Annotated in this window: 46 protein-coding genes and 1 pseudogene (1 of these 47 cut by a window edge); 19 read left to right on the forward strand and 28 right to left on the reverse strand. The window is 67.4% G+C overall.

The annotated features are described in order from the left end of the window. On the forward strand, positions 1–1,466 hold the 3' portion of the coding sequence (locus PJ259_RS07080; protein WP_271655273.1) for a sensor domain-containing phosphodiesterase. It extends 301 nt beyond the left edge of the window; only the last 1,466 of its 1,767 coding nucleotides appear in the window; its start codon lies beyond the left edge, outside the window; the stop codon is at positions 1,464–1,466. A 48-nt stretch (positions 1,467–1,514) separates the two neighbouring features. On the opposite strand, the gene PJ259_RS07085 is transcribed toward PJ259_RS07080, so the two are convergent. Then, positions 1,515–2,834 carry a DEAD/DEAH box helicase gene (locus tag PJ259_RS07085; protein WP_271655274.1) on the reverse strand — a complete coding sequence of 440 codons (1,320 nt, stop codon included), beginning with the start codon at positions 2,832–2,834 and terminating at the stop codon, positions 1,515–1,517. A gap of 51 nt (positions 2,835–2,885) precedes the next feature. Continuing rightward, positions 2,886–3,800, reverse strand: coding sequence for a 50S ribosomal protein L3 N(5)-glutamine methyltransferase (prmB, locus tag PJ259_RS07090; RefSeq protein ID WP_271655275.1), 915 nt, complete (start codon positions 3,798–3,800; stop codon positions 2,886–2,888). A 111-nt stretch (positions 3,801–3,911) separates the two neighbouring features. Here prmB and PJ259_RS07095 point away from each other — a divergent pair, with 111 nt between their 5' ends. After that, positions 3,912–5,678, forward strand: coding sequence for a thiamine pyrophosphate-requiring protein (locus PJ259_RS07095; RefSeq protein WP_271655276.1), 1,767 nt, complete (start codon positions 3,912–3,914; stop codon positions 5,676–5,678). A gap of 71 nt (positions 5,679–5,749) precedes the next feature. Next, positions 5,750–6,073, forward strand: a complete 324-nt coding sequence (locus tag PJ259_RS07100; RefSeq protein WP_271655277.1) for a hypothetical protein — start codon at positions 5,750–5,752, stop codon at positions 6,071–6,073. Here the strand turns inward: PJ259_RS07100 and PJ259_RS07105 are convergent, their stop codons facing one another. From PJ259_RS07105 to PJ259_RS07115, 3 genes are read right to left on the reverse strand one after another with little or no spacing between them, the layout of a single operon-like run. Next, positions 6,074–6,943: a rhomboid family intramembrane serine protease gene (locus PJ259_RS07105; RefSeq protein WP_271655278.1), complete on the reverse strand. Its 870-nt coding sequence runs from the start codon at positions 6,941–6,943 to the stop codon at positions 6,074–6,076. Next, complete coding sequence (locus PJ259_RS07110) at positions 6,940–7,899, reverse strand: metallophosphoesterase (protein ID WP_271655279.1); 960 nt, start codon at positions 7,897–7,899, stop codon at positions 6,940–6,942. Before PJ259_RS07110 ends, PJ259_RS07105 begins: the two co-directional genes overlap by 4 nt. After that, positions 7,899–8,783, reverse strand: a complete 885-nt coding sequence (locus PJ259_RS07115; protein ID WP_059315361.1) for an NAD(+) kinase — start codon at positions 8,781–8,783, stop codon at positions 7,899–7,901. The genes PJ259_RS07110 and PJ259_RS07115 overlap by 1 nt, the downstream gene beginning before the upstream one ends. Before the next feature lie 40 nt (positions 8,784–8,823). On the opposite strand from PJ259_RS07115, the gene PJ259_RS07120 reads away from it, so the two are divergent. Next, a complete protein-coding gene (locus PJ259_RS07120) occupies positions 8,824–9,804 on the forward strand; it encodes a DUF1853 family protein (RefSeq protein ID WP_442964875.1) in 981 nt (326 codons plus the stop codon). On the opposite strand, the gene PJ259_RS07125 is transcribed toward PJ259_RS07120, so the two are convergent. The 3 genes from PJ259_RS07125 to PJ259_RS07135 form a co-directional block, all read right to left on the reverse strand. Further along, positions 9,777–10,700, reverse strand: a complete 924-nt coding sequence (locus tag PJ259_RS07125; RefSeq protein WP_271655280.1) for a 1-aminocyclopropane-1-carboxylate deaminase/D-cysteine desulfhydrase — start codon at positions 10,698–10,700, stop codon at positions 9,777–9,779. The genes PJ259_RS07120 and PJ259_RS07125 overlap by 28 nt on opposite strands. 17 nt (positions 10,701–10,717) lie before the next feature. Further along, entirely contained in the window at positions 10,718–12,031 is a 1,314-nt protein-coding gene (locus tag PJ259_RS07130) for a chromosome partitioning protein ParA (protein ID WP_174523139.1), read from the reverse strand. 312 nt (positions 12,032–12,343) lie between these two features. Then, positions 12,344–14,365 (reverse strand): NADPH-dependent 2,4-dienoyl-CoA reductase, encoded by a 2,022-nt coding sequence (locus PJ259_RS07135; protein WP_271655843.1) that lies wholly within the window; start codon positions 14,363–14,365, stop codon positions 12,344–12,346. A gap of 230 nt (positions 14,366–14,595) precedes the next feature. Between PJ259_RS07135 and PJ259_RS07140 the strand changes: the two genes are divergently transcribed. Genes PJ259_RS07140 through PJ259_RS07155 form a run of 4 tightly spaced genes read left to right on the forward strand, consistent with a single transcriptional unit; the run spans position 14,596 to position 19,984 of the window. Next, positions 14,596–15,618 (forward strand): carbon-nitrogen hydrolase family protein, encoded by a 1,023-nt coding sequence (locus PJ259_RS07140; RefSeq protein WP_271655281.1) that lies wholly within the window; start codon positions 14,596–14,598, stop codon positions 15,616–15,618. Further along, on the forward strand, positions 15,615–16,658 hold the full coding sequence (locus tag PJ259_RS07145) for an AraC family transcriptional regulator (RefSeq protein ID WP_271655282.1): 1,044 nt from the start codon (positions 15,615–15,617) through the stop codon (positions 16,656–16,658). The genes PJ259_RS07140 and PJ259_RS07145 overlap by 4 nt, the downstream gene beginning before the upstream one ends. 48 nt (positions 16,659–16,706) lie before the next feature. After that, positions 16,707–19,238, forward strand: coding sequence for a mechanosensitive ion channel domain-containing protein (locus PJ259_RS07150; protein ID WP_271655283.1), 2,532 nt, complete (start codon positions 16,707–16,709; stop codon positions 19,236–19,238). Positions 19,239–19,243: 5 nt separating this feature from the next. Next, entirely contained in the window at positions 19,244–19,984 is a 741-nt protein-coding gene (locus PJ259_RS07155) for an NUDIX hydrolase (protein ID WP_271655284.1), read from the forward strand. Here PJ259_RS07155 and cysE read toward each other — a convergent pair. Genes cysE through PJ259_RS07170 form a run of 3 tightly spaced genes read right to left on the reverse strand, consistent with a single transcriptional unit; the run spans position 19,966 to position 21,888 of the window. Next, positions 19,966–20,754 (reverse strand): serine O-acetyltransferase, encoded by a 789-nt coding sequence (gene cysE / locus PJ259_RS07160; protein ID WP_059315368.1) that lies wholly within the window; start codon positions 20,752–20,754, stop codon positions 19,966–19,968. The genes PJ259_RS07155 and cysE overlap by 19 nt on opposite strands. Before the next feature lie 15 nt (positions 20,755–20,769). Beyond that, positions 20,770–21,336, reverse strand: coding sequence for a GNAT family N-acetyltransferase (locus tag PJ259_RS07165; RefSeq protein WP_271655285.1), 567 nt, complete (start codon positions 21,334–21,336; stop codon positions 20,770–20,772). A 9-nt stretch (positions 21,337–21,345) separates the two neighbouring features. After that, positions 21,346–21,888, reverse strand: coding sequence for a helix-turn-helix domain-containing protein (locus tag PJ259_RS07170; protein ID WP_059315370.1), 543 nt, complete (start codon positions 21,886–21,888; stop codon positions 21,346–21,348). Between the two features lie 650 nt (positions 21,889–22,538). Here PJ259_RS07170 and PJ259_RS07175 point away from each other — a divergent pair. The 8 genes and pseudogenes from PJ259_RS07175 to PJ259_RS07210 all read left to right on the forward strand — a co-directional run. Beyond that, positions 22,539–22,715: pseudogene (locus PJ259_RS07175) on the forward strand (general stress protein); the annotation flags it as partial. Between the two features lie 214 nt (positions 22,716–22,929). Next, positions 22,930–24,735 (forward strand): methyl-accepting chemotaxis protein, encoded by a 1,806-nt coding sequence (locus PJ259_RS07180; RefSeq protein ID WP_271655286.1) that lies wholly within the window; start codon positions 22,930–22,932, stop codon positions 24,733–24,735. A gap of 2 nt (positions 24,736–24,737) precedes the next feature. Beyond that, positions 24,738–25,193 carry a chemotaxis protein CheW gene (locus PJ259_RS07185; protein ID WP_271655844.1) on the forward strand — a complete coding sequence of 152 codons (456 nt, stop codon included), beginning with the start codon at positions 24,738–24,740 and terminating at the stop codon, positions 25,191–25,193. Beyond that, positions 25,190–26,440: a CheR family methyltransferase gene (locus tag PJ259_RS07190; RefSeq protein WP_271655287.1), complete on the forward strand. Its 1,251-nt coding sequence runs from the start codon at positions 25,190–25,192 to the stop codon at positions 26,438–26,440. Before PJ259_RS07185 ends, PJ259_RS07190 begins: the two co-directional genes overlap by 4 nt. Next, complete coding sequence (locus tag PJ259_RS07195) at positions 26,437–26,964, forward strand: chemotaxis protein CheW (RefSeq protein ID WP_271655288.1); 528 nt, start codon at positions 26,437–26,439, stop codon at positions 26,962–26,964. The genes PJ259_RS07190 and PJ259_RS07195 overlap by 4 nt, the downstream gene beginning before the upstream one ends. Then, positions 26,961–29,147, forward strand: coding sequence for a hybrid sensor histidine kinase/response regulator (locus PJ259_RS07200; RefSeq protein WP_271655289.1), 2,187 nt, complete (start codon positions 26,961–26,963; stop codon positions 29,145–29,147). Before PJ259_RS07195 ends, PJ259_RS07200 begins: the two co-directional genes overlap by 4 nt. Further along, entirely contained in the window at positions 29,144–30,181 is a 1,038-nt protein-coding gene (cheB, locus tag PJ259_RS07205; RefSeq protein ID WP_059315377.1) for a chemotaxis-specific protein-glutamate methyltransferase CheB, read from the forward strand. The genes PJ259_RS07200 and cheB overlap by 4 nt, the downstream gene beginning before the upstream one ends. 96 nt (positions 30,182–30,277) lie before the next feature. After that, entirely contained in the window at positions 30,278–31,300 is a 1,023-nt protein-coding gene (locus PJ259_RS07210) for a GGDEF domain-containing response regulator (RefSeq protein ID WP_271655290.1), read from the forward strand. 17 nt (positions 31,301–31,317) lie between these two features. On the opposite strand, the gene PJ259_RS07215 is transcribed toward PJ259_RS07210, so the two are convergent. Further along, positions 31,318–32,232 (reverse strand): diguanylate cyclase domain-containing protein, encoded by a 915-nt coding sequence (locus tag PJ259_RS07215; protein WP_059315379.1) that lies wholly within the window; start codon positions 32,230–32,232, stop codon positions 31,318–31,320. Positions 32,233–32,238: 6 nt separating this feature from the next. Further along, a complete protein-coding gene (locus tag PJ259_RS07220) occupies positions 32,239–38,850 on the reverse strand; it encodes a response regulator (protein ID WP_271655291.1) in 6,612 nt (2,203 codons plus the stop codon). A gap of 172 nt (positions 38,851–39,022) precedes the next feature. Here PJ259_RS07220 and PJ259_RS07225 point away from each other — a divergent pair, with 172 nt between their 5' ends. Beyond that, positions 39,023–41,128 (forward strand): NAD(P)/FAD-dependent oxidoreductase, encoded by a 2,106-nt coding sequence (locus tag PJ259_RS07225; protein ID WP_271655292.1) that lies wholly within the window; start codon positions 39,023–39,025, stop codon positions 41,126–41,128. Here the strand turns inward: PJ259_RS07225 and PJ259_RS07230 are convergent. From PJ259_RS07230 to ccmA, 10 genes are read right to left on the reverse strand one after another with little or no spacing between them, the layout of a single operon-like run. Next, on the reverse strand, positions 41,054–41,950 hold the full coding sequence (locus PJ259_RS07230; protein ID WP_271655293.1) for a hypothetical protein: 897 nt from the start codon (positions 41,948–41,950) through the stop codon (positions 41,054–41,056). The genes PJ259_RS07225 and PJ259_RS07230 overlap by 75 nt on opposite strands. A 35-nt stretch (positions 41,951–41,985) precedes the next feature. After that, entirely contained in the window at positions 41,986–43,170 is a 1,185-nt protein-coding gene (gene ccmI / locus PJ259_RS07235; RefSeq protein ID WP_271655294.1) for a c-type cytochrome biogenesis protein CcmI, read from the reverse strand. After that, positions 43,170–43,616, reverse strand: coding sequence for a cytochrome c-type biogenesis protein (locus PJ259_RS07240; RefSeq protein ID WP_271655295.1), 447 nt, complete (start codon positions 43,614–43,616; stop codon positions 43,170–43,172). The genes ccmI and PJ259_RS07240 overlap by 1 nt, the downstream gene beginning before the upstream one ends. Then, a complete protein-coding gene (locus tag PJ259_RS07245) occupies positions 43,613–44,146 on the reverse strand; it encodes a DsbE family thiol:disulfide interchange protein (protein WP_271655845.1) in 534 nt (177 codons plus the stop codon). Before PJ259_RS07245 ends, PJ259_RS07240 begins: the two co-directional genes overlap by 4 nt. Then, entirely contained in the window at positions 44,146–46,104 is a 1,959-nt protein-coding gene (locus PJ259_RS07250) for a heme lyase CcmF/NrfE family subunit (protein ID WP_271655296.1), read from the reverse strand. The genes PJ259_RS07245 and PJ259_RS07250 overlap by 1 nt, the downstream gene beginning before the upstream one ends. Further along, complete coding sequence (gene ccmE, locus PJ259_RS07255) at positions 46,101–46,556, reverse strand: cytochrome c maturation protein CcmE (RefSeq protein WP_059315386.1); 456 nt, start codon at positions 46,554–46,556, stop codon at positions 46,101–46,103. Before ccmE ends, PJ259_RS07250 begins: the two co-directional genes overlap by 4 nt. After that, entirely contained in the window at positions 46,553–46,729 is a 177-nt protein-coding gene (gene ccmD / locus PJ259_RS07260) for a heme exporter protein CcmD (RefSeq protein ID WP_271655297.1), read from the reverse strand. The genes ccmE and ccmD overlap by 4 nt, the downstream gene beginning before the upstream one ends. Further along, entirely contained in the window at positions 46,726–47,472 is a 747-nt protein-coding gene (locus PJ259_RS07265; protein WP_271655298.1) for a heme ABC transporter permease, read from the reverse strand. Before PJ259_RS07265 ends, ccmD begins: the two co-directional genes overlap by 4 nt. Positions 47,473–47,482: 10 nt before the next feature. Beyond that, positions 47,483–48,154 carry a heme exporter protein CcmB gene (gene ccmB / locus PJ259_RS07270; RefSeq protein ID WP_059315388.1) on the reverse strand — a complete coding sequence of 224 codons (672 nt, stop codon included), beginning with the start codon at positions 48,152–48,154 and terminating at the stop codon, positions 47,483–47,485. Then, entirely contained in the window at positions 48,151–48,756 is a 606-nt protein-coding gene (gene ccmA, locus PJ259_RS07275; RefSeq protein WP_271655299.1) for a cytochrome c biogenesis heme-transporting ATPase CcmA, read from the reverse strand. The genes ccmB and ccmA overlap by 4 nt, the downstream gene beginning before the upstream one ends. Before the next feature lie 107 nt (positions 48,757–48,863). Between ccmA and fliK the strand changes: the two genes are divergently transcribed. Together fliK and PJ259_RS07285 are read left to right on the forward strand one after the other, a co-directional pair. Next, positions 48,864–50,438 carry a flagellar hook-length control protein FliK gene (gene fliK / locus PJ259_RS07280; protein WP_271655300.1) on the forward strand — a complete coding sequence of 525 codons (1,575 nt, stop codon included), beginning with the start codon at positions 48,864–48,866 and terminating at the stop codon, positions 50,436–50,438. Next, positions 50,435–50,749: an EscU/YscU/HrcU family type III secretion system export apparatus switch protein gene (locus PJ259_RS07285; protein ID WP_059315391.1), complete on the forward strand. Its 315-nt coding sequence runs from the start codon at positions 50,435–50,437 to the stop codon at positions 50,747–50,749. Before fliK ends, PJ259_RS07285 begins: the two co-directional genes overlap by 4 nt. Positions 50,750–50,863: 114 nt before the next feature. Here PJ259_RS07285 and mazG read toward each other — a convergent pair whose 3' ends face one another. The 5 genes from mazG to PJ259_RS07310 all read right to left on the reverse strand — a co-directional run bounded on the left by mazG (position 50,864) and on the right by PJ259_RS07310 (position 57,304). Further along, the gene (gene mazG / locus PJ259_RS07290) at positions 50,864–51,709 is read right to left on the reverse strand and encodes a nucleoside triphosphate pyrophosphohydrolase (RefSeq protein WP_271655301.1); all 846 of its coding nucleotides are present in this window, start codon (positions 51,707–51,709) and stop codon (positions 50,864–50,866) included. 68 nt (positions 51,710–51,777) lie between these two features. Beyond that, positions 51,778–54,018: a GTP diphosphokinase gene (relA, locus tag PJ259_RS07295; RefSeq protein ID WP_059315393.1), complete on the reverse strand. Its 2,241-nt coding sequence runs from the start codon at positions 54,016–54,018 to the stop codon at positions 51,778–51,780. A gap of 63 nt (positions 54,019–54,081) precedes the next feature. Beyond that, entirely contained in the window at positions 54,082–55,446 is a 1,365-nt protein-coding gene (gene rlmD, locus PJ259_RS07300; RefSeq protein ID WP_271655302.1) for a 23S rRNA (uracil(1939)-C(5))-methyltransferase RlmD, read from the reverse strand. Beyond that, entirely contained in the window at positions 55,433–56,332 is a 900-nt protein-coding gene (gene cysM, locus PJ259_RS07305) for a cysteine synthase CysM (RefSeq protein WP_059315395.1), read from the reverse strand. Before cysM ends, rlmD begins: the two co-directional genes overlap by 14 nt. An 81-nt stretch (positions 56,333–56,413) precedes the next feature. Further along, positions 56,414–57,304, reverse strand: coding sequence for an alpha/beta hydrolase (locus PJ259_RS07310; RefSeq protein WP_174523141.1), 891 nt, complete (start codon positions 57,302–57,304; stop codon positions 56,414–56,416). Between the last annotated feature and the right edge of the window lie 198 nt (positions 57,305–57,502).

A 57,502-nucleotide genomic window follows, 5' to 3' on the forward strand; every position in this document is an offset into this window, starting at 1 on the left:
AAGGCCTGATGCTGGGCAGCCTGTGCCTGTTCGATTCGGCACCCCGAGCCGCCCTGCCTCAGGACCGCCTGCTGGCACTGCAGCAACTGGCGGCGCTGGCGGCCCAGCACATCGAGCTGCTGCGTACCGAGGCCTTCTGGGACCCGGTCACCCAGCTGCCCAATGGTCAGCGCTTCATCGAGGACGCCGAAGCCCTGACCCGCCAGGGCACCCGGGTGGTCGCGGTGGCGGCCGACCTGTTCGCCCAGAGCTATCTCAACGACTTCATCAAGGCCATGGGCCAGGCGCACTTCGATGGCCTGCAGCGCGCCATCAAGCAGCACCTGCGCCGCTTGCTGCCGTCCGACCAGCCGCTGTATCGGCTGGGCGCCGCGCGCTTCGGCTTTCTCCTGCACGACGCCGACGAGACCGCCCAGCGGGACCTGCTCGAGCGTCTGCAGCACGAGCTGACCGGGGTACTGGATTACAACGGCATTCCTATCCAGAGCCGCCTCGGTCTGGGGGTGATGTCCCTGACCGACGACCATCCTACCGACTGGCTACGCGCCCTGATCGCCACTGCGGATGACGCCCGCGCCGAAATGCGCGGCTGCCGGCACTTCGATCCGCAACACGACGCCAGCTACCGCCGCGCCTTCGCCCTGCTCAGCGCCCTGCCCCAGGCCCTGCGTGCGGATGACCAGTTGAGCCTGGTCTATCAGCCGCGTATCGACCTGTCCACGGGGCGCTGCCAGAGTGTCGAGGCCCTGCTGCGCTGGGAGCATCCGCACCTGGGACCGATCAGCCCGGCGGAATTCATTCCCCTGGCGGAAAAGACCGCGCTGATCACCGCCTTGAGTCGCTGGGTGATGCAGAACGCCATCAGCCAGGCCTATGCCTGGCAGCGCGAGGGTCGCGGCCTGGGTGTGGCGATCAACATCTCCGCCCATGACCTCAACGATCCGGACTTCACCGACCAGACCACCGCGCTGTTGCGGCGCTATCCGGTCAATGCTCGGCGTCTGGAGCTGGAGGTCACCGAGAATGCCCTGCTGGGCGATGCGGCGCTGATCCACCGCCAACTGGCCGCCTTGCGCGAGCTGGGCATAGGGATCGCCATCGATGACTTCGGCACCGGCTACAACAACCTCTCGCACCTGCGTGAACTGCCGGCCGATACCATCAAGATCGACCGCAGCTTCATCCGCGAGCTGACCCATCGCACCAAGGACCGGCTGATCGTGAGTTCCCTGATCGAGCTGTCCCATCAGCTGGGCTTTCGCATCACCGCCGAAGGGATCGAGACCGCCGAAGCGCTGGCCAGCCTGCTGGCCATGGGCTGCGACGAGGGCCAGGGCTTCTGGATCGGCAAACCCATGCCAGAACCGGAGCTACAGGCCTGGCTGCTGGTCCAGCAACCGGATCTGCAGCGGCCGACCCGTCGCGCGACGGTCTTCCAGCTGTTCGACAACGCCGCCAAGCACTAGCCTGCCCTGCCGTGCGTGAGCGGTACCCGCCTCACGCACGGCGCCGGATCACTCCTGGGTGCGCTTGCGCGGCGGCGCGAAGCCGTCGGCCGAGGTCGGCACCAGGGCACCGGGACGACGCTCGGACTTGGGTTTGGCCTTGGTCTTGCCCTTGCCGTCCTTCTTGCCCTCGGTCTTTTTCTTCTTGACGCCAGCGGCCTTGCCCGAGGCCTTGAGCTTTTTCGGACCGTTGTAGCTGGCCTTGAGGCCCGGTAGCTGACGACGCTCGAATCTCAGCTTGAGATAGCGCTCGATGCTGGACATCAGATTCCAGTCGCCATGGGTGACGAAGGAGATCGCCGTACCCGCCTCGCCCGCGCGACCGGTACGGCCGATGCGGTGGACGTATTCGTCGCCACTGCGCGGCAGGTCGTAGTTGATCACCAGGTCCAGGCCTTCGACGTCCAGGCCGCGGGCGGCCACGTCGGTGGCGATTAGCACCTTGACCGCACCGCTCTGCAGCCGCTCGACGGCCAGCTTGCGGTCCTTGGTGTCCTTGTCGCCATGCAGCACGAAGACCTTGAGGCCCTCGGCCACCAGGCGGCCGGTCAGGCGATCGGCCTGCACCTTGGTGTTGGTGAAGACGATGGCCTTGCGATAGGTCTCGTTGGCCAGCAGCCACTGCAGCAGGCGCTCCTTGTGCGGCGGCTCGTCGGCGAGGATCACCTGCTGCACCACGGCTTCGTTCAGTTCGCCGGTACGGTCCAGCATGAGATTCTGCGGCTCGCGCAGGACCTGCTCGACCACCTGGCGCAGGCTGTTGCCGCCGCTGGTAGCGGAGAACAGCAGGGTCTGGCGACCCTCGCGCTCGCAGCTCGCGGCGATCTGCAGCACGTCCTCGGAGAAGCCCATGTCGAGCATGCGGTCGGCTTCGTCGAGCACCAGCATCTCGATGTCTTTCAGGTTCACGTTGCCGGCGTTGCGCTGCTCCAGCAGGCGACCGGGGGTGGCCACCAGGATCTCCGGATTCTTGCGCAGGCCGGCGGCCTGGACGCGGAAGTCCTCGCCGCCGATCACCAGGCCGGCCTTGAGAAAGGTGAACTGGCCGAAGCGTTCGATTTCCTTGGCGGTCTGCTGGGCCAGCTCGCGGGTCGGCAGCAGAATCAGCGCACGGGCCCCCGACCGGGGCTGGGGGTCCTTGAGCAGGCGATCCAGCAGCGGCAACAGAAAGGCCGCGGTCTTGCCGCTGCCGGTCCGGGCGGTGACACGCAGATCGTGACCTTCCAGGGCCGGGCCGACGGCAGCGGCCTGGACCGGAGTGGGCGTCTTGAAGCCCAGGGTATCGAGGGCCTTGAGCAGGCGCTCGTGCAGAGCGAGTTCGGTAAACACGGGTAGACCTCGGTAAAGAAAGGGCGGCCGCCGCGGGGCGACCGCGGGTGATCAGGGGACCAGACGGCTGCGGAACAGCGCCTGGTGCTCGCGGCATTGGGCGGCGGCGAGCAGGAAGACGCCATGGCCGCCGCGCTCGAATTCGAGCCAGGTGAAATCGACTTCCGGATAGAGCGCCTCGACGTGGACCTGGCTGTTGCCCACCTCCACGATCAGGATGCCCTGCTCGGTGAGGTGATCGGCCGCTTCGGCCAGCATGCGTCGCACCAGGTCCAGGCCGTCGTCGCCACAGGCCAGGCCCAGCGCGGGTTCATGCTGGTACTCGGCCGGCATGTCGGCGAAGTCCTCGGCATCCACATAGGGCGGGTTGCTGACGATCAGGTCGAAGCGCTGCCCCGGCAGACCGGCGAAGCCATCGCCCTGCACGGTATAGACGCGCTCCTCCAGTCCGTGCCGCTCGATGTTCTGCCAGGCCACTTCCAGGGCGTCGTAGGACAGATCGCCCAGGGCCACCTCGGCCTCGGGGAAGGCATAGGCGCAGGCGATGCCGATGCAGCCCGAGCCGGTACAGAGATCGAGGATGCGCGCCGGCGCGGCCGGCAGCCAGGGCGCGAATTGCGCTTCGATCAGCTCGCCGATGGGCGAGCGCGGCACCAGCACCCGCTCGTCGACGCTGAACGGCAAGCCGCAGAACCAGGCTTCGCCGAGCAGATAGGCGGTGGGCACCCGCTCCTGGATGCGCTTGTGCAGCAGCACCCCGAGTTCGTAGCGCTCGTCGTCTTCCAGGGCGCAGTCCAGGTAGCGGTCGGCGGTGTCCCAGGGCAGGTGCACGGCGCCCAGCACCAGGGCGCGGGCCTCGTCCCAGGCGTTGTCGTGGCCATGGCCGAAGAACAGCTCTTCGGCATGGAAGCGGCTGACGGCCCAGCGGATGTGGTCGCGCAAGGTGCGCAGGCGGGATTCGCTCATGAAAGGCTCCGGATGATCAGCCGCGCATTCTAACCCGCGCCCGGTCCGGCTGCAGGAACTTAACGTCCGGGCCCTTCTTCCTAAGCCTAGACCTTCAACGAGGAGAACGTCATGAGCAAGACCGTAGCCGACCATCTCTGGGAACGTCTCGGCCAGTGGAACGTCGAGCGCATCTTTGGTTATCCCGGCGATGGCATCAACGGCATCATGGGCGCCCTGGGTCGGGTGGCCGACCAGTTCGACTATGTGCGGGTACGCCATGAAGAGATGGCCGCCTTCATGGCCTGTGCCCATGCCAAGTTCACCGGCGAGGTCGGCGTCTGCCTGGCCACCTCAGGCCCCGGCGCCATCCACCTGCTCAACGGCCTGTACGACGCCAAGATGGACCACATGCCGGTGGTTGCCCTGGTGGGCCAGCAGGCCGCCTCTTCGCTTGGCAGCGACTACCAGCAGGAAGTCGACCTGCATACCCTGTTCAAGGACGTCTCCGCCTACGTGGAGACGGTGGTGCACCCGGCGCAACTGCGCCATGTCATCGACCGCGCCTTCCGCGTGGCCATCGCCGAGCGCCAGGTGGCCACGGTGATCATCCCCAACGACATCCAGCAGCTGCCGGCAGTGGAAAGCCCACCACACCAGCACGCCAATGTACTGTCTGGCGCAGGGGCCATCCCACCCCGGCCCTATGCCCAGGAAGACGATCTGCAGGCCGCCGCCGATATCCTCAATGCCGGCAAGAAGGTCGCCATGCTGGTAGGCGCGGGCGCCCTGCAGGCACGTAGCGAGGTCATGGCGGTAGCGGAAAAGCTCAGCGCCGGGGTAGCCAAGGCACTGCTGGGCAAGGGCGTGGTCTCCGACGAACTGCCCTACGTCACTGGCTCCATCGGCCTGCTCGGCACCGAGGCCAGCGATGTGCTGATGAAGGAATGCGACACCCTGCTGATCGTTGGCTCGACCTTTCCCTATACCGAATTCCTGCCCAAGGAAGGCCAGGCGCGGGCGGTGCAGATCGATCTGCATGCACGCAACATCAGCATGAGGTATCCCATCGAGCAGCCGCTGCTGGGCGATGCCGCGGAAACCCTGCGCCGACTGCTGCCGCTGCTGGAGAGCAAGCTCCACGATGGTTGGCGCACGCGCATCGAAAAGAGCGTCGCGGAATCCTGGCACTCGATCAAGCAGCGCGCCCTGGCGCCGGCAGACCCGATCAATCCGCAGCGGGTGTTCTTCGAACTGTCCAGCCAGTTGCCACGCGACGCCATCCTTTGCGGCGACAGCGGCTCCCACACCAACTGGTACGCCCGCGACATCCGCATGAGCGGCCAGATGATGGGCTCGCTGTCGGGCAAGCTGGCGACCATGGGCTGCGGCATTCCCTACGCCATCGCCGCCAAGTTCGCCCACCCGGATCGCCCGGTGATCGCCCTGGTGGGTGATGGCGCCATGCAGATGAACGGCAACGCCGAGCTGGTTACCCTGCAGCAATACTGGAAGAGATTCAGCAACCCGACCTTCATCATCATGGTGCTCAACAATGGCGACCTCAACCAGGTGACCTGGGAGCAGCGCGCCCTGGCCGGTGATCCCAAGTTCGCGCCGGCCCAGGACGTGCTCGACTTCCCCTATGCGCGCTATGGCGAGCTGCTGGGCTTCAAGGGCCTGCGCATCCATCGACCGGACGAGGTGGCGGATGCCTGGCAGCAGGCCTTCGAGGCGGATCGCCCGGTCGTGCTGGAGTTCGTCACCGATCCCAGCGTGCCGCCGTTGCCGCCGCACATCAGCTTCGAACAGGCGCGGGCCTTCCTTGGCTCCATCGCCAGCGGCGATCCGAACGGCTGGGACATGCTCAAGCAGGGTGCGCGGCAGTTGCTGCGCTAGCCCGGGCTTTTCAGGCTCGCCAAGGCACGTCGAGGCGTATAACCTCGGCGGCCTGATAAAAAGCCTGGGGTATGAGCATGCAGTTGCCCGAGCACGACCATTTCGATCCGCCGCCGCTGCGCTTGCGGCGGCCCTTTCTGACCTCCCTGACCGCTGGCGTGGGGACGCTCTCCGCACTCACTGGCCTCGCCGCGTTGCTTGTCGGCACCGTGGCCTGGTTGCAGTTGCCGCAGGTAACGCCTTACCTACCAATGGCACGCGAGACGGCCCAGGGTTTCCTGGGCGGGGGTATCCTGTCTTTGTTGATCGGGCTCTGGCTCCGCCGACGCAGCCAGCACCGTGGGCGCTATCGCAACGCCCTGAGCCTGGCCCCGGAACTCAAGCGGCGGCTCTGATCAGCGCTGGCGCAGACGCGCCAGCCCACCGCCCAGCAAGCCGGTAAGGCAGCCCAGCACCAGGCCGCCGACATGGGCGCCATTGGCGATGGAGCCGAAGCCGAGCAGGTCGAAGACCCCGGTGAGGCAGATCAACAGCCAGATCAGCATCATGGCCACCACGCCGCGCGGCATGCGGTAGGCCGGATTGGGTGACAGCCACTGGAACAGCCAGCAATGGCCGAGCAGGCCATAGAGCACGCCGGACAGGCCGCCGAACAGCGCCGGCCCGGTCCAGGCGTACTGCACGAGGTTGGAGCCAATGGCGAAGACCAGGGTCAGGAGCAGCAGCATCAGGCCGCCCTGACGGAATTCGATGCGCCGGCCCAGTTCCCAGAACCAGAGGGCGTTCATCGCCAGGTGCAGCAGGCCGAAGTGCAGGAAGATCGGCGTGACCAGGCGCCACCATTGCCCTCGGGACAGGCTGACGTCGAGATCGAGAAAGGCGATGTGCTCGGCATCGATCAGGCGGAATTCCTGCAGCGTCAGGTAGTGGATCAGCGCCAGGTTGTCGCCCAGTTCGGTGACCAGGCCCAGGACCAGGGTGACGATGAGAAAAATTGCGCAAACCGGGCTGGCCTTGAGCTGCGCCAGCAGGCCGAAGCCGCGTGGCCGCCGGGTGATCTGGACTTCGCCCTGGGGATCGCCATCGGGATAGCGCTCATAGAGGCTGCGGGTTTCCTCGACGCGCAGAGGGTCCAGCACCCAGAGCACCTGGCTGTCGCCCTCTTCCACCACGCGATGGCGGATCTGCAGCCGGCGCAGCAGACGGGTGAAGCCCAGCAGATCGCGGCCCAACGGCACGCGTAGCACGGGTTGCGGCTGGTTCATCGGCCCTCCTCGCGCTGCACGTCGATCCAGACGAACTTGTCCGGATCGATCTGACGCTCGTCATCGAGGCGATAGGCGACCAGCTTGCCGTACTTGACCGCGCTGTAGTCCAGGCAGGCCAGGTTGGGCCGCAGGGGTTCGGGATGACCATCGCGCCAATAGTGACCGACGAACAGCAGCGGCTCACCTTCGCCATAGCAGAGCAGCCCGGCCTTTTCCTCGTCGCTCAGACGCTCACAGGCGATTTCCGCCGGCAAGGCATCGGGCTGGAAGACCACGTCGCCGTAGGTCTGGGGATCGCTCTCCCAGAACTTGGTGCGAAAGCGCGCTCGCACATAGCCATCGCTGCCGGTGAGGCGCAGACCATGAGGCAAGGGCAGTGACACGCCGTTGAGCAGTCGCGAAGCCACCCGACTCGGCAGGCTGCCGGCGATGATGGACTGGCGCACGAAATCCTCGTCGATGCAGGCATCGGGATAGTGATGCAGGAATTCGTCGATCAGCGGCTGATCCCAGCAGGCGTGGACAATGCGGAAGTGGCCGAAGTCCTTGCACAGCGGCAGGGTGTACAGCCAGCGCAGGTGGTCCTGCCACTCCTGGGGATGATCGGCGAAGGCGGCCAGGGTCTCCTGGATCAGCTGGCGGTGCCGAGGGGTGTGTTCACGCACCCAGGTCTGGCCGGTACCGGGACTGGCCGGGGTGTGCCAGGCCAGGGCGTTGAGTTCGTGGTTGCCGAGGATGCAGTGGGCATGACCGCCCTCGACCATGGCGCGCACCCGGCGCAGGGAGCCGCGGATGCGCGGCCCGCGGTCGACCAGGTCGCCGAGAAAGATCGCCTGGCGCTTGGGATGCTGCCAGACGCCGTCCACCTGCCGGTAGTCGAGGCGCTCCAGCAGCAGGTCCAGGGTATGGGCGCAGCCATGGATGTCGCCGATCAGATCGTAGCCCAGGGGCATCAGTCGTCTCCCAGCCGACTGCCCCAGCCGAGCTTGGTCCGGCAGATCTCGTAGTAGTTGTGATCCAGCGGATGGATCAGCCTGAGCTTGTGGGGCTTCTTCTGAATGGTCACGGTATCGCCGGGTGCGCAGGTGAAATGATTCTGGCCATCACATGAGACCTGCGGATAGATCGTCATGTTCGGCGACACCAGGATCGACAGGGTGCTGTCGCCGGACACCACGATGGGCCGGCTGGACAGGGTGTGGGGGTACATGGGCACCACCACGATGGCATCCAGCTTGGGATGCATGATGGGGCCGCCGGCCGACAGCGAGTAGGCGGTGGAGCCGGTGGGCGTGGCGACGATCAGGCCATCGGCGCGCTGGCTGCAGACGAATTGCCCATCGATGTACAGCTCGAACTCGATCATCCGGGTGGACTTGCCGGGGTGCAGCACCACGTCGTTGAGCGCATCGCCCTGGCCGATCATCTCGCCGCCGCGCTCGACGAAGGCGTCGAGCAGGAAGCGCGTCTCCATCAGGTACTGGCCGTCGAGCACCTCGGCGACCTTGGTCTCCAGCTCGTCGGGACGGATGTCGGTGAGAAACCCCAGCTTGCCACGGTTGATGCCCAGCACCGGCACGCGTGGACGGACCAGGGCGCGGGCGGCGCCGAGCAGGCTGCCGTCGCCGCCGACCACGATCACCAGGTCGCAGATCTCGCCCATGAGCTTGCGCGACACTGTCTGCAGACCATGCCCGGGCAGCACCTCGGCAATGGTGTTTTCCAGGATGACGTTGCACCCGCGTTGCAGCAAAAAGGTCTTGAGCCGGCGGATGGTATCCAGCACCTGGGTGCTGCCGAGTCGACCGATGATGCCGATGTTACGAAAGGAGTCCATGACGCGCCGGCGGCCCCGTTGACTGGATTGGGCGGAAAGTATGGGCGAAAGCCCGTGGCAGCGGCAAACCGCCTCCATCCGACCACGGGTCGCCCGAGGTGATCCGCAGGGGCCTCGCTTGGCCTATGCTGGCACCATGACGCCCTTCGCCGAGCTGCACGCCCTGCCCCGCCGCCTGAGCCAGCCCCAGGTGCGCGCGCTCGCCTGGACCCTGGTCGCTCCGCCGCTGCTGACGACCACCGATACCCGTCATCCGCTGCGCGCCAGCGACTGGGCGCGAGAGCCGGCACGACTGGCCGACTGGCTGCGGCAACAGGACGCGGCGCCCGCTGAGCTGGCCGCATGGCTCGCCCAGGGCAGCGACCGCCGCCTGGGCCGGCAGTATGAAAGACTCTGGCAATTCGCCCTGGCGCGCGCACCTGGCATACGGCTGCGCGCGGCCAACCTGCCCTTGCGCGAAGGCGAGCGCACCTTGGGTGAACTGGATCTCCTGGTGGAGGATGCCGAGGGGATCCATCACCTGGAACTGGCGGTGAAGTTCTACCTGGGTGAAGGCCCACCGGACGCGCCGCGTTGGCTGGGTCCCGGCGGCGAAGACCAGCTGGCGCGCAAGCTCGCCCATCTGCGCCAGCGCCAGCTGCCGCTCTCGGCCACGCCCCTGGCCCAGGCCAGCCTGGCGGCCCTGGACATAGCGCCGCCACGGGCAGCGCTGTGGATGGGTGGGTATCTGTTCCAGCCGCTCGCCAATCCCCTGCCCTGGCCGACCGGCGCCCTGCCACCCCCGCAACCCCAGCTATGGTGCGAGCGAAGGTTGATGCCTGAGGGGCACTGGGAGGTGCTGCCCAAGGGACATTGGTTGGCGCCAGCGGTGGCCGACACCCCCTGCCTGCCGGTGCCGGAGAACGAACCGATCTGGCCGCAGCTGCTGGTGCGCCGCGACCTCGCGGGTGAGGAGGAAGCCCGCCTGTTCCTGGTGCCCGAAGGTTGGCCGACTCAGTCTGCCGCCAGCCTGGCCAGCTGAGCCTCCAGCGCGCGGCGACCCTGGAGGCCGCCGCTGTGGATCAGCACCAGGCGACTGCCCGCCGCCACCGCGCCGCGCTCGATCTCCTGCCACAGGGCGAGCCAGAGCTTGCCGGTATAGAGCGGATCCAGAGGCATGCCCGTCTGGTCCTCGAACGCCGCCATGGCCCTGGCCAATTCGGCGTCGATCCGACCGAAGCCGCCGCGACTGGCATCCACCAGGCGCCAGTTCGAGGCGGCCTGCCCAGCCAGTAGCGTGTCGAGAGTGGCCTCGACGCCATGCCCGGGTGGCACCGCCAGGCCACCTACCACCTGCCAACCGGGAGCGGCGGCGCGGATCACCCCGGCCAGGGTGGTGCCGGTGCCGGCGGCCAGCCAGAGTTGCTGGCAATCGGGCCAGCCCAGGGCGGCGAGGCCCTGGCGCACGTCCGCGACGATTCCCGTGCAGGCCTGGGCGGCTCGCTCATCGCAACCGCCTTCGGGGATGGGCAGCAGGTGCGGATAGCGCGTCTGCCAGGGCTGCCAGAAGTCGGCGTCGTGGCGACGACGATAGCCGCCATAGCCTAGCCAGTGCAGGGTCATGCCACTGTCCTGGAGATCCTGGACGGTAGGCGTCAGGCAGGCTTCGCCGCGCAAGAGGCCGACGGTCACGAAGCCCTCCTCCCGTCCAGCCGCCGCCAGGGCGTGCAAATGGTTGGAATGGGCGCCGCCCAGGCTGATCAGGCCACGGCCCTCGCCCCGCGCCAGGCATTCGCGCCAGGGCCGCAGCTTGTAACCCTTGTTGCCATTCTGGCCAGCCGGGCGCTGATCCAGGCGCAACACGGCGAGACGCAGGCCACGCGCGGCCAGGGGTGCAAGATGCACCTCCTGAAGCACGGCGGGTGAAGGACAGGTCATCGGAAGAGCCGCAGGGATCAGAGCGCGACCGCGTCGCCACCGCTGTCATCGCCGCGATGCTCGGCGCAACGGGTCGAGCGCAGGGGATCGAACTGGGCGGGATGCTCCACGCGGACCACTGGCCGACCGCAGCGCTCGCCGTCCACCTCGGCCTGGCACACCGGCTGCTGGTGATGCTCCAACCAGCGCTGGTACTGCTCCCGGCTGACCTTGCAGTGGTCGGCGACGAAGCCCAGCGGATCGGCGCTGAAGCGCGGAACGTCCTGGCGGCTGAGGATGAGGTGCCCGGCACCCGGCTGGAAGGTGACGAAGAGGATGCCCTGGCGCGCCAGGCGCTCCAGCTGACCCTCGTTGCTGTCGCCGACCAGTTGGGCGCAGCGTTCGCGCAGCTGGCGGATGTCGTCCTGCAACTGGCCGTCCAGCTCGTCGCGGTACTTGAGCTCTACCTCGCGGATGGTCAGCTGGTTCTTCAGCTCGCCTACCGCGGCGGCTACCCGGGCTTCGCTTTCGGCCTCGGCCTGGATGCGCAGCGCCTCGATCTTGTAGAGGGCGTTTCTTTCCAGGGTGTGCATCTGTTCGTTGAGTTCTTCGCGCTGCTGACGAGCCAGCTCGTGCTGCTGCTCCAGGTGCTGGGCCAGGGCCGCGTAGCGCACCTCCAGCTCGGCCTTGGCGGTGCGCAGCTCGTCGGCGTCGCGTTGCAGGCGCGCCAGGTCTTCCTGGTGCTGACGGGTCAGGGTGAGCAGGCGGGTGCGCTGGCCGGCGATCAGCTTGTCCAGCGCCTCCTGATGCTCCTGGGCGAGGATGCGGCGGACCCGTTCGAGACGGGCCTCGACGTCGATGCCGTCAGCGGCGCTGGGATGGTATTCGCCGGCCAGCTCGACCTCGCCATCGCGGGGCGCGACCAGCCCCAGGCAGTCACGGATCGCCTGCCAGTCGTCGTGTTCGGCATCGCTGCGTGGATCCCAGAGATCGCCCTGGTGCCAGGAAAGGGGACATTGGCTGCGGCTGGCCAGCCGGATCGGCCCGGCGCCCAGATCGGGACCAACGCCGCCGCGCTCGGCCAGCTCCCCCAGCGGCAGATCCCATTCCGGCAGCGGACTGCCCTGGGCATCGAAGGCCAGCAGAAAGAACACCGCGGCCTTGACCCGGCGATGGTCATCCAGCAGCAGATAGACGAAGCGATGGCGCCGTCCGGCACAGTCGAGCAGCCCCTGCTCGCCCTGCCAGAGCGCCTGGAAATCGGGAAACAACAGGGCGCGGTTCACGCCCTGGTCGCCGAACCCCAGCACCACCGGGGTCAGTACCGCCTCTTCGTTCAACGTCTCTGCCATCTGTAGCCGCGTGCTCTGTCGATCCCACATGAATTCCGAGGCTGGCGCCAGGCGCCCGCTTGGGCATGGGCATGCCAGGGTCGAAGCGACCGGACAGGCCCCTACCGCCAACCTCCAGGCGACGACGCGCTCATGCTGCGTCCCGCCCGACGTCTCCGAAACGCCAGGCCCCCACCCAGCGCATCAGGACGGCAGCTTAGCCAATCCTGGTCGACGGGATGGAAGAGAGACCGGACATTGGGACGAGGGTCGGCCCAGAGAAGATGTTATGCGGAGCGCGTCACAGAAATCATCCCTGATTGCAACGAAGAGTTACAGCTGAGCAGCAAGCCGGGTGGCCTGGTCGATAGCGCGCTTGGCATCGAGCTCGGCCGCGACATCCGCGCCGCCAACCCGGTGCACCGCCATGCCAGCGCCGACCAGCTCGTCTTCCAGCTCACGCAGGGATTCCTGACCGGCGCAGAGCACCACGTTATCCACCTCAAGCAGCTGCTCGGTGCCATCGGGCAGGCGCAGGTGCAGGCCGGCATCGTCGATACGTAGATATTCCACGCCACCCACCGCCTGGACGCCGCGCTGCTGTAGCCGCGCGCGATGGATCCAGCCGGTGGTCTTGCCGAGGGTCTTGCCGGGCTTGCCGGGCTTGCGCTGCAACAGCCAGACCTCACGCGCCACGGCCGGCGGCGCGGCCGGGGCCAGTCCACCGCGGCTGCTGAAGCTGGGATCTATGCCCCACTCCTGGTAGAAGGCGGTGATGGGGTCGGCGTCCTGGTGCCCATGGGTGAGGAAATCCGCCACGTCGAAGCCAATGCCGCCAGCACCGATCAGGGCCACCCGCCGCCCTACCGGCTTGCGCTCCAGCAGCACGTCCAGATAGCCCAGTACCTTGGGATGGTCGACGCCGGGGATGGGTGGAACGCGCGGGGTCACCCCGGTGGCCAGCAGCACGGCCTCGAAGTCACCGGCTTGCAGCTCGGCGGCGGTGACCCGGTGATTGAGACGGACCTCGACGCCGAGCCGCTCCAGGCGGCGCTGGAAATACCTCAGGGTCTCGCCGAACTCCTCCTTGCCGGGGATGCGCTTGGCGACATTGAACTGGCCTCCAATGCGCTCGCTGGCCTCGAACAGCACCACGCGATGGCCCCGCTCGGCCAGGGTGCAGGCGGCGGCCAGGCCGGCCGGTCCGGCACCGACCACGGCGAAGGTGCGGGGCTGAGCCGTGGGCAGGATCCGCAATTCGGTTTCGTGGCAGGCACGCGGATTGACCAGGCAGCTGGTCAGCTTGCCGGCGAAGGTATGGTCCAGGCAGGCCTGGTTGCAGGCGATGCAGGTATTGATCTCGTCGGCCCGGCCAGCGGCGGCCTTGGCGACGAACTCGGGATCGGCCAGCAGCGGGCGCGCCATGGACACCAGGTCGGCCTGGCCGGCGGCAAGGATGGCCTCGGCCACCTCCGGGGTATTGATGCGGTTGGTGGCGATCAGCGGCACCCTGACGTGGCCCTTGAGCTGGGCGGTGACCGCAGCGAAGGCACCACGCGGCACCAGGGTCGCGATGGTGGGAATGCGCGCCTCGTGCCAGCCGATGCCGGTATTGATCAGGCTCACCCCGGCGGCCTCCAGCCAGCGCGCCAGCTGCAGGCATTCCTCAGGCGTGCTGCCCTGCTCCACCAGATCCAGCAGCGAGAGGCGGAAGATGATGAGGAAGTCCGGACCGGTGGCCGCACGGATGCCCTCGACGATGGCCAGCGCCAGGCGGCAGCGACTGGCGAAATCGCCACCCCAGCGATCCGTGCGGTGGTTGGTCCGCGCGGCGATGAACTGGTTGATGAAATAGCCTTCGGAGCCCATCACCTCGACGCCATCGTAGCCGGCCTGCTGCGCCAGCTGGGCGCACCGGATGAAGGCGGCGATCTGCGCCTCGACCTCGGCATCCTGCAACTCGCGCGGAGTGAAGGGATTGATCGGCGCCTGCAACGCCGAGGGCGCCACCAGCAGCGGGTTATAGGCATAGCGACCGGCATGCAGGATCTGCAGGCAGATGCGACCACCCGCGGCGTGTACGGCTTCGGTCACCGGGCGGTGGTGCTCGGCTTCCTCGGCGGTGGTCAGCTTGGCCGCGCCCTTGGCCACGGCGCCTTCCTCATTGGGCGCGATGCCACCGGTCACGATCAGGCCCACGCCACCGCGGGCCCGCTCGGCGAAAAAGGCCGCCATTCGTGCGAAACCACCCGGCCGCTCTTCCAGCCCGGTATGCATGGAGCCCATCACCACGCGATTGCGCAACGTGATCGCTCCCACTGGCAGGGGTTCGAGCAGATGCGGATAGCTTTCCATAGGGGTGGTATTACGAGGGGCAAGCTCAATCATGGCGGTCTCCGGTCATTGGCCTTTCTAGGAAAGCCTCGCGCCACGATAGGAGCAGCAGGGCCGGGCCTCAATCACCAGAAATGACAACCTCTTTACCCAAATGCACAGCCACCCCTTGGCAGTGACGGCGCGGTCTCCTACCCTGAGCACCTTTTATTCCGCCCGGCCAAGGGGGCCGGGACCGCTCTGGAGTGCCGATGCGCAAGCTCGTGTTCCTGGTGCTGATCGCCCTGTTCGCCGTGCTGGCGGGCTGGGTAGCCCAGCGGCCAGCCTTCCATTACCTGTCTGATCTGCGCAGCAGCCTGGCGGTGGATCTGACCACCACGCCGGCCGCGGCTACCACCGGCAATCTGCTGGGAATCGAACCCGAGCTGGTGGCCCTGGACTATGGCAATCCCGAGCGGCTGCGTCTCAAGCTCGACGCCTACCTGGCCAATGCCCGCCGGCTGGGCCTGATCGGCGCCCAGACCATCGTGGTGCTGCCCGAGCACCTGGGCACGCCCCTGGCGCTGATGGGCGAAAAGCCCGAGGTCTACGCCGCCGCTCAGAGCAAGGAAGCCATCGAATGGCTGGTCCTGGGCAACCCGCTACGGGTCGCCCGGGCCTGGTTCCAGAGCGAAGGGGATCGCCGCCTGGCCGACAGTTTGCTGCGCATGAAAGCCTGGGACATGGCCAGTGCCTATCAGCAGCTCTTCGCCGGCCTCGCCCGCGAGTACGGCGTCACCCTGGTGGCCGGCTCCATCGTCCTGCCCGGTCCGGCGCTGGTCGACGGCGAATTGCAGGTGGGCAGTGGACCGCTACGCAATGTCACCCTGGTGTTTGGCCCTGATGGCAAACCACTGGGCGAGCCGCTGGTGCGACCGCTGACAGCCAGCGAGGTAGGCGATGACCTGAGTCCGCCGCTGCTGCGGCTGGATACGCCGCTGGGCCGCCTGGGCGTCATCCAGGGTAGTGATACCGGACGCACCGGCGTGCTGGACGCCCCCCAGGTGGATCTGCTGGCCATTCCCGCCCTTGCCTCGGGGGCCACCCCGGCACCTGCGCCCTTCGATCCTCAGCGTCTGCGCGCCGCCGGTATCCGCGCCGCGCTGGAAGTTCACCTGCGGGGACGCCTCTGGGAATGGCAGGCCAGCGGCCCCAGCCAGGCCTTCACGCCGGACGGAGAATCGGCGACCGACCCCGCCCGCAGCGGCAGCAAGCTGCTCAATCTGCGGCTATGAGCGCACCCGCGCTGCGCCTGGGCGACCTCTCCACCGGTTTCGTGCTGGCGCTGGCCGCCGCGGTGGCGACTCGCGGGGCGGACGCCACGGGTCTGCTCGATCGCTTTGGCCTGACGGCGGCGCGGCTGGCCGAACCCGGTGGACGGCTGTCGATCCCCCACTACATGCGTCTTGGTCATGCCGCCCTGGAGCTGACCGGCGATCCGGCGCTGGGTCTGGCGATGGGCCAGGCGATGCGTCCGGCCTTCCTCGGGCTCGCGGGGGTGACGGTGGCCCAGGCACCGGATGTCCGCCATGCCGCGGAAACGCTGCTGGCGCTGGAGCCGCTCTATGGTCGTAACTACCGTGGCCAGTCGCGCTATGCGGCCCAGGGGCGCGACGCCTGGCTGCACTTCTATAGCATCAGCCCCTACAACGCCTACAACAGCTTCGTGGTCGACGTGGTGCTCAGCGCCTGGCTGGCGTTGCTGGGCACCGTGGCCGGTGGTCCCCTGCAGCCCCGCCGTGTGCTCATCGAATACCCGGCGCCGGCGGACCTAGCGCCCTACGAGGCCGCCTTCGGTTGCCCGGTGGAATTCGGCGCCGCCGAGAACGCCCTCTTGCTCGACGCCCGTACCCTCAGCCTGACCAGCCCCGAACACTGCCCCGCCACCTGGCGTCAGTTGCTGGCCCTGAGCGAAGCCGAACGTGCCCGCCTGACGCGTACCCGTGGCCTCAGCGAACGGGTGATCGAGGTCATGGGGCCCTTACTGCGCCATGGCGAGCCGACCCTGGAGCAGATCGCGGTGCGGCTGCGCCTGCCCTCCTGGACCCTCAGGCGCAAGCTCGCCGAGGAAGGTACCCAGTACCGCACCCTGCTCAATCTCACCCGCCGCGACCTGGCGCTGGCCTATATCCGCGATACCGAGGCCAGTTTCGGCGAGATCGCCTATCTCCTGGGTTTTGCCTCGCCGGCTGCCTTCCAGCGCGCGTTCAAGCGCTGGACCGAGCAGACGCCCGGCGACTGGCGCCGCCTGCAGCGGCAGACGATCGCAGGTTGAAGGGAGCATAGGCGGCGATAGAAGGTCCTAACTGGCTGACTCCTGGCCATGACCGCTGCCCTGCCCATGCCGACTCTCCTGCTCTCCCTGTTGCTGCTGTTCCTCGCCCTGCCCCTGCGGGCTGCCGAAACCCCTGCCAACGCCCCTGCCGGACTCGACCCGCAGCAGGCGCGCCAGGTCGCGGCCCTGTTGCAGGATCCGCAACGTCGCCAGGAGCTGATCCTGACGCTTCAGGCCATCGCCAGCCAGCCGGCGAGCGCCAGCGGAACGCCTGCCGCCGCGGCGCCGGCCACGGCGGCTGCCCCAGCCCCCGCTCCGGCAGCCAGCGAGGAAAAGGCGCTGGTACCCCTGGAGGCCAACGGTCTCATCGCCCAGACGCTCAATCGCGTCGGTCGCTGGGCCGACCACCTGGGCACCGAGCTGAATCAGGTGCAGCGGGCGATACGCACCTTGCCGGACTGGTCACGTGCCAGCTTTACCTCCGAAGCGGGCCGCCGCGCCCTGTTGCAGGCCCTGCTGACCCTTGGCACCCTTTTCGCCGCCGGCCTGCTCGGCGAATGGCTGGTGCACCGGCTACTCCAACGCCCGCGGCAAAACCTGCAGCGTCATGCCGATCAGGCCGACAGCCACGCTCGGCACCAGGCCCAGCAGGCGGCCACTCAGCAGCCTTCCCCCGCTGCCACCGCCGCTAATGAAGAAGCCGCTACCAGTCCGGCCGAATCTGCCGTGGCGCTGGTCAAGATCCAGCGCGATGGGGTGGACCAGCTGGAAGAGGTGCCCATCGCGCCAGCCGACAGCGCCGCGCCGCCACAGAGCGAGCCTGTCGCCGAGTCCGCCAGCCCCGACGCCAGCGCTGCCACGCGCGCCCGACCCAGCGCCGAGGAACACTGGACCACCCTGCGTCACCTGCCCTTCGCCCTGGGCCTGCTGCTGCTGGAACTGCTACCGCTGCTGGTGTTCTGGACGGTCGCGGCACTGCTCATCCACTACCTGGTGGGGACGGACGCCAGCCAGCGCGAACTGGTAGGAGGCTTCATCGGTGCCTATCTCACCACCCGCCTCGCGTTGATCGTCGTCCGCCTGTTGATCGATCCCGCCGCCCACGGCATCCGCCTGCTCAAGGTACGGACGGGACTGGCCTGCACGCTGCTGCGCTGGCTGCATGCCTTCGTCGCCCTGGTCACCTTTGGCCTGGCGCTGGCGCAGGCGGCGGACATCCTCGGCGCCAGCGAGGCTGGGCGCGAAGCCATCGTCAAACTGGTTTCGCTGCTCGCGCATCTGCTGGTGGTTGGCCTGATCTTTCACGTCCGCCGACCGGTGGCCATGCGCATCGCCGGGCGCCAGAACGGCAATGGCGCCCTGACCGTGCTGCGCGCCTGGCTGGGTCAGGTGTGGGCCCTGTTCGCCGCGGTCTTCGTGCTGGGCGGCTGGACCATGTGGGCGCTCGACATCGAAGACGGCCTGCCACGGCTGATGAATTTCGTCGCCCTTTCGGCCGGCATCGTCATCCTTGGCCGCCTGGCGGCGGTTTTCCTGCTCGGCCTGCTCGGTCGCCTGTTCCAGCCGGCACCGAGCGAAGGCGCCAGCAGCATCGATCTGCACCTGCAGCGCTACTATCCACTGGCCCGCTGGCTGGTGGGGGTGATCGTCACCCTGGTCACGGTCCTGGCGCTGTTCCAGTCCTGGGGCTGGAGCGTGCTGGACTGGTTCGGTGACGGCAGCATCGGGCGCAGCCTGCTGTCCGCCTTCCTCACCATCCTCATTGCCGCCATCATCGCCGTGGTGGTCTGGGAAGGCGCCAATGTCACGGTGAATCGGCGCCTGAGCAGCTGGACCGAGCGTGGTGACACGGTACGCGCGGCCCGTCTGCGCACCCTGCTGCCCATGTTGCGCACCGGCCTGTTCATCCTGGTCGCACTCATCGTCGGCCTGACCGCCCTGAGCGAACTGGGCATCAACACCACGCCCCTGCTGGCCAGCGCCAGCATCATCGGCGTGGCCCTGGGCTTCGGCTCGCAGAAGCTGGTCCAGGACTTCATCACCGGCATCTTCCTGCTGCTGGAAAATGCCATGCAGGTCGGCGACTGGGTCACCGTGGCCGGGGTCTCGGGCACCGTGGAATACCTGTCGATTCGCACCGTGCGCCTGCGCGCCGGGGACGGCTCCCTGCACATCGTGCCCTTCAGCTCGGTGTCGGCGGTCAACAACATCAACCGCGGCCTGGGCAACGCCGCCTTGCGCATCAGCGTGGGCTACGCCGAAGACATCGAGCGTGCCATCGCCGAACTCAAGGACATCGGTGCCGGCATGCGCGCCGATGACGCCTTCAAGGACCTGATCCTCGCCGATCTGGAAATCTGGGGCGTGGATGCCGTCGATGGCTCCATGGTGACCATCGCCGGCCAGATGAGATGCATCGACAAGGGCCGCTGGGGTGTGCAGCGCGAACTCAACCGCCGCATCCTCGAACGCTTCCGCGAGCGCGGCATCGAGATCGCCAACCCGCGTGCCAGTCTGTTGCTGCCCAGCGAAGCCGGTATCGTACCCTCCACGCCCATTCAGCCACGTCCCGCGGAGTAGACCTCGTGCAGTTTCGCCAAGATGCCTTCAATGGCCTGATCATCGACGCCGCCTCGCTGCCCACCACCCGCGAGGCCTTCGCCCCAGCCCTGGCGGAGCTGCTCGACGGGGCCCGGCGCGAAGGTCGCAACCTGATCTGGCTGACCCTGCCCCTGGCCCTGGGCGAACTGGTCGGCGTGGCGACCGCTGCCGGCTTCGTCTTTCACAACTGTCTCGAACAGGAACTGACCCTGGTCTGGCGCGGCACGCCCACGGCCTTCGCGCCCTTCGTGCCGACCCACAGCCTGGGTGTGGGCGGACTGGTGCTCAATGCCCGCGGTGAGCTGCTGGCGATCCGCGAACGCGGCAGCCAGGGCTACAAGCTACCGGGTGGCCACGTCGAGCTGGGCGAGGACCTGGGCCCTGCGGTGATCCGCGAGGTCTGGGAAGAAACCGGCATCCACAGCGCCTTTCGCAGCATCGTCGGCCTGGTGACCACCCATCCCTATCGTTTCGGCAAGTCCAATCTCTATGTGGTCTGCCGCCTCGACCCGCTGGATGCCGACATCGCCATCCAGGATCCCGAGGAGATCGAGGACGCCCGCTGGCTACCGCTGCCCGACTACCTGGCCGATCCGGGCAACAGCGCCTTCAATCGCGAGCTGGTGCGCAGCCTGGCCCAGGCCGAGGGCCTGCTGCCCAGCGCCCTGAACAGCGAGCGCTATCCCAAGGCAGAAGTCTTTCTGGCTCAGCCGTCGAAGGACTGATCCATGCTCTCGGCCGGATGGGCGTCGCGCGGGCGGCCCACCGGCCGGGCGGGAATGCCCACTACCGTGGTATGGGGCGCCACGGGGCGCAGCACCACGCTGTTGGCACCGATCTTGGCGCCTTCGCCGATCTCCAGATTCCCAAGGATCTTGACCCCGGCGCCGATCATCACGCCGCGACGCACCTTGGGATGACGATCGCCCTGCTCCTTGCCGGTACCGCCCAGGGTCACCTGCTGCAGGATGGACACCTCATCCTCCACCACCGCGGTCTCACCAATGACGATGCCGGTGCCGTGGTCGAGCATGATGCCGCAGCCCAGCCGTGCGGCCGGGTGGATGTCGATGGCCAGCAGGCGATTGCAGCGCGCCTGCAGGTGCAGCGCCAGCAGACGCTCGTCGTGGGCCCAGAGGGCATGTCCCAGGCGATGGGCCTGCAGCGCCAGGAAGCCCTTGGAAAAGAGAAATATCTCCAGCAGGCTGGCATAGGCCGGATCCCGTGCCAGCACCGCTTCCAGGTCCGCGCAGGCGGATGCGACCAGCGCCGGACGCTCGGCATGCAGGGCGGCGAAGCGCTGGGCGAGCCGGTCGGCCTGTTGCGGATCTTCAGCCAGGGCCTCGGCGCAGCGCCGGCCCAGGGCCGCAGCCAGATCCTCCGGTTCGAGCAGCGCACGCGTCAGCCCAGCGGCCAGGGCAGGCGCCTCACGGCACCCGGCCTCGGCCTGGGCGCGCAGGAGTTGCCAGAGTTGGGTAGCGGAGCGAAGGCGCATGGCGAGGGGTGTCTTTCAGCGAGGGGCGCCAAGCTTAGCGGGCCTGGCGGACAGCGTCTTGTACATCAGGGTGGTGCTGTCACGGCGCTCGGGTTGCCGGGCATCCAGGGCGTAGCCAGGAATCCTGCCGACCACCTGATAGCCGAGGGACAGATAGAGCGGCTCGGCATGGTCATCACTGCGAGTATCCAGGGTCAGCAACTCACGCCCCTGGACCTGGGCGGCTGCTTCCACGGCCTGCATCAGCCGACGGGCCAAGCCCTGCCGGCGGTACGCCGGATGCACCAGCAGCTTGACCACCTCCGCGCGGTGCGGCTGATTGGCCGGGGTATCCAGCACCAGTTGCACGCTGCCGACCACACGCCCGGCCTGGAGGGCGGCGAACAGCAGGCGATCGCCGCGGGCCAGGCCCGGCGCGACTCCTTCGGTCCAGAAGCGATGATTCACGGCGTCGGTGAGCGGCAGGATGAAGCCGATGCTCGCCCCCTCCAGCACACAGGCGGCCAGCAGCTGCTGGAATTCGTCCAGGTGCGCCTTGAGGTCGGCGACCTCCAGCCGTTCGATGCGACAAGCAGTGGTCATGGCAGCTCCTCAGATCATGAACAAGAGATAGCGAGCGCCGGCAGCGCCGCTGAGAAAACGACTGCTGCCCCACAGGCGATAGCGCAGGCAATCGCCACTGCTCAGCCGATAGGGCTGCTCCTCGATCCAGAGCTGCAACTCGCCCTCCAGCATCAGCAGATGGTGTTCGAGGCCTGGTCGAGGGGAGGCCTCATAGCGGATATCGACGCCGGGGCCCAACTGACTCTCGATCACCTCACCCGCCAGCGCCTGGGCCGGCGGTGACACGGAGCGGCGGCTAAAGGCCTGCGCGGGATCCGTCCAGACCTGCTGGGCCTGGCGCTGGACCTGTGCCGGAAAAGACTGCTCCACGCTATGCAGCAGGCGCGTCAGGGTCAGGCCGTAGGCCGAACAGAGCTGGCCAAGCACCGCCGTCGTCGGGCTGACCTCGGCATTTTCCAGCCGTGACAGGGTTGCGCGACTCACTCCGCTGAGGGTCGCCAGCTGTTCGAGTGACAGACCACTTTCGAGGCGCAAGGCCTTGAGTCTGAGTGCCAGGCGTTCATCGAGCATCGTCCACCTCCCATTTTCGGGATTTTTTCTCACAAAAGAGAAAATCGAGCAACCCGTTTTTTGGGAAACTTGCTATCCAGTCTATAACTATCGCATTAAACTTTATCGGAAAAACCCTTCAACCCCTGGCTATTATATTAGCGACCCGGCGTCCGTTAATAAGGCAACCAGAGGCTCTGGAAAGAGCGCCTGAACAATTTTGCTTATTGAGAGGCCACTAAACCACCGCGCTAAATACGGAACCTTGGAATGACATCTTCCATGTCCAAAAAGAACGCGACGGCAGAATAGACGTCTCAGTTATTGACCGCGCCGGACACCAGCCTGGGCGCGCCTTTCTGCGATCTATTTCAAAAAATGTCGGCACTCCAGAGTTACTGCCCAGACATTGGCAGTAAAACCGCTGAAATCCTTTACAACCCCTGTACACCTTTCTTTGCAGAGGCTCTAGTGCGGCCAGTAGAAACTCAAGCCTTGTATTCAAATTAAACGTCGTCCAATAAAACGCCCTCCTATCAGCCTGCTCGAACTCGCTCGTTAAACTCCTACTCTCAATAAGCGAACCGCCTGGCCTTTGGGGGGCACGGCGCTCGATTCGTGAGTAACCTGAAGTGGGAGAAGTTCTTATGGCTAACAAGAGCAGCAATCCAGGCAACTTCGCCAACAATCGCGAACGTGCCGCCGATGCCGGACGCAAGGGTGGACGAGCCAGTGGTGGAAACTTCGCCAACAATCCCGCGCGAGCCTCTGAAGCCGGGCGCAAGGGTGGCCAGAACAGCCACGGTACCCGTAAGACCGAGGCTGAAAGCGACGCTGTCTCCTCCTGACAACCGCCCATCGGGCCGGCAGCCGCCTGGTAGTTGCTACCCTTGGCAGGCTGCCCTTGGCGTTGAGCCTGAGCACCCCTCCGCCCCACTTTACTCAGCTGTCCGGAACTGAGCTTCAACTCACATAAATGTATGGCCGTGCTACTTTTAGCGGACAGCCCGAGTGGCCCGCAGGGCTCACTCCCCCAGCCCTCGTCCGCCAGCACCGGTGCCCATGCTCAACAACATTCGCATCCAGAACAAACTCTTCGCCGGCTTCGCCGCCATCATTGCCCTGGTGGTCCTGCTGCTCTGGTTGACCTATGCGTCGTTGCAGAGCCTGGTCGATGCCAATCGCTGGGACCGGCATACCGCCGAGGTACTGCTGTCCGTCACGGCGCTGGACAACAACCTCCTCGAAGCCCGTGCCAAGGTGCGCAACTACTGGTATTCCGGAGCCACCGCCGACGCCGAGGTTGCCCGCCAGGCGCTGCCTCTGCTGATGGCAGCGGTGCGCGTGCCCCAGCAGCTGACCCAGGACAATCCCGAACAACAGCAGCGCCTCGCGCGGCTGACCGCGGATCTCGACAGTTGGCGGCAACAGACTTTCGAACCCCTGCTGCGGCTGCGTGACACCGGCAATCTCTCTCCAGCGCAGTTGGCTAACGAGCCGCTGATCACCGCCTTGATCAGCCAGGTCGCTGCCATGCGCCAGCAGATCCAGAGCATCGCCGATGACGAGCGCCACCTGTCCGCCCAGCGCGCCGACCATACCGAGGAAGTACGCAGCCAGCTGACCTGGACCCTAGTCGCGGGCGGCTCCTTCTGCGTACTGCTGGCCGCGCTCATCGCCTGGTTGCTCTCCCATCACCTGCTGCGCTCGATTCGTGCCCTGACCGACACGGTGGCACGGATCTCCGCGGGCGAAAGCAGCGCCCGGGTGAAGGTGCAGGGCCGGGACGAACTGGGCCAGGTAGGGCTGGCCTTCAATCAGATGGCCCAGCAGATCCAGGACGACCATGCCCGCGAGCAGGCATTGATGCAGCGCCTGCGCGCCGACGTCGACGACCTGCTCGGCGTGGTCAACAAGGCCGCAGCGGGAGACCTCACCGGGCGCACCGCGGTCAGTGGCGACGATGCCATCGGCCAACTGGCCCGCGGCCTGGGCAAGATGATCGAGGACCTGCGCGGCATGATCGCCAAGGTCCAGCGCGCCGGCATCCAGGTGACCTCTTCCACGACGGAAATCGCCGCGTCCTCGCGCCAGCAGGAAGCCACCAGCATCGAACAGGCCCAGACCAGCGTGGAAGTGCTGAGCACCACACGGGAAATCGCCGCCAACGCCAATGCCCTGGTCCGTACCATGGAAGAAGCCGTGCAGGTGGCGGACGAGACCACCAATGGCGCGGTACAGGCGCGCACCAGCCTGACGAGCATGGATGGCACCATGCAGCGCATGGTGGCGGCGACCGACTCCATCAACGCCAAGCTCGCCGCCCTGTCGGAGAAGTCCAGCCACATCAACAAGGTGCTGACTACCATCACCAAGGTGGCCGACCAGACCAATCTGCTGTCGCTCAACGCCGCCATCGAGGCGGAGAAGGCCGGTGAAGCGGGCCGCGGCTTCTCGGTGGTGGCGACCGAGATCCGCCGCCTGTCGGACCAGACCACCGCCGCGACCGATGATATCGAGCAGATGCTCAAGGACATGAATTCCGCGGTCTCGGCCAGCGTCATGGGCATGGACAAGTTCTCCGAGGAAATCCGCCGCAGCGTGCAGGAAGTGGCAAGCGTCAGCGATCAGCTGGCCGAGGTGATCGAAGACGTACAGAAATTGCCGGCGCGCTTCGACATCGTCCTGGAAGGCATGCAGTCACAGGCGATAGGCGCCGGCCAGATCGCCGAGACCATCACCCAGCTCAACGACAGCACCCAGCAGACCACCGAGGCGCTCAAGGCCACCAGTGAGGCCGTCCAGTATCTCCAGCAGGCGGCGCAAGACCTGCAGAGCAGTGTCGCTACCTTCTCGGTCACCCGTTGAGCATGCAGATCCTGGTCTTTCAACTGGCCGATACCGCCGCGGCCCTGCCCACGGCGGTCATTCGCCAGGTGCTGCCCTTTCTCCAGCTCTCCCGGTTTCCCGCCGCGCCGCCCGGGGTCGCCGGCCTGATGAACCTCCATGGTGAGGCGATCCCGGTGGTGGACGTCGCCGCCATGAGCGGTGCCTCGGGCGCCCAAGCGCGGCAGGACACGCGCATCCTGCTGGTGGACTATCCCCTGCCCGCCGGTGGCCATCGGCCGCTCGGCCTGGTGGTGGAAGGCGTCGCGGGCGTACGCCGGATCAGCACCACCCCGCCGCGTCCGGCCGGTATCCGCCTGCCCGACTATCCCTGGCTCGGCGACGTGCTGGAAACACCCGAAGGCCTCTGGCTGTGGCTGGACCTGGACCAGCTGCTCTCGCCGGCCCTGGCCGCCCTGCTGTTCCAGGAGGCCGCGTGACGCTCGATCCCCGTCTTGCCCCCCTGGTGCGGGCGCGCACCGGCCTGGCCATCGCCGACGACATGCTGGCCCGCGCCATCCGCCAGCGGCTGCGCGAGCGCCAGGAAAGCGACGCGGAGTCCTATGTCGCGCGTATCCTCGAAGACGAGGCCGAATTCGCCGATCTGCTGGACCTGCTGGTCATTCCCGAGACCTGGTTCTTTCGCGATCCCCAGGCGATCGCCCACGCCGCCCGCTTTGCCCAGGAGCGCCATGCCCGGACCGGTTTGCCGGTACGCCTGCTCAGCCTGCCCTGCTCCACCGGCGAAGAGCCCTACACCCTGGCGATGGCGCTGTTCGATACCGGGCTGCCAGCCACCGCGTTCCAGGTCACTGCGGTGGATATCAACGAACCCTCGCTTGAGCGTGCCCGCCGTGGGCTCTATGGGCGCAACTCCTTTCGCGCGCGGGATCTCGCCTTTCGCGAGCGCTACTTCGCCCCCGAAGGCGATCGCCACCGCCTGGCCGAGGCGGTGCGCAACCAGGTGCGCTTTCGCCAGGGCAATATCCTTCAGCTGGGCAGCCTGCGCGACGGCGCCGCCTTCGACGTTGTGCTCTGCCGCAATCTGCTGATCTACTTCGATGACCAGACCCAGGGCCGTGCCCTCAGCCACCTGGCGGCGCTGATGCACGACGACGGCCTGCTCTGCGTCGGCAGTTCGGAAATGGTGAGCGCCATGCGCCATGGCTTCGCCAGCCTGGGCGTCGCCCACGCCTCGGCGTTGATCAAGCGGCAGGCGGCCACGCCCGAGCTGGTGCGGTCTCCGGCTACGGCGCCGGCGCCTCGCCGCAAAGCCACCACCCGCTCGACCGGCCCCAGTCATCCGCTGCCTGCGCGCCTGCGGTCCAGAAGCGCGCCAGCGTCCGAGCCGGCCGCGCCCGTCGCCCCCCAACGCTCGGCACTGGAGGAAGCCCAGCGCCTCGCCGATGCGGGGCGCGGCGCCGAAGCCGAAGCCCTGCTGCGCCGCCTGCTGGAGGCAGACCGCGGCCAGGCGGGCGCCCACTTCCTGCTGGCGCTCATCCTGCCCGACGACCGCGCCGCCGAGGCCGAGCGGGCGCTGCGCCAGGCACTCTATCTGGAGCCCGGCCACTATCCGGCGCTCTGTCGCCTGGCGTTGATCTGCGAAAGAGCCGGTCGCCTGGACGAAGCCGGTCGCCTGCGCGAACGCGCCGCCCGCATCCAGACCCGCGGAGGTGAGGACGCATGAGTCTGACGCGCGACCTCACCTCCGCGGAGCGCCTCGACTGGGCCGAACGCTATGCCCAGCCACCGGACGATCGTCAGGCCCGCTCGGCCAGCGCCCTGGTCTTCCGCCTCGGTGCGGAATGGCTGGGTCTGCCCGGCAGTTGTCTGGTCACGGCCAGCGAACCCACCGTGGCGCACCGCATCCCCCACCGACGCTCGCCGCTGCTGCGCGGCATCGTGCCGGTGCGCGGCCAGCTGCATCCCTGTATCGCCCTGGATCTCCTCTTGGCGGTGGCCCCGGCAGGCCAGACCGGCGGCTTTCCACGCCTGTTGCTGCTGCGCGTCGGTCGCCGCGACTGGGCCGTGCAGGTGGACGAGGTCCTGGGCCTGCAGCGCTATGCGCCGAGCGACGTGCAGCTGCCGCCGGCCACCTTGGGCGGCGAACTGCTCAGCTATCTCGGCGGCGTCTATCGCGAAGGTCCGCATCAGGTCGGCCTGATCGATCTGGCGCGGCTGGAGCGGGCCCTGGAAGAGGCGCTGCGATGAGCCAGCCACCGCGCGATGTGCGCGAGATGTCGCTCTATGATCTCTTCGCCAGCGAGGTGCAGAGTCATCTGCAGGCGCTGGATGCCGGCCTGCTGCGGCTGGAGCGTGATCCCACCGATACCTCGGTGATCGAACCCATGATGCGTGCGGCCCATTCCATCAAGGGCGCGGCGCGTATCGTCGACCTGGACGGACTGGTCGAACTCACCCACGCCATGGAGGATTGTCTGGTGGAGGTGCAGACCGGACGCCGTCAGCTCGGCGCCGGGGATCTCGATCAGCTGTTTCGCTGCGTCGATTTCCTCGGCGAGGTCAGCCGCCTGGACGAAGCCGCCAGTCAACGCTGGCAGGTCGAACAGCGCGATGCCCAGCGCGTACTGGCGCAAGCCCTCAGCGCCGGTGACAGCGCCCCGGCCTCGCCCGCCCCTGTGGCCCCGCGTGATCCGCCGCCGGCCCCGGCCGCGCCGGAAGAACCGGCAGCCGACGCCGAACGCACCCGTGACCTTCTGCGGGTCGATAGCGGCCGCTTCAACCAGATTCTCGCCCTGACCAGCGAGGCCCGCGTGATGGGCCTCGGGCTGCACGGCCTGGTCCAGGGTTTCCAGGGTTATCGCGGGGAGCTGCAGGGCCTGTTCGGTCAGGCATCGGCGGCCAGCAGCGAACTGCGCCAGCGCCAGGAGAGCCTGCTCGATCGCTATCAGCAGCAGCTGCAGGCCCTGGAAGCCTATGAACGACGCCTGCTGGGAGTCTGCCAGGGCCTGCTGGACGAGGTGCTCGGGGTACGGATGCGCCCGCTGCGCGACGCGGTCCAGGGTTTTCCCCGCTTGGTACGGGATCTGGCCCGCGGCCTGGACAAGGAAGCGGTGCTGCAGGTGGACGGCGCCGATACCCTGATCGACCGCGAGGTGCTCACGCGCCTGGAGAGTCCGCTCAACCATCTGTTGCGCAATGCCGTGGACCACGGTCTGGAGTTACCTGCCGAACGCCGCGCCCTGGGCAAGCCCGACTGCGGTCAGATCCGTCTCGAGGCCCGCCATGTCGCCGGCCGCCTGCAGGTCAGCCTGCACGACGACGGCCGCGGCCTGGACCTGGAGCGCATTCGCGCCGCGGTCATCGCCCGGCGGCTGAGTCCACCCCAGGTCGCCGCCGAGTTGAGCCCGGCCGAACTGCTGGAATTCCTGCTGCTGCCAGGCTTCAGCCTCAAGGAAACGGTTACCGAGTTGTCCGGGCGCGGCGTGGGGCTCGACGTGGTAGCCGACGCCATCCGCGCCCTGGATGGCGAGGTGCGCCTGGAAACCCGTCCCGGTGAAGGGTTCAGCACCCATCTGCTGGTGCCGGTCAGCCGCTCCATCGTCCGCGCCCTCATCGTCGACATTGCCGGCGAGGCCTATGCCCTGCCGGTCAATCGCATCGAACGGGTGCTGCGCCTGGAAGCGGCCGAGGTCCATTCGCTGGAGGGCAAGGCCTTCTTCCTGCTGGGCGACGATCGCCTGGGCCTGGTCGCCGCCCACCAGCTGCTGGAGCTGGAGGGCGCTCCGCCCAGCGGTGATCTGGCGGTGCTGGTGATCGGCGGCGGCGAGCGGCGTTATGGCCTGGTGGTGGATCGCCTGCGTGGCGAGCAGGGCCTGGCGCTCAAGCCGCTCGACGAGATCTTCGGCAAGCTGCGCTCGGTCACCGCGGGCGCCCTGCTCGACGATGGCAGCCCGGTGCTCCTGCTGGACGTCGCCGACCTGCTGACGGGTATCGAGCGTCTGCTCGGCGAAGGCCGCCTGCGCCAGGTGCAGGGTGGTACCGTCGCCGCCAGTCGCCGAGTCAAGCGAATCCTGGTGGTGGACGATTCCCTTACCGTGCGCGAGATGGAGCGCAAGCTGCTGGAAGGCCAGGGTTACGAGGTAGAGGTTGCGGTCGATGGCATGGACGGCTGGAACGCGGTGCGCGCCGGCGAATTCGACATGCTGCTGTCGGACATCGACATGCCGCGCATGAACGGCATCGAACTGGTGGAGCTGGTACGCCGCGATCCGCGGCTGCATGCCCTGCCGGTCATGATCGTGTCCTACAAGGACCGTCCGGAAGATCGGCTCAAGGGCATGCAGGCTGGTGCCGACTACTATCTGACCAAGGGCAGTTTCCACGACGACGCCCTCATCACCGCCGTGCAGGACCTCATCGGAGCGCCATGAGAATCGCCATCGTCAACGATCTGCTGCTGGCCACCGAAGCCCTGCGCCGCCTGCTGGCGAGCGACGGGCGCCATACGGTCGCCTGGATCGCCCACGACGGCGAGGAAGCCGTGGCACGCTGCGCCGAAGACCGCCCCGACCTCATCCTCATGGATCTGCAGATGCCGCGTCTGGATGGCATCGAGGCGACCCGCCGGATCATGGCCCGATCGCCTTGCGCCATCCTCATGGTGACCGCCACCCCCGACGATTGCGAAGGGGTGTTTCGCGCCATGGGCGCGGGCGCCCTGGACGTGACCGCCACCCCGGCACTGAGCGGCGGCGCCGATGGCGGCGCCCTGCTGCGCAAGATCGCCCGGATCGAGCCGCTGGTGCGCCTGCCAGAGCGCGCCGCCCGCCCCGCGCCCTTCACCGCGCCGGCGCCCGCCGGCACGGTTTCCTCACCCACGGACACCCTGGTCGCCATCGGTGCCTCCACCGGCGGCCCGGCGGCCCTGGTGAGTCTGTTCGACGCCTGGACGCCAACGCCCCAGGCGAGTGTGGTGCTGGTGCAGCACATCGACCGGCGCTTCGCCCCCAGCTTCATTGGCTGGCTCGGTACGCAACTCGCCTGGCCGGTCACGGCGGCCATGCCCGGCGCCCTGCCGCAGCCTGGCCAGGTCTGCGTGGCCCTGGGCGATGACCACCTGCTGCTGGACGAACAGGGACGCTTCGCCTACACCGCCGAACCGCTCGACTATCCCTATCGTCCCTCGGTGGATGTGTTCTTCACCCACCTCGCCAGCCACCCGCTAAGGTCGGGCAAGGCGCTGGGTATCCTGCTGACCGGCATGGGACGCGACGGTGCCAGCGGCCTCTATGCCCTGCGCCAGAGCGGCTCTCCGACGCTGGCCCAGGATGAAGCCAGTTGCGCCGTATACGGCATGCCCGCGGCTGCGGTTAGAATGGGCGCCGCGGAGCGCGTCCTCAGCCCCACCCAGATCGGTGCCTGGCTGCAAAGGCGCTTCGGCGCAGGCTCACGGAGCTCGACATGACAGGTCGCCAACAGGAGCGTTGGACGATGCAGCGGCAGGGACTGGCCAAGATGAGACTCGGGACGCCCGACCCCGCTCGCAGAAGGACTCGCAGTAATGGCCACAGACGAGGGTAACGCCCTGGACAGCCTGACCGCCCCCAAGGTGCGCCTGCTGCTGGTGGATGATCAGCTGATCATCATCGAAGCCCTGCGCCGGATGGTCGCGGATCAGCCCGACATCGAACTGCATTACTGCCTGGATGCCAACCAGGCGGTCAACATGGCCCTGCAACTCAAGCCCACGGTGGTCTTGCAGGACCTGATCATGCCCGAGATCGACGGCCTGGAAACGGTCAAGCGCTTCCGTGCCGAGCCGGCGCTGCGCGATGTCCCCATCGTGGTGCTCTCGTCCAAGGAAGACCCCCAGGTCAAGGCGCAGAGCTTCGCCACGGGCGCCAACGACTATTTGGTCAAGCTGCCCGACAAGCTGGAGCTGCTGGCGCGGGTGCGCTACCACTCCGAGGCCCATGTATTGCGGGCCCAGCGCGACGAAGCGTTCCGCTTCCTGCGCGAAAGCCAACGCCAGCTCGCCGAGGCCAACATCCAGCTGCAAAAGCTGGTGGCCATCGACAGCCTCACCGGCATCAACAACCGTCGTCACTTCGACCAGACCTACGAAGGCGAATGGCTGCGTGCCCGGCGCAATCGCCAGCCGCTGGCCCTGCTGCTGTGCGACGTCGACCACTTCAAGCGCTACAACGACACCTATGGCCATCTCAGCGGCGACCTCTGCCTGAAGAAGGTGGCCGCGGTGCTGACCGAGCAACTCAAGCGCCCGGCGGATCTGGTAGCCCGCTACGGTGGCGAGGAATTCGCCATGGTGCTGCCGGAGACCGACGCCGAAGGCGCGCGCAAGGTCGCCGAAGCCTGCCGCGCGGGCGTGGAGCGACTGCAGGTCGCCCACTCCGGCAGTGACCTGGGCTTCGTCACCATTTCCATCGGCGTTGGCAGCATCCAGCCGCAAAGCGGCGATGACCACGAAGCCTTCATCGAACAGACCGATCAGGCGCTGTATCAGGCCAAGGCCGAAGGCCGCAACCGGGTGCATCTGCTGCCATGCCCCGGTACCGACGCCTAGTCAGCCCTTCGGCAGGACTAGAAGCTGCGACTGACCAGGCGATCACGACCTTCCGCCTTGGCTTGATAGAGCAGGTTGTCGGCGGCCTTGAGCATCTCTTCCGGGGTCTGCTCGGGCGTCGGATTGCAGCACGCGAGGCCCATGCTCATGGTCAGCCAGAGGCGGTCCTCCGCCAGCGGGTGGGCGATGCGCAATTCGGCGATGCCCTGGCGGCAGCGCTCCAGCACCGCTTCGGCTGCGGTACGCGAGGCGCCCGGCAGCAACAGCACGAACTCCTCCCCACCATAACGCGCCAGGCAGTCCCGCTCACGGATGCGCTGTTCCAGCACCTGGGCCACCCGCGCCAGCGCCTGATCGCCCGCACCGTGGCCGTGGGTATCGTTGTACTGCTTGAAGTAGTCGATATCGAGCATGGCGATAGCCAGGGAACCACGGCGGGAGACCGCCAGCTGCCATTCGATCGCCAGTTGCTCATCGAAGCGGCGGCGGTTGCCCACCGCCGTCAGCGGATCCATGTGCGCCAGCTCTTCCAGCAGCCGGCGCTGCCGGGCCAGTTGCAGGTGCAGCCGTACACGCGCCAGCACGGCGAGCGGATTGAAGGGCTTCTGGATGAAATCGCTGGCGCCCAGCTCGAAACACTCGACTTCGCGGTGCAGGTCGTTGGCGGCGGTGATGAAGATCACCGGGATGGCACTGGTCTCGGCGCGGCGCTTGAACAGCTGGATCAGCTGCAGGCCGTCGATGCCGGGCATCACCACGTCCAGCAGGATCAGATCGGGATGCTCGCGGGCCGCCTTGGTCAGCGCCTGGACGCCGCTCTTGGCCAGCATGATGCGCGCCTCGTTGCGCAGCAGATCACCGAGGACACGCAGGTTGCTCTTCTGATCGTCGACGATGAGGATCAACGGCAATTCGGGACGACGCCCCTCCATCCGCCGCTATCCCGACCGTTGTCCGGCCTGACGCACCCGCCGCAGCAGATCCGCGGTGGCATCGGCGGCATGCTCGAACTCGACGTCGTTCACCCACTCCCGGATCCGCGCCACGTCGGCGCCATGGGTGTTACTTACGCAGGCCCGCAGCAGGGTATCGAGCAGCTCTTCAGCGGCGAAGTCCGAGGTCTGCAGAAGCCCGACCAGCCGTTCGAGCAAGACCTCGAAGGCTTCCGTGGAGGCCTCCACATCCTGGTCGACCGGCAGCAGGATCTCGTCGAGCGCCGTCAGGCAGCGCTCGGCCTCTACCTGTAGCCGGCGCACGTCGTCACCGATGGGCTGAGCCAGACGAATCCGCTGGGTGAGACGCTGGGCGGCCTCCTGCAAGGCGCTGGCCCCGACATAGGCCGCCGTGGCCTGCAGACTGTGGGCACACTCGAAGAGGGCGGTGACATCGTCCGCCGCGCGCCAGGCGGCGACCTTCTCGGGCAATTCGGCCTGCTGCAGGCGGAAATCCCGGAGCAGCTGTTCATAGAGCTCGGCACTGCCGCGCAGCAGGTGCAACGCCGGCTCGGGTTCGAGTACCGCACTGGCGCGGGCCCGGGCCAGCACGCCGACGTCCTTGCTCTCCTCGACCTCTTCCACCGCCTTGCGCTCGGCACGCTGCAGTTGTTCGAGGTTGGCCCAGGCGGCGATGATGCGGAACAATTCGGCGGGATCGAGCGGCTTCACCAGGTGATCGTTCATGCCCGCGTCCAGGCAGCGTTCCCGATCCCCTGGGAGGCCATTGGCGGTCATGGCGATGACCGGCAGCCCTGCCAGCGCCGGGCGGGTACGCAGCTCGCGGGTCGCCGACAGGCCATCCAGTCGCGGCATGTGCACATCCATCAGCACCAGGTCGTAGCGCTCGCGCTCCAGCTGATCCAGCGCCGCCTGGCCGTCCTCGGCCACGTCGATGAGAATGCCGCTGCCCTGCAGGAAGCCGATGACCACCTGACGATTGATGGCATTGTCGTCCACCAGCAGCAGGCGGATGCCCTGCAGGTCCACCACGCTCTGGCCCATGGTCGGCGAGGCGACGGGCGCCATGCCCAGGCCGGCCAGCAGGCGCTGCAAGGCCGGCCCGGTGACCGGCTTGTCCAGCAACTCCAGCCCTGGCAGATCCTCGCCCAGGCTGCGCACCTCCTCCGCCTCATAGGGTGAGGCCAGCAGGGTCAGCGCCAGCTGCGGCTGGCATTCGCGCAGACGCCGTGCCAGCACCAGGCCATCCTCGGCGCCGAGACGCCAGTCGACGATGGCCAGTTCGAAGGCCGCGGCGTGATCGATCATCGCCCCCAAGGCCTGCTCGCCGGACTCCGCTTCCACCACCTGCATGCCCAGTTCGCGCAGGCGCTGGCCGAGGGTACGCCGGGCCAGGCCATGATCGTCCACCAGCAGCACCTGACGCGGGGTCTGGCTGGGCAGCCGCTCGGGCTCGCCGACCATTGGCAGCGTCAGGCGCAGGGTGAAGCAGGAGCCCCGTCCCGCCTCGCTGTGAACCTCCAAGGTGCCGCCCATGAGCTCGGTGAGCTGGCGCGAGATTGCCAGGCCCAGGCCGGTGCCACCATAGCGGCGACTGATGGAGCCATCCGCCTGGGTAAAGGGCTGGAAGAGCTGTGCCTGCTGCGCCTCGGTCAGGCCGATACCGGTGTCTTCCACCGCCAGGCTGAAATGCGCGCGACCCTCCTCGCAGACGGCGCCGACGCGAATCAGCACATGGCCCCGCTCGGTGAACTTGACCGCGTTGCTCAGCAGATTGACCAGCACCTGCTGCAGCCGCAGCGGATCCCCTTCCAGCGCCAGGGGAATGTCCGGGCTGCAATCCAGGATCAGTTCGACCCCCTTCTCGTGGGCCTTGAGCGCGCAGAGATTGAGCGTGCGTTCGAGTACCTTGGCCAGGTTGAAGCCCAACCGTTCGAGCTGGGTACCACCAGCTTCGTTACGCGAGTAGTCGAGCACGTCGTTGATCACGCCCAGCAGGGTCTCGCCGGAATCGAGGATCTTGCCGACATGGCCGCGCTGCTCGCCGGACAGCCGGGTACCCAGCGTCAGGCGACTCAGACCGATCACCGCATTGAGTGGCGTGCGGATCTCGTGGCTCATGGTCGCTAGGAACAGCGACTTCGCCGCCGCCGCTTCCTCGGCGCGGATCCGTGCCTGGTCCAGCTCGAGGGTCCGTTCGGCGACGCGATGCTCCAGGGTCTCGTAGATCTGCGCGTGTTCCAGGGAAATGGCCGCCTGCGTGGCCAGGATGCCCAGCACCTGCAGGCGACCCGGGGTAAAGGCCTGGGCCAGCAGGTTGTTTTCCAGATAGAGGATGCCGATCAAGCGCCCCTGGCGCAGCACCGGCAGGCAGCAGATCGAGCGCGGACGGCGAGCGCGGATATAGGCATCGCGGACGAAACGCCCGGCACGGGCGGCATCGTCGAGAATCACCGGCTCCCGATGACGGATGACGTGGGCCACCAGGGTCAGGGGCACCAGCCCTTCGCCGGCGTCCTGCTCGTTCAGCGCCAGGGGCAGGCCCTGCAGCACCCTGGGCTCCGTCGCGCCACTGCTCACCGAGGCCTGGACCAGCCAGCGCCCGCCTTCGGGCAGCAGCAACAGACCCTGCTGAGCCCCGCCCTCCTCCAGGATGATGCGCATCATCCGCGCCAGCAGCTGATCCAGCGCCAGTTCGTTGGAGATGGTCTGTAGCGACTTCAGCACCGACAGCCAGTCCAGGCGCATCATCTCGCTGGTGGACTGGCCCTGGGTACGCTGCATCGTCAGGGCGCTGGTCTCGGCCACGCGCAGCCAGTGTGGGAATTCGTCTTCCAGCGCCTGGGCCTTGGCCGCCGCGCCCCAGTGCAGGTAGCTGCGCTGGGCATCCTGCAGATAGGTCCGGGCCAGACGCGGTCGCTGCCGCTCCAGCCAGAAGCGGCCATAGAGCTCTTCGGCCAGCGCCGCGCCCTGCCGGAAACCGTGCAGGCGAGCGGACTCCAGCGCCTGCTCGTAGAGATCCATGGCAGCCTCGACGCGTCCGTCGCGCCGGGCCAGCTCGGCGTCCACCAGGTCACGCTTGTGCGCGAAGTTCTCCGGGCAGTGCTCCGCCCACCCGGCCAGACGCTCGCGGGCGCTCTGGATCTTCGCCAGGTCCTCGTCCACCAGTTCGCCTTCCGCGAGCAGGATCAGCGCCTGATAGAAGGCATGTTCGGCGATGCTGAACCAGCCGAAGCTCGCCGCCAGCGATGCCTCCATGGCTTCGGCATGGTGCCGCGCCTGGGGTAGCCGGCGGAACAGCAGCGCCGCCTGCATCTTGTTGAAGTCGTAGTAGTTCAGGCAGAGGACATGACCACTGTCCTGCATCTGCTGCACCAGCGCCGCCTCGTCCTGTCCCTCTTCGTCCCAGCGCTCCTGCCCCGGCGTGAGGCCCTGCAGCAGGCGCAGTGACTGACGCAGAATGGTGAAGACCTCGAGGGTGTTGGGATCGCCGATCCCCAGCAGGATCCGCTCGATCTCCTCGGTTTCGGCCAGGATGTCGTCCAGCGGTGCGCCGGCATGCTGCAGGTGCTTGAGGATGTGGAAGGCGCTATAGGCGGTAAAGATGATCTCGCCGGTGCGTTGCCCGGCTGCCAGGGCTTCGCGCAGCAGGGTGACGTTGTCCGCGATGGGGCTCGACCAGGGGCTGTTGGTCACCGCGAACATGGTGTAGACCTTGCACTTGAGCGGCAGATTGCCGGTGCGGTCCACCAGGTCGACGGCCAGTCGGCCGATCTGATAACCCAGTTCGTAGCGGCCATGAAAGGCCGACAGCACGGAGCCGTAGTTGGCGTAGCCGAAAGGCGACAGATCGCCGTTGCCGTACCGGATCGACAGTTTGACGATGCGCATGATCGCCAGCAGGCTCATGGCCAGGTCGACGTTGGTGGCCGGTCCCCAGAGCAGGCCCAGCAAGCGGATCAGCAACTGGGCGCGGGGATCTTCCATGCGCGGTAGGTCGAGCAGTGCCGCCGGGGTGTGCTCGGCCAGCCAGGTCTCGACCTCGGCACTGTCGCTGCCGATGGCCTGGTTGATCGCCTCTGGCGCCTCCGGCCAGGGTTCGTCCAGCGCCTGGATACCGGCCACCGCGACGGCCACGGCCTCGGTGAAGCGACCCAGGCCGCTGTACAGGTCGATCTGCAGGGCCCGGACCCCGGCCTCTTCGAAGGTGGTAAGGGCTCGCGGTAGCAAGAGGTCGCAGATGCGCAACGCTTCGCTGGCATCGCCACAGAGATGGGCCACTTCGGCCCATTCCCGATGCACCTGGAACAGCAGCGCGTGGCGGCTGCCCCAGGCCGCCTCGTCGATCAGCGCGACGGCCGTGCGCAGGAAGTCCAGCGCAGCGGGATAGGCATTGGCCTGACGCGCCTTGCGTGCGGCCTCCAGGTTGAGTTCCAGCAGTTGCAGGCGCTCGGCGGGCGATTCGATCAGCGCCAGCGCCAGATTGAGATGACTCACGGCGTCCAGCCGCTGGCCGCTGCCCTCGGCGAGGTACAGCTGACCGGCGCGCAGATGGACCCGCTCCCGTTCGGCGGGCGCCAGCAGCGAGTAGGCGGCGTGCCGCACCTGATCGTGGGGAAAGCTGTAGCGGGTAGGCGTCGCCTCGCCCGTCTGGCCGCCGTCGGTTTCGGTGAGCAGGCCTTCCTGCACCAGCGATTGGCAAAGCCGGCGGATATCCGCCGGTGATTCGGCCATCAGCGCGGCGAGACGGTCGCTGGAGAAATGCGTGCCCAGGCAGGCCGCCCACTGCAGCAGCTGAGAGGTTGCCGCTGGCAGTTCCTTGAGCTTGCCGACCATGAAGTCGACGACATTGTCATAGACGTCCAGTGCCTGAAGGCGCTGCAGCTCCCAGTGCCATTGCCCGCGTTCACCATCGAATTCCAGCAGGCCATCCTGCTGCAGGCTACGCAGCAGCTGTTCGATGAAGAAGGGATTGCCGAGGGTCTTGTCCAGGCACAGGCCAGCCAGCGCCGCCTGGTCCGCAGCCGGGGCCGGCAGCAGTTCGGCGATCAGCCGCTCGATCTCCACCCGTGACAGCGGGCCCAGCGAGAGGGTGCGGATCAACCCCGCGCTCAGCAGTCTTTCCAGGCTACTACCGGCCAACTGCTCTTCGCGATGGGTGGCCACCAGCAGCAGCGAGCCGTGGTCGCCCCGCGCCAGCAGGCGTTCGATCAGTCGCAACGAGGCGCTGTCGGCCCATTGCAGGTCATCCAGCCAAAGCAACAGCGGGCGGGTGTCCGTGGCAAAGGCCCGCAACAAGGTGATCACGGTTTCGTCGAAGCGCTGTTCGGCCTGCTGCGGCGGTAGCTCGGCAACCGGAGGCTGGGGCCCGAGCCAGGTGGCCAGCTCAGGAGAGACCTCGGTCAGCACACCCGCGTTGCCAGCCAGGGTGCCTACCAGGCGTTCGGCGAACGCCTCGCCCAGGGTCTGGCCGATCTCGACCAGCTCACGCACGGCCTGGCGCAGGGCGCCATAGGGCACGCCACTGCCGAGCGTCTCGAACTTGCCATGGGCCAGGATCACCCGTTCGCCCTGGCGGCGAACGAAGGCCTGTACCAATGCCGACTTGCCCACCCCGGAGCTGCCGCTGACGAAGATCGCCTCGATCCGGCCCAGGGTCGCCCGGGCCAGGGCCTCCTCTAGCATCCGCAAGGGCACGCCGCGCCCCTGCAGGGTACGCACCGGCATCAGCCGGGCCGGCGGATCCTGTTCACCCAGAGTAAAGTCTGACGAATCACCCCCTTGATAGGCTGCCTGGCAACGCGTCAGATCACTCAGGATGCCGAAACAGCCCTGGTAACGTTCCTCGGCGGCCTTGGCCATGAGCTTGTCCACCAGCGCCGCCAGCATGGGCGGTACCGTCGGCACGCGCTCGACCAGCGACGGCGGCCGCATCGCCAGGTGCGCGTGCATCAATTCCAGGGGATCCTGGGCGCGAAAGGGCGGCTCACCGGCGAGCATCTCGTAGAAGGTCACGCCCAAGGCGTAGAAATCGCTGCGATAGTCCTGGTGACGCCCGGTTCGCCCGCTCTGCTCGGGAGCCAGATAGGTGAGGGAGCCTTCCAGACGGACATCGTTGCCATTGACGGCGCCAAAGGCCGTGGCGATTCCCAGGTCGGTGAGGCGTAGCGTGCCGGTGGCGCAGTTGCAGACGATGTTGCGCGGATTGAGGTCGTTGTGGGCGATACGCAGCCGGTGCAGTCGCGCCAGGGCGCGAACGATGGACAGTGCCCAGTCGAAGAAGTCATCCAGGGCCAGAGGGCCCGCCGCGAGCAGCTCGCCCAGATCGGTACCGCCGATGTCTTCGAGTACCAGGACCAGGCTGCCCTCGTGGTCCAGCAGGTCCAGGGCCGCGCTCACAGCGCCACTGGCGCTGGCCCGGCGGGTCAACTCGAACTCCTGGCGCAACGCAGCCTGGGCCTGGGGCGTGGGGTAGTCGGCGGCCAGCAGCTTGAGGATCACCGGCTGACCATCGTCCAGCCGGGTTCCTCGATAGATCAGCGCATGGCGGCTTTCACTCACCCGCGTCGTGCAGCTGTAGCCTGGAATATTCAACAACGCCTTCGCCTCAATCCTCGTCTGACCAGGCGCAATGCCGGGTCAGCACCTCCACTATTTCCGTTGCCTTGCTAAAGCTTCAAGGGAACCTTTCGATAAAGTGATATTACCTTAGCCATCACTTGGCATTCGTCCACTCACGCAACAATTTGCACACTCCGGAGCAATAGGCATGGAAGCGTTACCCTCTGTCCGCAAGATCGCCATTCTGGGTGGAGGAGTGTCCGCCGTAACCGCCGCCTTTCGTCTTACTAGTGAGCCCAACTGGCGTGAGCGTTACCAGATCACCCTGTATCAACAGGGCTGGCGCCTGGGGGGCAAGGGGGCCAGCGGACGCAACGCCGCCGATCACCAGCGGATCGAGGAGCACGGCATCCATGTCTGGTTCGGCTTCTACTACAACGCCTTCCATAACCTGAGGCAGTGCTACGAAGAACTGGCTCGACCGGCGGGAGCGCCCCTGGCCACGCTCGACGAGGCCTTCTTCCCCCACTCCCATACCGCCTTCGCCGACGAATTCCAGGGCCACTGGACCACCTGGCCCATCGATACCCTGGCGTTGCCCGGCAAGCCCGGCGAAGGCTGGAATCCCAAACCCTTCATGGCCGCTCTCGGCGATCTGCTGGAGTGGCTCTTGCGCCTGGGCGAGGTGGACGACACCCCGGTCACTGCCGAGCCGGCCGGCCTGTTCGCCCGGTTGCGCGCCCATTGTCGCGAGGAGTTGCAGGAGCTGGCGCTGGATGAGGCGGAGCGACACCTGCAGCGGGCCCGCACGGCACTGCCCGATGGCGTCGATCATCCGCTACTGCTGTGGCTGCTGCGCGAAGCACGCAGCCTGCTGGGCAAGGTGCTGCACGAGCGCAGCCAGACCCGCCTCAGCGCCCACCGGCTGTGGCTGCTGATGGACTTCGGTCTCACGGTGCTCATCGGCATGCTCGCCGACGAGGTCTACTCCAAGGGCTTCGAGGCGCTCAACGCGGAAACTTTCCTGGCCTGGCTCGAACGCCATGGCGCCAGCACCGCGACCCTGGACGGTGCGGTGCTCAAGTCGTTGCACGGCGGCATCTTCGCCTATCGCGACGGCGATCTCGGCCAACCCGATGTCGAGGCCGGCACCGTGCTGCGCGCCGCCCTGCTGGCCCTGACCACCGCCAAGGGCTCCTTTATCTGGCGCATGCAGGCCGGCATGGGCGACGTGGTCTTTGCGCCCTACTACGAGGTGCTGGCCCGCCGCGGGGTGGAGTTCCGCTTCTTCCACCAGGTCACCGGCATCGAAGCCGCCGACGATGGCCAGGGCCCAAGGGTGACCCGCCTGCAGATTCAGCGCCAGGTGCCCCTCAAGGGTGACGTCTACCAGCCGCTGGTGGACGTCAAGGGCCTGCCCTGCTGGCCTTCGGCGCCGCTATACGAGCAGATCGACGACCAGGTCGCCAAGGACCTGCAAGACGGCCAGATCAACCTGGAATCCAGCTGGAGTGGCTGGCAGGGCGTCGAGCAGCTGGAGTTGCAGGTCGAGCAGGACTTCGACGAGGTGGTGCTGGGCATTTCCGTGGCTGGCCTCGCCGCTCTCTCCCCCAGCCTATGTGCCCTGGACCCGGCCTTCGCCCGGATGACCCAGGCAGTGGCGACCGTTGCCACCCAGGCCGTGCAGCTCTGGCAGAACCGTGATGCCTGGCAACTGGGCTGGACCGGTTCGCCCCAGGGCGGCCAGGCGCCGGAGCTGTTGGGCTTCGCCGCCCAGGCGATGGATTCCTGGGCCGACGTCAGCTATCTGGTGGAGCGTGAAGACTGGTCGCACGGCACGCCGCCGGCGGACATCAGCTATTTCTGCGGCGTACTCGAGGCTCCGCCCGCTCCGCCTATCGGCAAGCGAGACGACTATCCACAAAAACAGGCCGCCCAGGTAAGAGCAGATTTCATCGACCTCATGAACGCCAAGCTGGGTGCCTACTGGCCGGAGGCCGTGACCACGGCGGGCTACCGCTGGGACTGTCTGCTGGCGCCCGACGATGTCCAGGGACCGGCACGCTTCGACTATCAGTACTGGCGCGCCAACGTCGACCCCAGTGAGCGCTATGTACAAAGCGTTGCCGGCAGCAGTCGCTATCGGCTGCCTACCGACGGCACGGTCTGCCGCAACCTCTATCTGACCGGGGATTGGATCCGCAACGGCTTCAACATGGGCTGCGTGGAATCGGCGACCCTATCCGGCCTGCAGACCGCTCGCGCCCTGCTCGGCCACACCGAGGTCCTGCCCGGCGAGGACGCCTTCCAGTAGCGCCACCGTTTCGGCCGCGGCGCGCTCGGCGCAACGGTCCGCGGCGGGCGGATAGGCCGGCTCGTCGCCATTCAGGTACGCCAGCAGTTCGGGAGCCTGGTTCCATTCGGCGGCCTCGGCATAGAGCCGAGGCAGCTCCATGCGGATCCAGCCGTCCATGAGCCGCACGCCCAACTCGCCGATGCCCAGGCCATGCCCCTCGATCACCTCGCGATCCGCCTCGGTGAGCGGATAGTGCGGCGGATAGAAATCGGCCAGGCTGACCAGCAGCTTGACCGAGAAGCCGCGCGGATCGGCCAGCAGCGCGCCCAGCTCGGCGAACAGCGTCGCCTCCTCGACCAGCGCCTGGGCGAACATCAGCCGATACAGGGTGATGTTGAGAAACAGCTGGCCTACGGCGTTTTCCGCGCGGGCATCCTGCTGATAGCGGGCAAAACCGGCAAGGATGGAAGCGTTGTGCGCCCGGTACCAGTGCCGCGGGCTAGGATCGGCGATGAAGGTCAGCCAGCAGCGGGTTGGATACGGCGCCTGGTCATCCGGCAGGCCATGGTGCGCCAGGCACCCGGCCAGCTCGGCCAGATAGATGAAGTGCAGATTGACGTTGCGCCACCAGGGGCTGCCGGTCATCGGCTCCAGGACACCGGCCTGGAGTTCCCAATCGAGAAAGGCCAGCTCCGAATCACCGTAGCTCAGGCCATCGTTATCGGTATCGCCGAAGCGCTGATAGAAGGCTTCACGGACCGCTCGCCGCCGCGTGGGGCAATTCTCGATCTGGCGACAGAGCTCGGTAGTCGCGGCAACCGCCTCTTCGTAGCTGTACATGACTTCCCTGCCTCCGCTGTCGAAATTACGCACCATCATGGCGCAATGCTATCACCAGGCTCCACGCGCAATAGGCTGAACGTACTAGAAGAGAGGTCCAACGGGCCTCCCTCATGGCGCCAGTCACCCTTGAGCGGATCGCCGCCGCGAGCGATGACCACCACGGGCCGCACCTGACGATGAGCGGACAGGCGCCGGCTGGGCAACATGGCGTCGCCATCGTCCAGATGCACCCGCTGTGGCAGATCGGCAGCCCGCAGGCGCCGTACCGCCAGCGGCGGTCCCGGCTCGTCCACCGCCAGCGCCAGCACGAAGACGCTGTCCTCGGGCCTTACCCGTTGCGCCACGGCGGGCGACAGACTGACCTCCACCTCCAGTCCAGGCCGCGCAAGCGCCTGGCCAGCGGCTCGGGCCGCCTTTTCTGCCCGGGCGACCCCGTCGGCAAGGGTGCGACGCAGAGGATCCGCGGGCGGTAGAACGGCGACCAGCCTCTGCCAGTAGTTGGCCGCGCCGGCATAGTCGCCACGCTCGTATGCGGCCATGCCCAGCAGCCCCAGGGTGGTGGGCTCGCCGGCATCCGCCGCCAGGGCCTCATCGGCCAGCGCCTGGGTCTGCGCATCCAGGGTGCGGCCGGCGGCGAAGAAACGTGCCTGAGCCAGTTGCCCCAACACCTCAGGTCGCCGGCCATCGCGCGGCAGGACCTGCTCGAAGGCCGCCACCGCGTCCTGGTAGCGGCCCAGGCCGGCATAGGCGCGGGCAAGCAGGTACCAGTTGTCGGCCGCCTGGGGTTGCAGGCGGGTGGCCGCTTCCAGGTTGGCCAGCAGCGCCTGGGGAGAGCGCGGTGGCGCGGCAAGCTGCTGACTCAGCTGTAGCGCCGGCCAGGCGCCGAGCAGCAGGTAGAGGCCCAGGGCCAAGGCCGGCACCGCCAGGGCAGCGCCAACACCCAGACGCCGGCCACGTAGCAGGGGGGATGCCGCCCGGGCCGGGCTGTCGGCGAGCAGGCTCCGACCTGCCTCCGCTTCAGCCAGCGCCAGTGCCTCGGCATCCAGCTCGCCCCGCTCGGCACGCGCCCGTAGCTCGGTCAGGCGCTCCTGATAGAGGGTGCGGTTGAGGACCGCGCGCTGATCGACGGCTGCCCGTCCCCCGCGCAGCAGCGGAACCAGCAGGATCAGGGCCGCCAGGATCAGCAGCAGTCCGGCTGAGCCCCAGAACGTCAGCATCAGGACTCCTCCTCCGCCTGGAGCGCCGCCAGCCGTTGCCGCTCCGCCTCGCTCAGCCCTGGCGCCGGACGGCGCCGCCGCGTCAGGGCGATGAGCAGTCCGGCTCCACCCAGCAGGCCCAGGCCAGGCAGCAGCCAGAGCAGCAGGGTGCGGCCTTCAAAAGGCGGCCGATAACGGATGAATTCACCGTAGCGCTGTTCCAGGTGGGTGATGATCTCGTCGTCGCTCTGCCCGGCCGCCATCAGCCGCTGGATCTCGTGACGCAGATCGCCGGCGATGGGCGCATTGGAGTCGGCCAGGTCCTGGTTCTGGCACTTGGGACAGCGCAACTCGCGGGTGAGGGCCTGGAAGCGATCACGCTCGGCCTCGTCGTGAAAGCCATAGGGATCGATGGCGGCACCGGCCAGGGCCGACCAGACCAGCAGGACCAGCGCCAGCCACCTCATGGCGCCGCCACCAGGGCGTGATAGCGCGGGCCGAGCTCTTCAGCCCAGACCCGCTGATCGACCACGCCGACATGGCGATAGCGCACCACGCCCTGGGCATCGATCAGGAAGGTTTCCGGCGCGCCATAGACGCCCAGGTCGAGCCCCAGGCGACCGGCGTCGTCGCGGAGATCGAGCTGATAGGGATCGTGGAATTCCGCCAGCCAGCGGCGGGCGCTGGCGTTGTCGTCCTTGTAGTTGATGCCGTGGATCACCACGCCCTGGACCTTGAGCTGATTCAGCACGAGGTGCTCTTCGCGGCAGGCCACGCACCAGGTGCCCCAGACATTGACCAGCGCCGGGCGGCCGAGCAGGTCCTGGCGGCTGAACAGTTGGTCATCCTTCACGCCTGGCAGCGAAAAGGCGGGAAACGGCTGCCCCACCAGCGCCGAGGGCAAGGCTTGGGGATCGCGATGGAGCCCGCGAAAGAGAAAACCGGCCAGGACCAGAAAGGCCAGCAGTGGCAGACAGAGCAATAGGCGACGACGCATCATGGGGACTCCATGGGCAAGGAGGCGCCTGGCCGGCGGCGGCGATAGCGAGGATCGGTCAGCGCCACCAGGCCACCCAGGGCGGTGAGCAGGCCACCCAGCCAGATCAGCCTGACGAAGGGCTTGATCTGCAGGCGCACGGCCCAGGCGCCCTCCCCCAGTGACTCACCGAGCGCCACATAGAGATCGCGGGTCAGGCCGGCGTCGATGGCGGCTTCGGTCATGACCGCGCCGCTGGCCAGGTAGCGGCGTTTTTCCGGCGTCAGCAAGGCGACGACCCGGCCGTCACGCTCGACCTGCAACAAGGCGCGTTCGGCGGTGAAGTTCGGCCCCTCGTAGTGCTGGGTGCCCGCGAAGCCGAAGCGATAGCCGCCAAGCTCGACGTGCTCACCCGGCGCCAGGCGCAGATCGCGCTGCATATCCAGCTGGCTGGCCAGCACCACGCCCAGGGCCAGCACCGCCAGGCCCAGATGCGCCAGCTGCATGCCCCAGTAGCTGCGTGGCTGGCCGCGCAGGCCGCGCCGCCAACCCAGGGCCGCGACCTTGCCCAGCAGATCGCGCAGCGCGGTGAGGACGATCCAGGCGGCCAGCGCCAGCACGGCGAGGATCGCCGCCTTGGGCTGGTCCAGCCAGAAGGCCGCAAGGCCGGCCAGGGCGGCGCAGGCCAGCAGGAGGGGCGCCAGCAAGCGGGCCAGCCAGCGACCCGGACTGTTTTTCCAGCGCACCAGCACCCCGACGCCCAGGGCCAGCATCAGCAGCGCCATCAGCGGCACGAACAGCAGGTCGAAATAGGGCGGGCCGACCGACAGCTTGGCCCCGGTGAGGCTGTCGATGATCAACGGATAGAGGGTACCCAGCAGGACCGTGGCGGCGGCGGTTACCAGGATCAGGTTGTTGACCAGCAGCAGCGCCTCGCGCGAGGCCAGGCTGAAGGATGCCGTACCCGTGAGCGCAGGCGCTCGCCAGGCGAACAGCGTCAGGGAGCCGCCAACCACCAACAGCAGGAAGGCCAGGATGAAGACGCCGCGGGTGGGATCGCTGGCGAAGGCGTGGACCGAGGTCAGCACTCCCGAGCGCACCAGGAAGGTCCCCAGCAGGCTGAGGGAAAAGGCGGCGATCGCCAGGAGCACCGTCCAGCCCTTGAACAGGCCGCGTTTCTCGGTCACTGCCAGGGAGTGCAGCAGGGCCGTCCCTACCAGCCAGGGCATGAAGGAGGCGTTCTCCACCGGATCCCAGAACCACCAGCCCCCCCAGCCCAGTTCGTAGTAGGCCCACCAGGAGCCCAGTACGATGCCGCAACCGAGAAAAGCCCAGGCCAGCAGGGTCCAGGGCCGTGCCCAGCGCGCCCAGGCGGCGTCCAGCCGTCCTTCCAGCAGGGCCGCGAGGGCGAAGGCGAAGGCCACCGAAAAGCCGACATAGCCCATGTAGAGCATGGGCGGATGCAGGATGAGACCGGGGTCCTGCAGCAGCGGATTGAGGTCGTTGCCCTCGCGCGGGAACTGCGGCAGCAGTCGGGCGAAGGGATTGGAGGTGGCGACCGTGAAGGCCAGAAAGCCCGTGGCTACCAATCCGAGAATCCCCAGCACCCGCGCCAGCAGCGCCTCGGGCAGTTGCCGCGAACGGACCGCCACCGCCAGGCTCCAGGCCGAAAGCGTCAACGCCCAGAGCAGCAGGGACCCCTCGTGGGCACCCCAGGTGGCACTGATCTTGTAGTACCAGGGCAGGCGACTGTTGGAATTGGCGGCCACATAGGCCACCGAGAAGTCGTCCTGCAGGAAGGCCCAGGTCAGGGCAGCGAAGGCCAGCACCAAAAACAGGCACTGGCCGAAGGCGGCCGGACGTGCCAGCCGCATCCAGTCGACCTGACCGCGCCAGGCGCCCAGCAGCGGCAAGGTGCCCTGCACCAGGGCCATGACGAGTGCCAGCAGCAGGCAGAGTTGCCCCAGTTCAGGAATCATGGCGCCGGCCTCGCGCCGTCCAGCGGCCGCCCGGCCTGGCGCAGCGCCTGGCTGACCTCCGGTGGCATGTACTTCTCGTCGTGCTTGGCGAGAATCTGGTCGGCGACCAACTGCCCCTGGTCATCCAGCCGACCCAGGGCCACCACGCCCTGCCCTTCTCGGAACAGGTCCGGCAGGATGCCGGCATAGCTCACCCGCACCTCACGCTGGAAGTCGGTGATGACGAAGCTCACCGCCAGCGAATCCGCGGCGCGCACCAGGCTGCCCTTTTCCACCATGCCACCGGCGCGGATACGGGTATCCCGCGGTGCCTCGCCCTGGGCGATCTGGCTGGGGGTATAGAAGAGGTTGATGTTCTGCTGCAGCGCGCTGAGGGCCAGCGCCGCCGCGCCGCCTACGCCAAGCAGCAGCAACAGGATCCACAACAGCCGTCGGCGCCGGATCGGATTCATGGACGCCGCTCCCGGCGCCAGCGCTGGCGCAATTCCCGTTCCAGACGTCGACGCGCCAGCCAACCCTGCAACAGCAGACCGCCGAGGATCGCCAGGGTCAGGCCAAACGCGGGCCAGACATAGAGGCCGTGGCGTCCCATGCTCAGGGCTTGAGTCCAGTCCACCCCGGTCATGCCTGCGCCTCGCCCAGCTCCGCCTGCACCCACCGACTGCGCCACTCGCGCCGCAGCAGCTCCAGACGCATCCGCTGCAACAGCACGCCAGCGAAGAACAGATAGAAACCCAGCACCATCACCAGCAGCGGCAGCCACATGGCTGGCGGCATCGGCGGGCGCTCCACCAGGCTGAAGGTCGCCGGCTGGTGCAGGGTGCTCCACCATTCCACCGAGTACTTGATGATCGGCAGATTCACCGACCCCACCAGCGCCAGGATGGCGCAGGCCCGGGCAGCGCTTTCACGCTGGCCGATGGCCTGCCCGAGGGCGATGACGCCCAGGTAGAGGAACAGCAACACCAGCATCGAGGTGAGGCGGGCATCCCAGATCCACCAGGTGCCCCAGGTGGGGATGCCCCACAGCGACCCCGTGGCCAGGGCGATCACCGTCATCCAGGCGCCCAGGGGCGCGGCTGCGCGCAGGGCCACATCCGCCAGCTTGAGCCGCCAGATCAGGCCGACGGCGCCGGCGATGGCGAGCAGCAGATAGCAGGACTGCGCCAGGAAGGCGGCCGGCACGTGCACATAGATGATGCGAAAGCTGTCGCCCTGCTGGTAGTCCGGCGGCGCCAGGAACAGCCCCCAGACCAGCCCGACCGCCAGCAGCAGGCCGGCCAGTGCCAGGCAGGGTCCCTGCAGGCGGCCGGCCAGCCGGTAGAAGATCGCCGGCGAGCCCAGGCGATGCAGCCAGGTCCAGTTCATGTCGTCCTCGTCATTGGGCGGCGCCGATGCGCAGGCTGGCGGCCACCGCCAGGGGCGCCAGGGTCAGGGCCAGCAGGGTCAGGCAACCCAGCCAGAGCAGTAGCCCTGTCACCGGCAGGCCAAGCCGAGCAGCATCCAGGGTGCTGGCGCCAAGAATGAGCACCGGGATCTGCAACGGCAGGTTGAGCAGCGCCAGCAGCAGGCCACCGCGCGCCAGGCCCACAGTAAGCGCCGCGCCGATGGCACCGATCAGGGTCAGCGCCAGGCTGCCGAGGGTCAAGGCCGCCAGGGTCGCTGGCAGGGCTGCGGCCGGCAGCCCCAGCATCAGCGCCAGCAGCGGAGTCAGGGCCACCAGCGCCAGGCCGGCGAAGCACCAGTGCACCAGCAGTTTGAGCAGCACCAGCAGCGCCAGGGGCTGGGGCGCCAGTAGCCAGTGCTCGAGGGAACCGTCCTGCCACTCGCTGCGAAACAGGGCCTCCTGGCCCAACAACAGGGCCAGCAGCAGCGCGATCCACAAGAGCCCGGGTGCCAACACGGCGAGTTGCCGGCTGTCCGGACCCAGGGCCAGGGGAAACAGGGTCACCACCAGGGCGTGGAACGCCAGCGGCGTAAGCCACAGCGCCGGACGGCGACAGGCCAGACGCCATTCGCGGCGCAGGATGGCCCGGCAGGCGCCGCTCACCGGCCACCGTCCAGTTGCAGACGACGATGACCGACAGGCAGGTCATCCAGCTCGCGATGGCTGGTCAGCGCCACGGCGCCGCCGGTGGCGCAATGCTCGTGCAGGCGCTGCTCCAGATGCTGGCAGGTGCCGGCATCCAGGGCCGTGAAGGGTTCGTCCAGCAGCCAGAGCCGCGGGGGATGGGGCAGATACAGACGTGCCAGGGCGACGCGGCGCCGCTGGCCGGCCGACAGCTGTGCGCAGGGTTCGTCCGCCCACTCGGCCAGACCGACCGCCGCCAAGGCGGTGACGCAGACCTCGGTCGTGGCCGGTCGCCACAGATTCGCCAGGACCTGGAGATTTTCCGCCGCCGTCAGGGCCTCGCTGACACCGGGCGCATGCCCCAGCCAGAGCAGCTCGGCCGCCGGTGGCCGGCGCACGTCACCGCCATCGGCCGGCAGCAGCCCCGCCAGGATGCGCAGCAGGCTGGTCTTGCCGCTGCCATTGACGCCCCCGATCTGCAGCAGCTCACCCGCCTGCACGCTCAGGCTCAGATCGTCGAACAGCAGGCGGCCGCCCCGTTCGCAACGGAGCGCGACGGCGTCGAGCAGGGGCTGATTCAAGACAGGAGATCTCACGGCACTAAAGTCGGTCGGGCAATGGCCGTTAACCCGGCACACGCCTTTGAAGGCGCGCCATTATACACAGGCGACTCTTCCGGACCTGCCCGATGAACTCCATCTCCGCGATCCCACCCAGCGTCGGCGTCACGCCCGCCCTGCCCGTCCGGGCCGCGGCGGCGCAGGCGTCGGATGCCGGCGCGCAGATCCTGCAGGCCCTGCAGTCCCTCGACGACCTGATTCCGCCCGGCAGCACGGCCACTGCCGAGGTGCTCGCCACGCGGCCGGCCGGCCAGAATTTCCAGTTCCTGCTGCAATTGCAGCTCGCCCAGGGTGGCAGCGTCCTGCTCACCACCCAGAGCCCGACCAACAATTTGCCGGTGGGCAGCCAGCTGCTGGTGAGCACCCTGGGGTCCACCCAGCTGGCGGTGCTGCTGCAAAGCCTGGAGGGCGACGCGCCGCCGCCGCCCTTGCAGCAACTGGATCTGCGTCAGTTGCCGGTAGGCACCACGCTGCAACTACGGGTGCTGAGCAACCTGCTGCAACAGCAGCCGGGAACGGCGCCTACCTACGAGGTGATCGCCAAGGCGCTGAGCTCCAACCTCGAAGGCCGCCAGCTCAAGCTGGAATCAGCTCGTCCGGTGCCGGTGGGCAGCCTGCTGACCGTGGTGATCAAGGACAGCCAGGAGGTCACGGTGCTGCCCATGGCGCAGCGCCTCGACCAGCTCGACATCGATCGGCAACTGCAGGGCCAGGGACAGCGGCAGCTGTCGATGAACGCCCTGCTGCAATGGCTGGAGGACGTCCCCGAGGCAGACCTGCCGCCCTCGGTCGGCGCGGCCCTCAAGTCGCTGCTGGCCAACCTGGAACACACCGAGGCCCTCACCACGGCCCAGGGCTGGACCCGCGCCCTGGCCCGCAGCGGACTGCAACTGGAGCAGCAGTTGCTGGATCGCAGCGGTCCCGACCTCCAGGAAGATTTCAAGGCCAATCTCTTGCGCCTGGTGGATCGCCTGCTGGCCAGCGTACCGGGCGATGCGCTGCGCAATCCCCAGGTCGCGGTTCAGACCGCCCAGCAGAATCTGCCCGATGCCCTGCGTCGGGCCCTGGGCGACGCCGCCACCGCCAATCGCCAACCCACCGCCCTGGACTTTCCGCTGGGCGAGCGCGATGGCCGGGGCCTCAGCGCCGCCAATGCCGAACTCGACGAATTGCTGCAACTGGCCACGGGTGTCATCGCCCGGCTGCAGACCCATCAGTTGGCCAGCCTGGCCCAGACCCAGGTACTGCCGGATGGCTACTACCTGTCCACCTGGCAGACCGAGATCCCCTGGCGCGACGGCGAGCGCCTTGGCGCGGTGCAGGTCCGCTTCCAGGAAGAACGGCCTCCGCCGGATAGCCGCGGCGAGGCCCGCGACAGCCTGTGGAAGGTGGAGCTGGCCTTCGACCTAGCGCCGCTCGGCCCGCTGCAGGTCAGGGCCCAACTCGCCAGCGGCCGGCTATCGAGCGAATTCTGGGCGGAAAAAGGTGCCACCGCGACCCTGATCGATACCGAATTGCCCCACCTGCGCGACCGTCTGCTGGCCGCCGGCTTCGTGGTCGGCGACCTCAGCAGCCGCCAGGGCCGCCCCGCACGCAATCCGCGTACCTCCCTCGAACAACGCTGGATCGACGACACCGCATGAGCACGCCCTCCCCCCGCCAGGCCATCGCCCTGTCCTATGACGGCAGCAGCGCTCCGATCCTCTCCGCGAAGGGTGATGCCGAACTGGCCGAGCTCATCCTGGCCACGGCCCGCGAGCACGAGGTGCCCATCTACGAGAACGCCGACCTGGTGCGCATCCTGGCACGCCTGGAATTGGGCTCGGAAATTCCCGAGGCGCTCTATCGCACCCTGGCGGAAATCATCGCCTTCGCCTGGCACCTCAAGGGCAAGTGCCCAGCGCACCTGGCCGACCAACCGGACCTGTCGTACGGCTGGGAGCGGATGCCGTAGGTTGAGGTTGAGCGCAGCGAAGCCCAACAGCCGGGCTTGGACGACACGTCGAAACCCGTCCAGCTCTCGGCAGCGTTGGGCTTCGCTATGCTCAGCACCAACCTACGCCCGATTTCAGCGGCCCTGCAACGAATGCCCGACGACGCCCTTCTCTTCCACCTTGGCGGCGTCCCAGAACGCGTCCATCTCCTCCAGGCTGGCTTCCTGCGGCGTGCGTCCCTGGGCTTTCAGCGCCTCTTCTATATAGCGAAAGCGTCGTTCGAACTTGGCATTGGCCTGGCGCAGGGCGTCTTCGGCATCGACGTGCAGGTGGCGCGCCAGGTTGACCATCACGAACAGCAGATCGCCCACCTCCTCCGCCACCTGGGCGGCCTGGCCGTTGGCCATGGCGTCGCGCACCTCGTCCAGCTCCTCCTGGATCTTGGCCACCACCGGGGTCGCATCGGCCCAGTCGAAGCCCACGTTGGCGGCGCGCTTCTGCAGCTTGGCCGCGCGGCTCAGGGCCGGCAACGCAGCTGGCACGTCGTCCAGCAGCGACAGCTGCTCGGGCGCCATGGCCTTTTCCGCGCGCTCCTCGGCCTTGATCTCCTCCCAGCGCCGCTTGATGGTGGCCTCGTCGAGGCGCGGCAGGTCCAGGGGGCCGTGCAGGTCGCCATCGGGAAAGACATGAGGATGACGGCGCACCAGCTTGCGGGTAATGCCGTCCACCACCTGGGCAAAGTCGAAATGGCCGTCCTCGCGGCCCAGCTGGCTGTAGTAGACGACCTGGAACAGCAAGTCGCCCAGCTCGTCGCGCACCTGGGGGAAGTCCTGCTTGGCAATGGCATCGGCGACCTCATAGGCCTCTTCCAGGGTATGCGGCACGATGCTGGCGTAGTCCTGCCGCAGATCCCAGGGGCAGCCGTGCTGGGGATCGCGCAGCCGGGCCATGATGTGCAGCAGGTCGTCGAGCTGGTACATGGGTAAATCCTGTCACTGGAAAAAGAACGAGGCGCCAGAGGCGCCTCGTGGGGTCGTCACCACACCGCTCAGGCGGCGCGATTACGACGGGCTTCGATGATGTTGGGCAGCTGCGAGATGCGCCCCAGCAAGCGCCCCAGGGCGTCCAGGCCAGGGATCTCGATGGTCAGCAGCATGTTGGCGGTGTTCTCCTCGCGATTGGAGCGGGTGTTCACCGCCAGCACGTTGATCCGCTCGTTGAGCAGGATCTGCGAAACGTCACGCAAGAGGCCGGAGCGGTCGAAGGCCTTGATGAGGATGTCGACCGGATAGGTCTGCACCGGCACCGGTCCCCAGCTCACCTGAATGGTCCGCTCCGGTTCGCGACTGGCCAGCTGCAGGGCATTGGCGCAGTCCTGCCGGTGGATGGTCACGCCGCGCCCCAGGGTGATGTAGCCGACGATGGCATCACCCGGTACCGGCTGGCAGCACCCGGCGATCTGCGTGAGCAGGTTGCCGACGCCCTGGATCTGCACGTCACCGCGCTTGCCCGGCTTGTTGGTGGGCTTGCGTGGAAGCAGATCGAGGGTATCGACGCCCTTGTCCGGCTCCACCAGCTGCTGGGCCGCATGCATCACGTGGGCCAGGCGCAGATCCCCGGCACCCAGGGCCGCGAGCATGTCCTCGGCGCCCTTGTAGTTGACCTTTTCGGCGAGGGTGTTGAAGTCCACCGGCGGCAGTGCCAGGCGCGACAGCTCGCGCTCGACCATGGCCTTGCCGGCGGCGACGTTCTGATCCCGCGCCTGGAACTTGAACCAGTGGACGATCTTGGCCCGCGCCCGCGAGGTGTTGACGTAGCCGAGGTTGGGGTTGAGCCAGTCACGACTGGGCGAGCCCTGCTTGCCGGTGATGATCTCCACCTGCTCGCCGGTCTGCAGCTGGTAGTTCAGCGGCACGATGCGGCCATTGATCTTGGCGCCGCGGCAGTTGTGACCGATCTCGGTGTGTACCCGATAGGCGAAGTCCAGCGGGGTCGCGCCCTTGGGCAGATCGATGGCGTGGCCATCGGGCGTGAAGACATAGACCCGGTCCGGCTCGATGTCGACGCGCAGCTGATCGGCCAGACCGCCGATGTCGCCCAGCTCCTCGTGCCACTCCAGCACCTGGCGCAGCCAGGAGATCTTCTCTTCGTAGTGGTTGGAGGCCGATTTGACGTCGGTGCCCTTGTAGCGCCAATGCGCGCAAACCCCCAGCTCGGCCTCCTCGTGCATGGCGTGGGTGCGGATCTGCACCTCCAGCACCTTGCCTTCCGGGCCGATCACCGCCGTATGCAGGGAACGGTAGCCGTTCTCCTTGGGGTTGGCGATATAGTCGTCGAACTCGCGGGGAATGTGCCGCCAGAGGGTGTGCACGATGCCCAGCGCGGTATAGCAGTCACGCACCTCGGGCACCAGCACGCGCACCGCGCGCACGTCATAGATCTGGCTGAACTCCAGGCCCTTGCGCTGCATCTTCCGCCAGATGGAATAGATGTGCTTGGCCCGGCCACTGAGGTCGGACTTGATCCCGGTGGCAGTGAGTTCGTCGCGCAACTGCCGCATGACGTCGGCGATGTACTGTTCACGATCCAGCCGCCGCTCGTGCAGCAAGGTGGCGATCTGCTTGTACTGCTGCGGCTCCAGGTAGCGGAAGGATAGGTCCTCCAGCTCCCACTTGATATGGCCGATGCCCAGGCGATGGGCCAGCGGCGCATAGATGTCGGCGACCTCACGGGCCACCCGGTTGCGGCGTTCTTCGGTGGCGTTCTTGACCGCGCGGATGGCGCAGGTGCGTTCGGCCAGCTTGATCAGGGCGACGCGAACGTCGTCGACCATGGCCACCAGCATGCGCCGCAGGTTGTCGACCTGGGTCTGGCTACCCAGCACCATGGACTTGCGCGGATTGAGACTCTCGCTGATCGCCGCCATGCGCAGCACGCCTTCGATCAGCTTGGCCACCACCGGCCCGAAATGCTCGGCCGCGGACTCCAGAGTCGCCTTGCCCTCGCGCACCGCCCGATAGACGACGGCGGCGATCAGGCTGTCCTGATCCAGCTTGAGGTCGGCGAGGATCTCGGCCATCTCCAGGCCGGTACGGAAACTGGACGTGCCCTCCGCCCAGGTATGCTCGACCTGCCCGGAGTTCTCTTCCGCCGTGCGGGCGAAGCCGCAGGCATCCAGCAAGGCCTCGCGATCGAGATTTGGATCCACGCTCTGGATATGATCCAGCCAGGCGTGAAGGTTGATGCTGCCATCGACATTGACTGGCTGATGCGCTCTGACCTGTACCATCTACCCCTTCCTCACGGCGCAGCGTTCTCGCCGGATTGGCTCGCATCGGTTGGCGAGCCGTCGTTACCCGGGCATCCCGCCCGCTTCGAACAACACCATGGCTTCCACATGGGCGGTCTGCGGAAACATGTCGAGAATGCCCGCTCGTGTCATGCGATAGCCCTGTCGCACCAGCTCTCCCGCATCCCGTGCCAGGGTGGACGGATTGCAGGACACATAGACCAGCCGCCCTATGCCCAGGCCCCTGAGCTGCCGGACCACCTCCAGCGCACCGTCGCGCGGTGGATCGAGCAGGGCCAGCGAATGGGTACCCAGATCGGCGGGTAGCGGGTTCGACAGGTCCACCTGTAGAAAGTGCGCGTTGCCGATGCCGTTGTCACGTGCATTTTGTATTGCCCGGGATGTCATCGCCGCGACACCTTCGATGCCGGTGACCGCAGCCGCCTGTCGCGCCAGCGGCAAGGCGAAGTTGCCCAGGCCGGAGAACAGGTCGAGCACCCGGTCGTCAGCCGTTGGCGCCAGCCAGTCCAGGGCCTGGGCCACCATGGCCTCGTTGATGGGCGCATTGACCTGGACGAAATCCCCTGGCCGATAGGCAAGGGTCAACGCCCACGGCGCCAGCTGGTAACCCAGAACGGCATCGACCTGGTCCGGCTCGGGCTCACCCTTGCCCTGCCACCAGAGCTGTACCTGCGCAGCGGCGCAGAACTCGCGCAGACGAACCTGATCGCCCGGCAGCAGCGCCTGGGTATGGCGCACCAGCAGCGCCGTCGCCGTGCCCTGGAAAAGTTCCACATGGCCGATGGCCTGGGGCCGTTCCAGGCTCCCCAGCACGCCCGGCAGCGCCCGTAAGAGGACCTGCAGCTCGGGCACCAGCACCAGGCAGTCGTCGGGCGTGACGATGTCCTGACTGGCTTCGGCGCGAAACCCCACTTCCAGCCGATTCTGCCGCTCATCCCAGCGCACCGCGACCCGGGCGCGCCGGCGATAGCCGAATTCGGGACCGACCAGGGGCGGGGCCCAGACCAGCGGCTGGACACCCGCCAGGCGCTGGAACTGCTCTGCCAGCGCCTGCTGCTTGAGGGTCAGCTGATCGGCGTGGGGCAGGTGCTGCAAAGTGCAACCGCCGCAACGATCGGCCACGGTGCAGGGCGGGGTGCGCCGCAACGGGCTGGCGTCCAGCACCTTCAGGGTACGGGCCTCCACCACCTGGCTGCGGGCACCGAGCACCCGTGCCTCGACGCGCTCGCCCGGCAGGGCACCGGCGACGAACCAGGTCCGCCCGCCTTCGTGACCGATGCCACGGCCATCATTGGACAGACGATCGATGCCCAGCACCTGGCGCTTGCCGGTGGGTACCGCGACCGAACGCGCTCCGCCGGCCGGCTGGAAACGCAGGCCGCCACCGCCTCGCTTAGCGCGGGTCATAGACGCCGGTCGACAGGTAGCGATCGCCTCGGTCACAGATGATCGCGACGATCACCGCATTGTCCACTTCCCGGGCGATACGCAGGGCGCCCGCCACCGAACCGCCGGAAGACACGCCGCAGAAGATGCCTTCTTCCCGCGCCAGTCGGCGCATGGTGTCTTCGGCTTCCTGCTGGCCCATGTCGATGATGCGATCCACGCGGCTGGATTCGTAGATCTTGGGCAGATAGGCCTCCGGCCAGCGGCGGATGCCGGGAATGGCCGCACCCTCCTCCGGCTGCAGACCGACGATCTGCACCTTGGGATTCTGCTCTTTGAGGTAGCGCGAGGTGCCCATGATGGTCCCGGTGGTGCCCATGGAGCTGACGAAATGGGTGATGCTGCCATGGGTCTGGCGCCAGATCTCCGGACCGGTACCCAGGTAGTGGGCGACGGGGTTGTCGCCATTACCGAACTGGTCGAGCACCTTGCCGCGGCCTTCGGCCTGCATGCGGGTAGCCAGATCCCGCGCGCCTTCCATGCCGTCTTCCTTGCTGACCAGGATCAGCTCGGCGCCATAGGCGGTCATGGCCGCCTTGCGTTCGGCACTGGAGTTGTCGGGCATGATCAGGATCATGCGATAGCCCATGATGGCGGCGGCCATGGCCAGGGCGATCCCGGTGTTGCCAGAGGTCGCCTCGATGAGGGTATCCCCGGGCTGGATATCGCCGCGGGACTCGGCCTGCCGGATCATCGACAGCGCCGGGCGATCCTTGACCGAGCCGGCAGGGTTGTTGCCTTCCAGCTTGAGCAGCACGGTACTGCGGGTGTCGCCGGCCAGGCGCTGCAGGCGCACCAGCGGCGTGTTACCGATGCAATCGGCGATGGTGGGATAGTGCAGACTCATGAATCAGCTCGTTCCGCCAGGGGGTGAAAGCCTTCCATGATACCCCCAAACCCGCGTCGACCCTACCCACCCGACGCAGGGCTAGGGTCGCGGTGCAGCGGCACCGTCGCTGGCCAGCTCCAGGGCGGCCGGCAGGCTCAGCGACAGGATGGCTTCCGGCCCCAAGTTGGGCCTCAGCTGGGGCGTCACTTCCAGCCCGGGCAGCCCCGCCAGCCGTTCGGCCAGTCGCTTGGCGGCCTCGGGCGCGACCTTGCGGGTCATGTCCTCGGTGCCGGAAAACAGCGAGAGTTGCACGGGACGGGCACCACCCACCCCCTGGAACTCCTGGGCCCGCTTGAGGATGTAGCCCTGCTGCCAGCCATAGGCCACGTCGCTCGCGACATAACGCTGGAAGGCCTGGGGTTGCCTGAAGAGCGTATCGAGCACGAACAGGCCACCATAGCCATGCCCCCAGAGGGTCTGGCGATTGGGATCGAACGGCACGCTCTGGGTCAGCAACGGCTTGATGCGCTGTTCGATCAGATCGAGAAAGGCCCGCGAGCCGCCGGTTGGCCACTCCTTGCGTGCATCGTCACGATTGCGCCCACCATTGACCGCCGGGGTGTAGTCGTAGGTGCGCTCCTGCATGGCATCCGCCGCGTCGGCATAGCCAATGGCGACCAGAACCGGGGGACTCTTCAATTTATGCGGCGACAGCCAGACATCCTGGAGCTGCGCCAGAGCCGTCTCGCCGTCGAGCAGGAACAGCGCGGGATAGCCCATCATGGGTGCCGGTTGCTTGGGGATGCCGATATAGACCCGATAGCGCCGCTTGCCGTCCGCCGACTCGAGCAGGTGCGTCTCGAAGCTGTAGTACATCGACCCCCGCTCCACCAGGGTGGCCTGCTTCGTTTCCTGGGCCTGGGTCGGTGCCATCCAGCCGGCCCCCAGCAACAGGGCGCCCGCCAGCATCAGACTGCAACTCTTCTTCAAAGGATCTCCTCGAACATAACCGTACCGGAACGACCGGCAATCCCTACCAGACCGCCGATGGCGCCAATGGTTGTCCACCCCGGCCAGGGACCGTGGCAGCCTTCGCGCATTTTCGCGGATCAACGTCGCGAGGGGGTGCGACCCCTTTCGCAAAGACTCTCTTTACATTTGGTAAAGAGGTTAGACTCGCCAATTTCC

Origin of the sequence: Pseudomonas sp. JBR1 (genome assembly GCF_028198185.1) — a bacterium.
In the GTDB taxonomy this organism is placed as follows: Bacteria; Pseudomonadota; Gammaproteobacteria; order Pseudomonadales; family Pseudomonadaceae; genus Chryseomonas; species Chryseomonas oryzihabitans_E.

Bases quoted from the DNA above. Each gene is read 5' to 3' on its own strand.
- prmB (WP_271655275.1), bottom strand. From the start codon at position 3,800: ATGAGCGAATCCCGCCTGCGCACCTTGCGCGACCACATCCGCTGGGCC.
- PJ259_RS07095 (WP_271655276.1), top strand. From the start codon at position 3,912: ATGAGCAAGACCGTAGCCGACCATCTCTGGGAACGTCTCGGCCAGTGG.
- PJ259_RS07100 (WP_271655277.1), top strand. From the start codon at position 5,750: ATGAGCATGCAGTTGCCCGAGCACGACCATTTCGATCCGCCGCCGCTG.
- PJ259_RS07105 (WP_271655278.1), bottom strand. From the start codon at position 6,943: ATGAACCAGCCGCAACCCGTGCTACGCGTGCCGTTGGGCCGCGATCTG.
- PJ259_RS07110 (WP_271655279.1), bottom strand. From the start codon at position 7,899: ATGCCCCTGGGCTACGATCTGATCGGCGACATCCATGGCTGCGCCCAT.
- PJ259_RS07115 (WP_059315361.1), bottom strand. From the start codon at position 8,783: ATGGACTCCTTTCGTAACATCGGCATCATCGGTCGACTCGGCAGCACC.
- PJ259_RS07120 (WP_442964875.1), top strand. From the start codon at position 8,824: ATGGGCGAAAGCCCGTGGCAGCGGCAAACCGCCTCCATCCGACCACGG.
- PJ259_RS07125 (WP_271655280.1), bottom strand. From the start codon at position 10,700: ATGACCTGTCCTTCACCCGCCGTGCTTCAGGAGGTGCATCTTGCACCC.
- PJ259_RS07130 (WP_174523139.1), bottom strand. From the start codon at position 12,031: ATGGCAGAGACGTTGAACGAAGAGGCGGTACTGACCCCGGTGGTGCTG.
- PJ259_RS07135 (WP_271655843.1), bottom strand. From the start codon at position 14,365: ATGGAAAGCTATCCGCATCTGCTCGAACCCCTGCCAGTGGGAGCGATC.
- PJ259_RS07140 (WP_271655281.1), top strand. From the start codon at position 14,596: ATGCGCAAGCTCGTGTTCCTGGTGCTGATCGCCCTGTTCGCCGTGCTG.
- PJ259_RS07145 (WP_271655282.1), top strand. From the start codon at position 15,615: ATGAGCGCACCCGCGCTGCGCCTGGGCGACCTCTCCACCGGTTTCGTG.
- PJ259_RS07150 (WP_271655283.1), top strand. From the start codon at position 16,707: ATGACCGCTGCCCTGCCCATGCCGACTCTCCTGCTCTCCCTGTTGCTG.
- cysE (WP_059315368.1), bottom strand. From the start codon at position 20,754: ATGCGCCTTCGCTCCGCTACCCAACTCTGGCAACTCCTGCGCGCCCAG.
- PJ259_RS07165 (WP_271655285.1), bottom strand. From the start codon at position 21,336: ATGACCACTGCTTGTCGCATCGAACGGCTGGAGGTCGCCGACCTCAAG.
- PJ259_RS07170 (WP_059315370.1), bottom strand. From the start codon at position 21,888: ATGCTCGATGAACGCCTGGCACTCAGACTCAAGGCCTTGCGCCTCGAA.
- PJ259_RS07180 (WP_271655286.1), top strand. From the start codon at position 22,930: ATGCTCAACAACATTCGCATCCAGAACAAACTCTTCGCCGGCTTCGCC.
- PJ259_RS07185 (WP_271655844.1), top strand. From the start codon at position 24,738: ATGCAGATCCTGGTCTTTCAACTGGCCGATACCGCCGCGGCCCTGCCC.
- PJ259_RS07195 (WP_271655288.1), top strand. From the start codon at position 26,437: ATGAGTCTGACGCGCGACCTCACCTCCGCGGAGCGCCTCGACTGGGCC.
- PJ259_RS07200 (WP_271655289.1), top strand. From the start codon at position 26,961: ATGAGCCAGCCACCGCGCGATGTGCGCGAGATGTCGCTCTATGATCTC.
- cheB (WP_059315377.1), top strand. From the start codon at position 29,144: ATGAGAATCGCCATCGTCAACGATCTGCTGCTGGCCACCGAAGCCCTG.
- PJ259_RS07210 (WP_271655290.1), top strand. From the start codon at position 30,278: ATGGCCACAGACGAGGGTAACGCCCTGGACAGCCTGACCGCCCCCAAG.
- PJ259_RS07215 (WP_059315379.1), bottom strand. From the start codon at position 32,232: ATGGAGGGGCGTCGTCCCGAATTGCCGTTGATCCTCATCGTCGACGAT.
- PJ259_RS07225 (WP_271655292.1), top strand. From the start codon at position 39,023: ATGGAAGCGTTACCCTCTGTCCGCAAGATCGCCATTCTGGGTGGAGGA.
- PJ259_RS07230 (WP_271655293.1), bottom strand. From the start codon at position 41,950: ATGTACAGCTACGAAGAGGCGGTTGCCGCGACTACCGAGCTCTGTCGC.
- ccmI (WP_271655294.1), bottom strand. From the start codon at position 43,170: ATGCTGACGTTCTGGGGCTCAGCCGGACTGCTGCTGATCCTGGCGGCC.
- PJ259_RS07240 (WP_271655295.1), bottom strand. From the start codon at position 43,616: ATGAGGTGGCTGGCGCTGGTCCTGCTGGTCTGGTCGGCCCTGGCCGGT.
- PJ259_RS07245 (WP_271655845.1), bottom strand. From the start codon at position 44,146: ATGCGTCGTCGCCTATTGCTCTGTCTGCCACTGCTGGCCTTTCTGGTC.
- PJ259_RS07250 (WP_271655296.1), bottom strand. From the start codon at position 46,104: ATGATTCCTGAACTGGGGCAACTCTGCCTGCTGCTGGCACTCGTCATG.
- ccmE (WP_059315386.1), bottom strand. From the start codon at position 46,556: ATGAATCCGATCCGGCGCCGACGGCTGTTGTGGATCCTGTTGCTGCTG.
- ccmD (WP_271655297.1), bottom strand. From the start codon at position 46,729: ATGACCGGGGTGGACTGGACTCAAGCCCTGAGCATGGGACGCCACGGC.
- PJ259_RS07265 (WP_271655298.1), bottom strand. From the start codon at position 47,472: ATGAACTGGACCTGGCTGCATCGCCTGGGCTCGCCGGCGATCTTCTAC.
- fliK (WP_271655300.1), top strand. From the start codon at position 48,864: ATGAACTCCATCTCCGCGATCCCACCCAGCGTCGGCGTCACGCCCGCC.
- PJ259_RS07285 (WP_059315391.1), top strand. From the start codon at position 50,435: ATGAGCACGCCCTCCCCCCGCCAGGCCATCGCCCTGTCCTATGACGGC.
- mazG (WP_271655301.1), bottom strand. From the start codon at position 51,709: ATGTACCAGCTCGACGACCTGCTGCACATCATGGCCCGGCTGCGCGAT.
- relA (WP_059315393.1), bottom strand. From the start codon at position 54,018: ATGGTACAGGTCAGAGCGCATCAGCCAGTCAATGTCGATGGCAGCATC.
- rlmD (WP_271655302.1), bottom strand. From the start codon at position 55,446: ATGACCCGCGCTAAGCGAGGCGGTGGCGGCCTGCGTTTCCAGCCGGCC.
- cysM (WP_059315395.1), bottom strand. From the start codon at position 56,332: ATGAGTCTGCACTATCCCACCATCGCCGATTGCATCGGTAACACGCCG.